Below are 57,671 nucleotides of genomic sequence, written 5' to 3' on the forward strand. Positions count from 1 at the left end.
ATAGCTCCGCTATCACGACGTTCCGGCGCCTTGCGATGCACCGCACCAGGCGCCGCACCCTGACCGACCCTGATCCACCAGACACCCCCTAGCCCTTCTGTTCGATCCCTGCGAACACAGGTTGATCCATGCGTAGCGCATGGTGACCTGATGACAGGCGTGACTGTTCCGCCCCTTCGGCGCCGTGGAAAAGTCGTGGCCACGCCGTCGAGGGGGAGCAGCCAACTCGATGTGATGACATCGAGGGGGAGGCACGATGGACAAGCGGTACGAGGTCTTCTGTCTGGCGGACAGGAATTTCTACGAGACCCCGGACCGCTTGGCCTCCTCGCGCACCGGTGCCCGTGTGCCGCTCTTCGAGACCGCGCAGCGCACCGCACCCGACGGATGGACCTCCCAACTCGCCGGTGACTGGCTGCACTTCAGCCCGGAGGACATACCGGGGCGCAGAGCCCTTCCGCAGCAGGGCTGGAAGATCCACGTCTCCGCCTGTCTGGACAACGCCGAGAAGATCGCGGAGCTGGTGTGGGACTACTGCGTCCCGCGGACCGTCCCGTTCAAGTTCGTGCCCGGACGCCGGCCCCTGCATCTGCGCAACTCCAAGTACGCAGGCCGCGGCTCCAGCGGGAAGTTCGCCACGATCTACCCGGCCGACGAGGACCAGTTCCGCTCCATACTGGAGGAGTTGGGCGCCCTGCTCGCCGGTGAGCCGGGCCCGTACATCCTCAGCGATCTGCGCTGGGGCCAGGGCCCGCTCTACGTCCGCTACGGCGGCTTCACCAAGCGCCACTGCGTCGACGAGAACGGCACCCTGGTCACCGCGATCGAGAACGCCGACGGGACGCTCGTGCCCGACCGCCGCGACCCCGTCTTCCACCTGCCGGACTGGGTCGCCCTGCCCGGCTTCCTCGCGCCCCACCTCGCCGCCCGCAACGCGACCGGCACCGGCGATCTGCCCTACCGCATCGAGCGCGCCCTGCACTTCTCCAACGGGGGCGGCGTCTACGCCGGGACCGACACCCGCACCGGCGAGAAGGTCGTCCTCAAGGAGGCCAGGCCCCACGCCGGGCTCGCCGCGGACGGCGCCGACGCCGTGACCCGCCTCGAACGGGAAAGAGCCGCCCTGGAACGGGTCGCCGGGACCGGCGTCGCACCCGCCGTGCGCGACTGGTTCACCCTCGGCGAGCACCGCTTCCTCGTCATGGACTTCCTCGAAGGGCGCTCCCTCAACTCCTTCTTCGCCCACCGCCACCCGCTGATCGGCGTCGAACCGGACCCCGAGGCGGTGGCCGCATACACCCGGTGGGCCCTGCGCATCGTCGCGTCGACCGAGGACGCGGTGGCCGCCGTGCACAGCCGCGGCATCGTCTTCAACGACCTGCACCTGTTCAACATCATGGTCGACCCCGACGAACAGGGCGTACGGCTCCTCGACTTCGAGGCCGCGCTGCCCGTCGACGACCACCGCGGCCAGTCCATGGCGCACCCCGGCTTCATCGCGCCGCTCGACCGCAAGGGCTTCGACGTGGACCGCTACGCGCTGGCCTGCCTGCGCATCGCGCTGTTCGTACCGATGACGAGCCTGCTGGTGATCGACCGGACCAAGGCCGCCCACCTCGCCGAGATCGCGGCCTCCCAGTTCCCCGACCTGCCCGCCGGCTACCTCGAAGAGGCGGTCGGGGTGATCGAGGGGGAGAGCGCGCCCGGCGCCGGCCGGCGCGCGCTCGTCGAGCCGGGCGACTGGCCCGCGAGCCGCGACTCCATGGTGCGCGCCATCCTCGCCTCCGCGACCCCCGAGCGTGACGACCGGCTCTTCCCGGGCGACATCGCCCAGTTCACCGAGGGCGGCGGCCTCGGCCTCGCCCACGGCGCCGCCGGAGTGCTGTACGCGCTCGCCGAGACCGGCGCCGCACGCCATCGCGAGGGCGAGGAGTGGCTGCTCGCGCACACCGCGCCGCCGCCGTCGGGCACCCCGCTCGGCCTGTACGACGGGCTCGCCGGAGTCGCCTTCGTCCTGGACCGGCTCGGGCACAGCGAACGGGCCCACGAGCTCATCGCGGCCGTCCTCGCCGAGAACTGGCAGCGCCTCGCGCCCGAACTGCACGGCGGTCTCGCCGGACTCGGCCTCGTACTGGACCACCTCGGCTACAAGGAACAGGCCTGGGAGGCGGCCGAGTTGCTGCGCGGGCGCGCCGTCACGGGCCGCCGCGCGGGCCTGCTGCACGGCGCCGCGGGACCCGCACTCTTCCTGCTGCGCCTGTACGAGTCCACGGGCGATCCCACCCTGCTCGACCGGGCCGCCGAGGAACTGCGCCGCGATCTCGACCGCTGCGTCACCAACCCGTCCGGCACCCTGGTCGTCAACGACACCACCCGGACCCTGCCCTACCTCGGCGGGGGGAGCGTCGGCATCGCCGCCGTCCTCGACGACTTCCTCGCCCACCGCCCCGACGAAACGTTCCGCGCGGCGCGGGAGCAGATCCTGCCCGCCGCCCGCTCCCGGTACTACGCGCAGCCCGGCCTGTTCAACGGGCGCGCCGGGATGGTGCTCCACCTGGCGAGGACCGGGGCGCCGCGCGCCTGGACCGACGAGCAGATCCGTTACCTCGCTTGGTTCGCGCTGCCCTACCAAGGCCACCTCGCCTTCCCCGGCGACCAGATGATGCGGCTCTCGATGGACCTCGCGACCGGCACCGCGGGCTGCCTCCTGGCGCTCGGCGCGGCCCTCGCCGACCGGCCCGTCGCCCTGCCCTTCCTGGCGCCCGCCCCCGCCGCCCCACCGGGCGGCCCCACGAACGGCCCCACCCGGGGCTGAACCAACCCCGTCCCCACGGACGGCACCGCACATCGCCGACAAAGGAGAATGCAATGTCCCTTCTCGACCTGCAGAACCTCGACGTTGAGCTCGACATCGACGAGGGCGACGGCGGCCACGGCGGCCACGGCGGCGGCAGCGCGCTCAGCCTGCTGCTCTGCGACAGCGTCGCCAGCCTGACGCTCTGCCTGTGATCACTGCTTGATCCGCTGAAGCTGTGATTGACGCGGCCCCGCCCGGCACCGCTCGCCGGCCGGGGCCGCCGCACGCGGGAGGCCGCCTTGCTGTTGCGTGAGACCGTCCGGCAGAGCGCCGGCCCCGGCACCCTGATCCTGCTCCTGAGCTGCGCCTCGGCCGGCGCCGGGCTCGCGCTGCCCGCGGCGCTCGGCCGCGCCCTCGACCTGGTCCTTGGCGGACGGCAGACACAGGCCGGGCCCTGGATCGCCCTCTGCGTCGCCCTCACCGTACTGGCGGTGCTCGTCGGCGCCCTCGAATCGGCCGTCACCGCCACCGCCACCGCCCGCAGCGCCGCCTGGCTCCGGCGCCGCGTCCTTGGCCACGTCCTGGACGCCGGTACGCAACAGGTGTGCTCGGAAGGCGAGTTGGTGGCCCGCATCGCCGGCAACGCGGCGCAGGGCGCGACCGTACCCGTCTCCCTCGCCGGCGCCCTCGCGGCCATCCTCACTCCGGTCGGCGGCCTCGTCGCACTCGCCCTCACGGACTGGCCGACCGCGCTCGTCGTGCTCGCCGGAATGCCCCTGTTCGCCCTGCTCCTCAAGGTGTTCGTACGGGGCTCCGGCGCCAGCAGCGCCGGCTACCTGCGCACCCAGGGCGAGATCGCGGGCCGGCTGCTCGAAGCGGTGCGCGGCGCCCGCACGATCGCCGCCGCCGGGCACCCCGAGCGCGACACGGAGCGCGTCCTCGCCCCCCTGCCCGAACTCTCCCGGCAGGGCCACCGCATGTGGGAGGTCCTCGGCCGCTCCACCGCCCAGGCCGCGGTGCTCCTGCCGCTGCTCCAACTCGCGGTCCTCGCGGTCGCCGGACTGCGCGTCGCGCACGGCGATGTGAGCGTCGGCGGCCTCCTCGCCGCCTGGCGCTACGCGGCGCTCGCCACCGGCACCGGCGCGCTGGTCGGCATGGCCAACACCCTGACCCGCGGCCGCACCGCGCTGGCCCGCCTCCAGGACGTACTCGGCGCCCCCCGCACCACGTACGGGAGCGCACAACTGCCGCCCGGCACCGGCGAGTTGATACTGCGCGACGTGGTCCACGGTCCGCTGCGCGGGGTCGACCTGACCATTCCGGGCGGATCCGTCGTCGCCGTCGTCGGACGTTCCGGCAGCGGCAAGTCGGCGCTCGCCGCCGTCGCGGGCCGTCTCGCCGACCCCGAGTCGGGGACGGTGGCCCTGGACGGCGTGCCGCTGCCCCGGCTCGCCCGGGCGGAACTGCGCCGCGCCGTCGGCTACGCCTTCGCCAGGCCCGCCCTGCTCGGCGGCACGGTGGGCGCCACCATCGCCTACGGAGCCGACGACCCCGGGGCCGCGGCGGTGCGGGCCGCGGCCCGCACGGCCTGCGCCGACGACTTCATCCGCAGGATGCCCGCCGGGTACGACACGCCCTGCGCCGACGCCCCGCTCTCCGGCGGTGAGCACCAACGCCTCGGCCTGGCACGGGCGTTCGCCCATCAAGGACGGCTGCTGATCCTGGACGACGCCACATCGAGCCTCGACTCGGCGACCGAGCTCAAGGTGTCCAAGGCCCTGCTGCACGGCGGCGGCACACACCTGATCATCGCCCTGCGCGCCTCCACGGCGGCCCGGGCCGATCTCGTGGTGTGGCTGGAGGACGGCCGCCCGCGCGCCGTCGCGCCGCACCGCGAACTGACCCGGCTCGCCGACTACCGGGCCGTGTTCGAGGAGGCCGACGCGTCGTGCTGATGAGCCTGCTCGGGCGGCGCAAGCGGGTGCTGCTGCGCCTTGCCGGATGGTCGCTGCTCGAATCCGCCCAGACCTTCCTCCTCGGCTTCGCCCTGGCCCGCGCCCTGGACGACGGCTTCCTCGCGGGCCGCGCCGCCACCGGCACCGGATGGCTCGCGGCGGCCGCCGCAGCGGTGCTCGTCGGCGCCGTGGGCACCCGCCGCGTGTACGGCGCGGTCGCCGCGTTCGTGGAGCCCGTACGGGACGAACTCGTCCGGGCGGTGGTGACGCGCGGGCTGCGCGAGGCCGACGACGCGGCCCTGTCCCGCCTCACCCAGCAGGTCGAACTGGCCCGCGACACCCTGTCCGGGCTCGTCCTGGTCGCCCGCACCTTCGTGTTCACCGCCGCCGGAGCGCTCTTCGGTCTCTTCGCCCTCGCGCCCGTGCTGCTCGCCGTGGTCGGGGGCCCGCTGGCCGTGGGGCTCGTGGTCTTCGCCGTGACACTCGGGCCGCTGGCCCGCCGCCAGGAACGATTTCTGGCCGCCGACGAACGCCTGGCCGCCGAACTCGGCCTGACCGCCCATGGGTTGAGGGACATCACCGCATCGGGCGCCCAGGAGCGGGCCGCCGCGAGCGCCGGGGCCCGCATCGACGACGAGTACCGCGCGGCGCGCTCGCTGGCGTACTGGGGGGTGGCGCGGACCTTCGCCGTGGGCATCGGCGGACAGCTCCCCCTGGTCCTGCTCCTGGTCGCCGCGCCCTGGCTGCTGCGGCACGGGGTCACCGCGGGCGGCCTGGCCGGCGCGCTCGCCTACCTGACCCAGTCGCTGCTGCCCGCCCTCCAGGCGCTGGTGCACGGCCTCGGCGCGTCGGGCGCCCGGCTGACCGTCGTCCTGCGCAGGCTCACCGCCGGGCAGGCGGACCGCCCGGCGAAGTTGCCGCATCCGGACGGGGCGTGGCCGGTGCGGCTGAGCGAGGTCGTCTTCGCGTACGGGCCGGGGGCCGCCCCCGTCATCGACCGGCTCGACCTGGCCGTGCCGGCCGGTGAGCGGCTGGCCGTGGCCGGGCCGAGCGGCATCGGCAAGTCGACGCTGCTCGCCCTGATCGCCGGGGTGCTGCGGCCGGACGCCGGAACGGTGGCCACGGGCTGCGAGCGGGTGCTGGTGCCGCAGGAGGCGTACGTCTTCACCGCCACCCTGCGCGAGAACATCGGCTACTTCAGCCCCCGGCCACCCGATGACCAGCGGCTCGCGGCCTCGGCTGACGCGGTCGGCGCCGGACCGTTGCTGGCCCGGCTCGGCGGGCTCGACGCCGTGCTCGACCCCGCGGGGCTCTCCGACGCCGAGCGCCAGCTGATCGCGCTCGCCCGGGCCCACGCGGCCCCCGCCCCGCTCGTCCTGCTCGACGAGGCGACCTGTCATCTGGATCCGGCCGCCGAGGCGCGCGCGGAGCGGGCGTTCACCGGGCGCACCCTCGTGATCGTCGCCCACCGCACCGGGTCGGCCCGGCGGGCGGACCGCGTACTCCTGATGGACGGGGCCCGCGCCGAACTCGGCACCCACGAAGAGCTGTTGGGCCGCTCCGCGTTCTACCGCGACCTCACAGGGGCCGGCCCCGCGCACCCGTCCCCCTCACACCCATCCCTCCCCCTGGGAGATCCTGATCGCGTCGACGCGGTTGCGCGCCCCCGTCTTGCGGGTGATGGCCGCCATGTAGTTGCGTACGGTGCCGTTGGACAGGTGGAGCCGGAGCGCGATGTCGGAGACCGAGGCGCCCTCCGCGGCGAGGGATAGAACACTCAACTCGCGTCGTGTGAGCGGCATTTCGGCCGCCCTGAGAAAGCTGAAGCCGAGGGAGTCGTCGACGAAGCGTTTCCCTTCGGCCACCTGTCTTATCGCGAACACCAGCTGCTCGGGTGTGCCTCCCTTGTCGACATAGCCGCGGGCCTGGGCGTCGGCGGCCCGTTTCAGCGGTCCCGGACGGTGGGCGTCGGCCAGCACCAGGAGCCGGCTCTTGCCGGTGCCGGGGCGACAGCCGGTCAGTTCGCCGAGCGGTGCGATTCCGTAGGACTCCGAACAGTCCAGGTCGGCCGCGCAGACGTCCGGGCTCAGTAATCGCGCCAGCGCGGGGGCGCCGCGCCACGCCGCGTGGTGGACCTCCAGGTCGGGCTCGCGTGTGAGGCGGTCGGCCAGCGCCGATCGCAGAAGACACGCGTCGTGCACGAGAAGTACCCGGATCACGTTTCCAGCTCCTTTTGGTCCCATCGCCACCGGCGCCTTCAGTGGGCACGCAACGATTCTGGGCGGCGGTTACCCCTGACATGGACCGGGCGAACAGATCGGTGGGGGGCACTGGGGGCGCGCACCAGCGCACGCGGGGCGCGGTACGCGCCGCGAGGGCGCATGCCGCGGGGGCGCCCCCGGCCCCGGCCCCCCTCCCCACCTGGGCTCCGCCCCGACCCCGCCCGCCCACCGGGGGGCGCGTCCCCCCGTCCCGGGCGGGGTGCGGATGGGCGGCGCTACAAGGGCCCCGTGCCCCTGGGCACCCCGCCTGTCGGCCGCGGGCCGTGCGGGGTTGCTCGCGCAGTGCCCCGGGTGTGGGCGGCGTTTTGGGGGTGGCTTGCCCTTGTAGGGGCGCGGGGAACTGCGCGCTCGGCCCCCGCCGGGCCGGGGGTGTTCTCGGAGCGTTGGGCCGCGGGCCGTGCGTGGCTGGTCGCGCAGTTCCTCGCGCCCCTGGGGGGCTGGGTGCTGGGTGGCGTTGCAAGGGGGCCAGCGTTCCTGGGGGGTTGGGTGCTGGGTGGCGTTTTGGGGGTGGGCACGCCCTGTAGGGGCGCGGGGGACTGCGCGCTCGGCCCCCGCCGGGCTGCGGGTGTTCTCGGAGCGTTGGGCCGCGGGCCGTGCGGGGCTGGTCGCGCAGTTCCCCGCGCCCCTGGGGGGCTGGGTGCTGGGTGGCGTTGCAAGGGGCCCCGCGCCCCTGGGGGTTTGAGTGCTGGGTGGCGTTTTGGGGGTGGGCACGCCCTGTAGGGGCGCGGGGAACTGCGCGCTCGGCCCCCACCGGGCCGCGGGTGTTCTCGGAGCGTTGGGCCGCGGGCCGTGCGTGGCTGGTCGCGCAGTTCCTCGCGCCCCTGGGGGGCTCAGGGGGTGTTGGGGTGCGGCGGGGTCGTCAGGTCGATCAGTTTGCAGACCGTCTCGATGTCGATCTTGACCTGGGCGATGGACGCACGGCCCGAGAGCCAGGTGATCAGGGCCGAGTGCCAGGTGTGCTCGATGACCCGGACGGCCGAAAGCTGCTCCGGCGTCGGACGGTCGAGCCCCATCGCGTCCAGAATGATCGCGGTGGTCTGCCGCGAGACCGTGTCCACCTCGGGGCTGACCGAGCGGTCCGCGAAGGTCAGGGCCCGCACCATCGCATCCGCCAGATGCGGCTCACGCTGGAGCGCGCGGAAGGCCCGCATGAGGGTTTCGGCCACCCGCTCCGCCGAGGCCTCGCCGGACGGCGGGTGCTTGCGCAGCGTGCTGTGCATGTGCTGGAGCTGGTCCTGCATCGTGGCGACCAGGAGATGGATCTTGGAAGGGAAGTAGCGGTACAGGGTGCCGAGCGCGACCCCCGCGGCCTCGGCCACCTCACGCATCTGGACCGCGTCGAAGCCGCCCCTGCTGGCCAGCTGGGCGCTCGCGTGCAGGATGCGACGGCGGCGCGCCTCCTGGCGTTCCGTCAGGGGAGGCGAGGCCGTGGTGGCCGCCTTGGCTTCCGCTGTCATGTGTACCGTTCCGTTTGTCCGGTTCTCCGCCACGGTCGTCGGCGGCCCAGCATGGCAGGGGCCCCGCCGTGGCGCGAATCACCTGATCCGGCCCTTACAGTCGCACTACCTGCCGGTAGATTCGATGCTCCTTGAGTGATCAAAGCATGCTCAAGAAGGAACAAGTCTGGAACTTGTTCTAGATTAGCGCGAGCGGTTACGCTCCGGCGAAACGCAGTGATGAAGGGGGCCCCGAGTGACCGCTGAGGCCATAGAGGCAAGCCCCCGCACCGGGGACGCCGACCGCGCGGGCGAGCGCCCGCTGCGCATCGCGCTCCTCACGTACAAGGGGAACCCGTTCTGCGGCGGCCAGGGCGTCTACGTCCGCCACCTCTCGCGCGAACTGGCCCGGCTCGGGCACCACGTCGAGGTCATCGGCGCCCAGCCCTACCCCGTGCTCGACGAGGGCGTCCCCCTCACCGAGCTCGCCAGCATGGACCTCTACCGCTCGCCCGACCCCTTCCGTACGCCCGCACGGGACGAGTACCGCGACTGGATCGACCACCTGGAAGTCGCCACCATGCGCACCGGCGGCTTCCCCGAGCCGCTGACCTTCTCGCTGCGCGCCCGGCGCCATCTGGCCGCCCGCCGTGGCGAGTTCGACGTCGTCCACGACAACCAGACCCTCGGGTACGGGCTGCTCGGCGACATCGGCGCGCCCCTGGTCACCACGATCCACCACCCCATCACCGTCGACCGCGCGCTCGAACTGGACGCGGCACCCGACTGGAAGCGCCGCGCCTCGGTCCGCCGCTGGTACGGCTTCACCCGCATGCAGAAGCGGGTCGCCCGCCGGCTGCCCTCGGTGCTCACCGTCTCCGGCACCTCCAAGGGCGAGATCGTCGACCACCTCGGGGTGCGCGAGGACCGCATCGAGGTCGTGCACATCGGGGCCGACACCACCCTGTGGTCGCCCGATCCCGCCGTCGCCGAGGTGCCCGGCCGGATCGTGACCACCTCCAGCGCGGACGTACCGCTCAAGGGCCTGGTCTTCCTCGTCGAGGCCCTGGCCAAGGTCCGCGCCGAACACCCCGACGCCCACCTCGTCGTCGTCGGCCGGCGCGCCGAGGACGGCCCCGTCGCCCAGGCCATCGAGAAGTACGGGCTGGGCCACGCCGTCGAGTTCGTCAAGGGCATCACCGACGCCGAACTCGTCGACCTCGTACGCTCCGCGCAGGTCAGCTGCGTACCCTCGCTGTACGAGGGCTTCTCGCTGCCCGCCGCCGAAGCGATGGCCACCGGCACCCCGCTGCTCGCCACGACCGGCGGCGCCATCCCCGAGGTCGCGGGCGCCGACGGCGAGACGTGCCTCGCGGTGCCGACCGGCGACGCGGGCGCGCTGGCCGCCGGGCTCACCCGGCTGCTCGGCGACCCGGCCCTGCGCCGCCGCCTCGGCGCGGCCGGACGCGAACGGGTCCTGGAACGCTTCACCTGGCGCCGGGCCGCCATCGGCACCGCCGACCTGTACCGCTCCGCGATCGCCGCCCAGGGCCGCCCGTCGGCCCGGAAGGCAGCCAGGTGATCCCCAGCGGTCACCCCGGGCGCCCCGCGCCCGCCCGCACGGGCCGCCACGCGCCCGGCCGCACCCCGGCCCCCGGGGGCACCCGGTGACCCGGCGTCCCCCCACCCCCGGCCGAACCCATCCCCCCGTCCGCGAAAGCAGGCATCCGTGCTGACCGTCGACTTCTCCCGCTTCCCGCTCGCACCGGGCGACCGCGTGCTCGACCTGGGCTGCGGCGCGGGCCGGCACGCCTTCGAGTGCTACCGGCGCGGCGCCCAGGTCGTGGCCCTCGACCAGAACGGCGAGGAGATCCGCGAGGTCGCGAAGTGGTTCGCCGCGATGAAGGAGGCCGGCGAGGCACCCGAGGGCGCCACCGCCACCGCGATGGAGGGCGACGCCCTCAACCTGCCCTTCCCCGACGCATCCTTCGACGTCGTGATCATCTCCGAGGTCATGGAGCACATCCCCGACGACAAGGGCGTGCTCGCCGAGATGGTCCGCGTCCTGCGGCCCGGCGGCCGCATCGCGGTGACCGTGCCGCGCTACGGGCCCGAGAAGGTGTGCTGGGCGCTCTCGGACGCCTACCACGAGGTCGAGGGCGGCCACATCCGCATCTACCGGGCCACCGAGCTGATCGGCAAGATGAAGCAGGCCGGCCTCAAGCCGTACGGCTCCCACCACGCGCACGCGCTGCACGCGCCGTACTGGTGGCTGAAGTGCGCCTTCGGCGTCGACAACGACAAGGCGCTGCCGGTGAAGGCGTACCACCAGCTCCTGGTGTGGGACATCATGAAGACGCCCGGCATCAGCACGCTCACCCGGCTCGCCGAGCGGGCGCTCAACCCGGTCGTCGGCAAGAGCTTCGTCGCGTACGCCACCAAGCCGCACCTTCCCGCCGTCGCGGAAGAGAGCGCCGCCAAGTGACCTCTCCGGAGCGCACCGAACACCTCGTCCTGCCCGGGGTGCTCACCGCCGGGCAGGCCGGGCAGACGGTCGCGGCGCTGCTCGCGGCGCAGCGCGCCGACGGCGCCATCCCCTGGTTCCGCGGCCACCACCTCGACCCGTGGGACCACACCGAGGCGGCGATGGCCCTGGACGCGGCGGGCGAACACGCCGCCGCCGCACGGGCCTACGCGTGGCTGGCCCGGCACCAGAACGCGGACGGTTCCTGGTACGCCGCCTACCACGACGGCGAGCACGACAAGGTCACCGACCACGGCCGGGAGTCCAACTTCGTCGCCTACATCGCCGTCGGTGTCTGGCACCACTACCTCGCCACCGGCGACGACGCCTTCCTCGACCGCATGTGGCCCGTCGTCCTCGCGGCCGTCGAATGGGTCCTCGCCCTCCAGCAGAGCGGCGGGCAGATCGGATGGAAGCGCGAGGAGGACGGCACCGCCGTCAACGACGCGCTGCTCACCGGCAGTTCGTCCGTGCACCATGCGCTGCGCTGCGCGCTCGCCATCGCCGATCAGCTCGAAGAGCCGCAGCCCGACTGGGAGTTGGCCACCGGCGCGCTGGCCCACGCCATCCAGAACCACCCCGAGCGCTTCCTCGACAAGTCGCGCTACTCCATGGACTGGTACTACCCCGTCCTCGGCGGCGCGCTGACCGGCGCCGACGCCAAGGCCCGCATCGAGTCGAGGTGGGACGCGTTCGTGGTGCCCGGCCTCGGCGTGCGCTGCGTGCTGCCCAACCCGTGGGTCACCGGCGGCGAGAGCTGCGAACTGGCCCTCGCGCTCTGGGCGATGGGGGAGTCCGACCGCGCCCTGGACGTCCTCCAGTCCATCCAGCACCTGCGCGACGAGGCATCCGGCATGTACTGGACGGGTTACGTCTTCGAGGGCGACCGCGCGGTGTGGCCGGAGGAGCTGACGACGTGGACGGCGGGCTCCCTGCTGCTCGCGGTGGCCGCGCTCGGCGGGGACGAGGCGACGGGCGCGGTGTTCGGCGGGGACCGCCTGCCCAGGGGCCTCGCGCCGTCCTGCTGCGGCTGAGTCCGCCTGCCCAGGGGCCTCGCGCCGTCCTGCCTGCGGCCGAGCCCCGGCGTCCTGCCGCGCCCGGACGTCCGGAGCCCGTCCGCCGCACGCGACGCGCCCCGTACGGAGTCGCCCGGGTGGCGCAGTGCGACGGTGCGGGTGAGGCTGCCGGGGAGGCAGGAACATCCCCCGGAGGTCATCGTGCCCAGTACGTTCCCCATCCGCCGCATAGTCGTGGCGGTCGTCCTCTCGTGCGCCGTCCTGGTGTCGACGACCGCCTGCTCGGGTGAGACCAAAGCCACCCAGAGCGCCGCCCTGACCGAGGCTGACAGCGGCGCCGCCCTGACCGCGGCGGACAGCAGCGCGTCGCCGACCGCGTCGGCCGAGCACCAAAAGCTCGCCAAGACGCGCTTCGTCGCCAATGCCGGGCTCGCCGCCGGCGCCGCCTACCAGTGGATCGTGAAGCCGTTCAAGGCGGGCAAGTTCAAGAAGGGCGCGAAGGGCCGCACGTTCGCCCTGGTCAAGGCCGGTCTGGCCGGCGCGTTCACGTACAACCGCCTGAAGGCCGCGACCGAGAACGCCAAGGGTGACCCCCTGCTCTCCAAGGCGGTGGCCCCGCTCACCTCCGGCATCGACTCGCTCAAGAACCTGGGCAGCAAGCTGCGCAAGGGCGACGCGAGCGACGCGGACGTCGGCATGTTCGAGAACGTGATCAACAAGGTCAAGGGCGCGGGCAAGGACGCGGGCGCGCCGGTCACGGACAAGGTGCCCTCGGCCGGGCAGCTCAGCGGCGGCTGAGGCTCCGGGCGGCGCGCCGCGGGTGTCGAGCCCTACCCGGTGAGATCCGCGAGCGTGCGCAGGGTCGTCGGGTCCGGTGACGTGACAAGGAGGTCCGTCACCGGGCCCGCACGCCACAACTCCAGCCGCTCGGCGATGCGTTGGCGCGGCCCGACCAGGGAGATCTCGTCGGCGAAGGCGTCCGGCACGGCCCGTACGGCCTCGTCGCGCCGGCCCGCGAGGAACAGCTCCTGAATGCGGCGGGCCGCGTCGCCGTACCCCATGCGCGCCATCAGGTCGGCGTGGAAGTTGCGGGCGGCGTGCCCCATGCCGCCGATGTAGAACCCCAGCATCGCCTTCACCGGGAGCAGGCCTTCGGCGATGTCGTCGCACACGTGGGCCCGCACCATGGGCGCGACCAGGAATCCGTCGCGCAGCCCCGTCAGGGAGGCCGCGTACGCGTCCGTACGGGTCGGCGACCAGTACAGCGGGAGCCAGCCGTCCGCGATGCGGGTGGTCTGGGCGATGTTCTTGGGGCCCTCCGCGCCCAGGAGTACGGGAATGTCCGGGCGCAGCGGGTGGGTGATCGCCTTGAGCGGCTTGCCGAGGCCCGTGCCGTCCGCGCCGCGGTACGGATGCGCGTGGAAGCGGCCGTCCAGCTCGACCGGGCCCTCACGGCGCAGCACCTGGCGGATGACGTCGACGTACTCGCGGGTCGCGGTGAGCGGGCTCGACGGGAAGGGGCGCCCGTACCAGCCCTCGACGACCTGCGGCCCCGAGAGCCCGAGCCCCAGCATCATCCGGCCGCCCGAGAGGTGGTCCAGGGTGAGGGCGTGCATGGCGGTGGCGGTCGGGGTGCGCGCCGCCATCTGTGCGACCGCGGTGCCCAGCCGGATGCGGGAGGTGTGCGCGGCGATCCAGGTCAGTGGGGTGAAGGCGTCCGAGCCCCATGCCTCCGCCGTCCACACCGAGTGGTAGCCGAACTCCTCGGCCGCGCGGGCCAGTTCGAGGTGGGCGGGGTTGGGGCCGCGGCCCCAGTAGCCCAGTGCGAGCCCCAGACGCATGTGCCGTCCCCTCCCTCGGTGACCTGACGGTCCGTCAGGGGACTGTAGGGCAACGGCCCCCCGCCCGGAAGGGGCGAGGGGCCGTGGTGAGGTGCCGTGCGCGGGCGGATCAGCCGCGCTGGATGCCCGTGGTGTCCTGGAGGACGCCGCGGCGGCCGTCCTGCGTCTGGGCGACCAGGCCGGGACCGCGCTGGTCGACGGCCAGGTACCAGGTACCCGGGGCGAGTTCGGCGATCGGGGTCGGCGAGCCGTCCTCCGCGTACAGCGGGCGGGCGACGGGGACCGCGAACCAGAACGGGGCGAAGTCGCCGGCCGGGGCGGCGGCAGCGGCGGGCTGCGCCTGGCTGTCCTTGTTCAGGTCCGGGGCCGGGGCCTGCGCGCCGAAGGGCTGGGCCTGGGCCTGCGGCTGGCCGCCGAGGCTCGGGTCGCCGGGCTGGGCGCCGTAGGGCTGCTGCGCGGCGCCGGGGTAGCCGTAACCACCGGCGGGCTGGGCCGCACCGGGGTAGCCGTAGGCGGCCTGCGGGGCGGCGGCCGGGCTCGGGGTGCCCATCAGCGGCGCCTTGAGCGCGCCGACGAGCGGCGAGGCCACAGCGCCCGCGGCCAGCACCAGCGCGGCGATGAGGCCGAGGATCATGCCGGCGCCGGAGTCATGGGCGTCGATGATCGTCCAGAACGCGGTCCACGCGGCGAAGACGGTGAACGCGACCCCGAACTGCGTGAGGTCCAGGCCCGCCACCTTCTTCGGCTGCGGCAGCGAACGGCCGACGACGACCAGCACGGCACCGATGATGCCGGCCAGGAACATGCTCATCAGGAGCGAGAGCGAGTCCCAGGCGTTCGGCTCGTCGATGCGCGGGCAGTACGGCCCGGTGCAGCCGGGAGCGGACGAGAGATTCAGGAACGAGGCGATGAACAGCAACACCGCTGCACCGATCACCACGCCGTCGCCTCGTGTGAGGGAGCGGATGTTCACGTAAAAGTCCTCTTTTGTGTCGTCTCGTCGGGGCGGTCATCGCTGCCGCCGGTGTACGTGCACACGGCGTGAAGCTCTAGGTGGTTCCCCCTGTAGGGGAAGAATCTATCGTCTGGATCTGTGCGCCGTGCGGCGGGTCGGGAGCCTACCCGCCCAGGAACGCCGTAATGCCGTCGGCGATGCCCTGGGCTGCCTTCTGGTGCCAGTCCGCACTCTTCAGAAGCGCCGAATCCCGGGAATCGCGCATGTTCCCGCACTCGATGAACACCTTCGGAACGGTCGACAGGTTGAGCCCGCCGAGGTCGCTCCGGACGTCGAGGGCGGTGCCGTCGCCCACGTAGTTGGAGGCGTTCATGCCCGTGTCCAGGACGAACTTCCCCGCGATCCGCACACCGAGTTCACGCGAAGGCCCCACGATCGGCGCGGTGTCGGCGGCGCCGCCCTTCACCTTCGCGGGCAGGATGACATGGAAGCCGCGCTGGCCCTGGGCCGCGCCGTCCGCGTGCACCGAGACGACGGCATCGGCCTTCGCCTCATTGCCGATCCGGGCCCGCTCGTCCACACACGGGCCGAATGTCCGGTCGCCGTTCTGCGTGAAGACGACCTTCGCGCCCTGCTTTTCGAGGATTGCCCTGATCCGGTGCGACACATCCAGGGTGAACTCGGCTTCCGTATAACCGTCGTTGGTCTCGGTGCCGGTGGTGTCGCATTCCTTCTTGTTCGTTCCGATGTCCACCGGCTCATTGATCTCTTGCGTATGCCGGAAATTATTCGGATTGTGACCCGGGTCGATCACGACGGTCTTTCCGGCGAGCGGCCCGGCGCCCGGTCCGCCCTGGGGCGGGGCCGACGCAGTGGCGGAGCCGGAGCGCGGGGTGCCGGTCACCGTGATGGTCGCGGTGCCGGCCCCGGGGCGCGCGGACTGCTCGGTCCGGCTGGGCAGGGGCAGCACCTGGGCAGGCTTGTCGTCCTGCCCGCCGGGCCCGCCCAGCGCCTGCCAGACGAGCCAGCCCGCCAGGGCGGTCGGCGCGAGCGCGGCGAGGGCGAGGAGGGCCCGGCGGCGCCCGCGGCGCGACCGGCTGTCCGGATTCGATGACTCGCTGTCGTACGACACGGGTGCGATGCTAGGGCCTGCCCGGCGGATCCCGCCTGGGACGCGCGGCCCCGGTCGCCCGGGGGCCCGGCGTCGCGAGGCGCCCCGCCGCGCCTTGGCGGAGTGCGGCGGGCCGGACGCCGGCGGAGTGCGGTGGCCGGACGCCGCGACGCCTCACAGCGCGGCGGACGTCCGGCGCAGCACGCGCAGCGAGTCGGTCGCGGAGACCTCGGTGAACGCGCCCGACTCCAGGGCCCGCAGATAGACGCGGTACGGCGCCTGCCCGGTGAACTCGTCCACCGGGTCGGGGAAGACGTCGTGAATGGCCAGGGTGGCGCCCTCGGCGAGCTTCGGCGCCCACCCCTCGTAGTCGGCGCCGGCGTGCTCGTCGGTGTGCCCGCCGTCGATGAACACGAAGCCGAGCTGCCCGCCCCACACCCGCGCCACCTGCGGGGAGTGACCGACCACGGCGATCACGTGGTCCTCAAGACCGGCGGCGTGCAGGGTCCGCCGGAAGGTGGGCAGCGTGTCCATCCGCCCCACCTCGGGGTCGACGACCGTCGGGTCGTGGAAGTCCCAGCCCGGCTGCTGCTCCTCGCTGCCGCGGTGGTGGTCGACGGTGACCGCGACCGTGCCGCTCGCGCGGGCGGCGTCGGCGAGCAGGATCGTGGAGCGCCCGCAGTAGGTCCCGACCTCCAGGAGCGGCAGCCCGAGGGCCCCCGCCGCGGCGGCCGCCTCGTACAGCGCCAGTCCTTCGCGTACGGGCATGAAGCCCTTGGCCGCCTCGAAGGCGGCCAGGATCTGCGGCTCGGGAGTGGCCACGGCCCGGCTCCTTGGGGTCGTAGGTGTGCGGTCGCTCCATGGTGCCGTACGGAGCGGGGGCGGCAGCGGGCGGGCGGGGCCTGCGAGGCCCCGCTGTGCCGTCCCGTGCGCGGGTGCGCCGCCGGGCGGTCCCGCGGGGCCCGCGTGTCAGAGCGCCCCGACGGTCAGGACCAGCTTGCCGGTGGTCCGCCCGGATTCGATGCGGCGGTGTGCCTCGGCGGCCCGTTCCAGCGGCAGGACCTCGGACTGCACCCGCAGGGTTGTCTGGGCCGCGGCCTGTACGGCGCGGCGCAGGGCGAGCCCGGTGTCCTTGGGGAAGGCCGCGGCGAAGGCGGCGAGGTTGAAGCCGGAGACGGTCTTGTTGGTGAACCACAGGTGGTTGGCCGGGATGGCGACGTCGTCGGCGCCCGAGGCGTTGCCCATCACCACCAGGCGGCCCATGGGGGCCAGCCGGTCCAGGCTCGCGGCGCGGGAGGGGCCGCCGACCATGTCGACGACGATGTCGAACTCGCCTGCGTCGGCGATCCGGTCGCGCAGGATCACCTCGTCGTAGCCGAAGCCCTTGGCGGTCTCGATCTTCGCTTCGCTGCCGACCGTTCCGACCACGTGGCCGGCCCCCAGCAGGCGTGCGGCCTGGCCGAGTTGGCTGCCCACACCGCCCGCCGCGGCATGGACGAGGACCCGCTCTCCGGGCTCGATGCGCGCCACCCGGTCCAGGACGAGGAAGGCGGTGGTGCTGTTGGAGGGGAGCGCCGCGGCGACGCCGAGGTCGATGCCGAGGCCGTCCAGCGGGGCGACCAGGTCCGCCGAGGTGACCGCCACCTCGGCGTATCCACCGCCGTCGACGATCGTCAGAGCGGCCACCGGCTGGCCGGCCCGCAGGCCCGTGACGCCCTCGCCGAGGGCGCGGATGCGGCCGGAGACCTCGATGCCGGGAACGAAGGGCAGCGGCACATCGACCACCCCGCGCCGGTAAAGGACCTCGGCGAAGTTGGCGCCCGCATGACTCACGTCGATGGACACCTGGCCGGGGCCCGGCTCGGGCACCGGCATCCGCTGGACGCGGAGCACGTCGGCCTCGCCGAACTCGGGGATGGTCACTGCCTTCATGTGCATGTCGTTGATGTTCATGACAGTGATCATGCCCGGGCGCCGCGACGGTGGGCAGTGCCGGCTCATCCTGGGCGTGACACCACCAGGCTGCGCGCCCGTGCGCCGCCCCGCGGCGCGGCGACCGCACCGCGTGCCCACCGGAGACCTCACCTGACCTTCCGTCAGATTGAAACGTGTTCTACTCTTGCGCCGTTCCGGGTCCGGCGACGGGTGAGGGCGTACATGGGCATCGCGGTCACGCAGGAGGAACGCCAGCTCGCGGAGGCGGTACGCGGGCAACTGGCGCGGGCCGTGCCGATGGAGGAGGTGCGCGCACTCGTCGACGGGCCGGGGCCCGCCGACGGCCGGCCGCCATTCTGGGACGGGCTCGCGGAGCAGGGGCTGCTCGGCATCCACCTCGGCGAGGAGTTCGGCGGGGGCGGGCTGCCCGAGCTCGCGGTCGTCCTAGAGGAGGCCGGGCGCGGGCTGCTGCCGGGCCCGTACCTGCCCTCGGTGCTCGCCGCCGAACTGCTCCGCAGGGCCGGGCGCCACGACGCCCTCGTCGCGGACGTCGCCGAGGGCCGCAGGACCGCCGCCGTGGCGCTCGGCGAAGGCACGCTGACCGCCGTCGCGTGCGAGGGCGGCTGGCTGCTCGACGGGTCCGCGCCGCCCGTACTGGCCGCGCACCAGGCCGAGTTGGTGGTCCTCGCGGCCACGGCGCACGACCGGACGCTGTGGTGCGCGGTGGACGCCACGGCCCTGCGGATCACCCCGCACCGCGGCGCCGATCCGACCCGCCCCACCGCCGGGGTGCGGGCCGAGGGCGCCGTGGTGGCGCGGGACCGCGTCCTGGCGGTCGACGCCGCCCTGGTCCACGACCTCGCCGCCCTGCTGTTCGCCGCCGAGTCCTGCGGCACCGCGGCCCGCGCGCTGGACATGGCCGTCGCGTACGCCAAGGTGCGCAGGCAGTTCGGGCGGCCCATCGGCCGGTTCCAGGCGGTCAAGCATCTCTGCGCGGACATGCTCGTACGCCTCGAACAGGCCTGCGCGCTGGTCTGGGACGCGGCCCGCGCCATGGACGAACCCGCGGACGTGCGGGGCCTTGCCGCCTCGCTCGCCGCGGCCACGGCCCTCGACGCCGCCCACACCTGCGCCAAGGACTGCGTCCAGATCCTCGGCGGCATCGGCTTCACCTGGGAGCACGACGCGCATCTGTATCTGCGCCGGGCCCTGGTCGCCCGCCAGCTCATCGGCGCCGGGGATGCCCACCGGCTGCGGGCCGCACGCCTGGCGTGCGGGGGAGCCCGCCGGGAACTGCGCATGGCGCTGCCGCCCGAGGCGGAGAACTTCCGGGGGCCCGCGCGTGCGGCCGCCGAGCGCGCGCGGGGCCTCGGCCCGGCCGCCGCGCGCCGCGCCCTCGCCCCCACCGGGTACGCCGCCCCGCACCTGCCCGCCCCGTACGGGCTGGGCGCGGGGCCGCTCCAACAGCTGGTGATCCAGGCCGAGTTGAAACGGGCCGGGGTCACCCTGAGTGAGCTCGGCACGGCGACCTGGGTGGTGCCCTCGCTCCTCGCGTACGGCACCGGCCCCCAGCAGGACCGCTTCCTCGCCCCCACCCTGCGCGGCGAGCTCCGATGGTGCCAGCTGTTCTCCGAGCCCGACGCCGGCTCCGATCTGGCCTCACTGCGCACCCGGGCCGAGCGCACCGCGGTCGGCGGCTGGCGGGTGACCGGCCAGAAGGTGTGGACGAGCGCCGCGCAGGGCGCCGACCACGGCATCCTGCTCGCCCGCACCGACCCGGCCGCCCCCCAGCACAAGGGGCTCACCTACTTCCTCGTCGACATGAAGCGGACCGAGGGCATCGACATCCGTCCCCTGAAGGAGATCACCGGCCACTCCCTCTTCAACGAGGTCTACTTCGACGGGGCTCTGCTGCCCGCCGACGCCGTGGTCGGCGAGGTGAACGACGGCTGGCGTATCGCGCGCAACACCCTGGGCAACGAGCGCGTCCACATGGCCGACCAGGTCGCCTTCGACACCGGACTCGAAACGCTGATCGACCGGTCCGGGGAGCTCGACGGGGCGTACCGGGCGCGGATCGGCGCGCTGGCCGCCGAGGCACACGCGCTGGCCTGCATCGGTCTTCGGACCACCATGCGACAGGTGTCCGGCCTCGAACCGGGCGCGGGGGCCGGCGTCCGCAAGCTCATCCAGACCCCGCACCAGCAGAAGGTCGCCGAACTCGCCCTGGAACTCCTCGGCCCCGAGGGCGCGTCCGCCGAAGGACCCGGCGAGCGGGCGGTGCACGGCTTCCTCATGTCGCGCTGCCTGACCATCGCGGGCGGCACCACCCAGGTCCAGCTCAACGTCGTCGCCGAGCGCATCCTCGGCCTGCCCCGAGACTGAAGGGTCTTGTTGTCGTGAAGAGTGCGATGAAGAGTTACGTCGTCGGTGTCGGCATGACCAGGTTCGAGAAGCCGCAGTCCCGCGACTGGCAGTACTGGGACATGGCGAAGGAGGCGGGGAGCGCGGCGCTCGCGGACGCGGGCATCGGCTACGGCCTCGTCGAACAGGTCCCGGCCGGCTACTGCTTCCAGGCGTCCACGGCGGGCCAACGGGCCGTCTACGAACTGGGGTTGACGGGCGTGCCCGTCTACAACGTCAACAACAACTGCGCGACCGGGGCGAGCGCGCTGATGCTGGCGCGGCAGTTCGTGGAGGGCGGCGTCAGCGACTGTGTCCTCGCGCTCGGCTTCGAGAAGATGAAGCGGGGCGCGCTCGGCGGGGGATCGGACGGCGGTGACTTCGCGACCTCGCCCGTGGCCCGCCACTACGGCGTCATGGCGGCGCGCCACGGCTTCGAGATGACGCCGCCCACCGCGCAGATCTTCGGCAACGCGGCGCGCGAGCACATGGAGCGGTACGGGACGACCCCGGCGCAGCTGGCCGCGGTGGGCGCCAAGAACCACCGGCACTCGGTGAACAACCCCAACGCGCAGTTCCAGGACGCGTACACGGTGGAGGAGGTCCTGGCGGCCAGGACCATCCACCGTCCCCTCACCAAGCTCCAGTGCTCACCGACATCGGACGGCTCGGCCGCGGCGGTGGTGGTGTCGGAACGGTTCGTGGAGCGGCACGGGCTCGGCGACAGGGCGGTCGAGATCGCCGGCCAGGCGATGACGACCGACACCGAGGAGTCGTTCGCGTCCGGAAGCTGCATCGACGCGGTCGGCGCCCCGATGTCCAGGGAGGCCGGCCGTCAGGCGTTCGCCGGGGCGGGCGTGGGCATCGAGGACGTCGACGTCATCGAGCTGCACGACTGCTTCTCCATCAACGAGCTCCTTACGTATGAGGCGTTGGGGATGTGCGCGGCGGGGGAGTCGGGCAAGCTCGTCGAGTCCGGGGCGACGACGTACGGCGGCCGCTGGGTGGTGAACCCGTCCGGCGGCCTGATCTCGAAGGGCCACCCGCTCGGCGCGACGGGCCTCGCCCAGGCGGCCGAGCTGGTGTGGCAGCTGCGCGGCGAGGCGGGCCCCCGCCAGGTCCCGGGCGCACGCATCGGGCTCGCCCACAACATCGGGCTCGGCGGCGCGGCGGTGGTGACGGTACTGCGCCGCTGACTCCGCCCTTCCCTGCCCCGCCCCGCGCTCCCCCCTGTAGGGCACCCGGTGCCGGGCGGTGGCGCCCGTCGCCGCGGAGCTCCAAGGGGTCGGGGAAAGCAGGGGTAACGGGCGCCCGCCCCGTGCGACCATGACCCGCATGGCCCAAGCGTCCGCTGACACCCACATAGCCACCCCCACCCGAACCCCCCGCACCTGGCCCGTCGTCCTCGCCGCCTGTGCGGGGCAGTTCCTCGTCGTGCTCGATGTGTCCGTCGTCAACGTGGCGCTGCCCTCCATGCGGGCCGGTCTCGGGACGAGCGCGGGCGGCCTGCAATGGGTGGTCAACGCGTACGCCATCGCCTTCGCCGGGTTCATGCTGCTCGGCGGGCGCGCGGGCGACCTGTACGGGCGCAAGCGGATGTTCCTCGTGGGGCTCGGCCTGTTCACCGCGGCCAGCCTCGGCGGCGGACTCGCCCAGGAGGGCTGGCAGTTGCTCGCGGCCCGGGCCGCGCAGGGGCTCGGGGCGGCGGTCCTCGCGCCGGCCACCCTCACCATCCTGACCGCCGCCGTCCCGGAGGGCGCCGCCCGCACCCGGGTCATCGGCACCTGGGCGGCGGTCGGCGCGGGCGGCGGCGCGGCGGGCGGCCTCGTCGGCGGGGTGCTCACCGACGCCCTGTCGTGGCGCTGGGTCCTGCTCATCAACGTGCCCGTCGGCGCGCTCGTACTGCTCGGCGCCGCGCTGTGGATCACCGAGTCGCGGGCGGGTGGCCGCCACCGGCTCGACCTGCCGGGCGCCGTCCTGGCCACGGCCGGGCTCGCGACCCTCTCGTACGGCATCGTGCAGACCGACGCATCGGGATGGGGCGCCGTCGGGACGCTGGTCCCGCTGGTCGGCGGCAGCGCGCTGCTGCTCGTCTTCCTCGTGGTCGAGAGCCGCGCCGCCGCGCCGCTCATGCCGCTGCGGCTCTTCCGGCTGCGGGCCGTGTCCGCCGCCAACGCCGTGATGTTCGTGTGCGGCTCCGCGATGTTCTGCACCTGGTTCCTCATGACGCTGTACGCCCAGAACGTGCTCGGCTACACGCCGCTGGACGCGGGCCTCGCCTTCATCCCCAGCTCGCTCAGCGTCGTGATCGGCTCGAAGCTGGCGCCACGCATCATGCCGAGGACGGGCGCCCGCAATCTGGCCGTGCTGGGCATGCTGGTGACCGCGTCCGGGTTCGGCTGGCAGTCCACGATGCGGGCGGACGATCCGTACTGGCTGTCGATCCTCGTGCCCGGCGTCCTCATGATGACCGGCGCGGGCCTGGCCACAACTCCCCTTGCGACGCTGGCCACTTCGGGCTCGGCGCCGGGCGAGGCCGGGCTGGTGTCCGGCCTGATGAACACGTCCCGGACGATGGGCGGGGCGCTGGGGCTCGCCGTCCTCTCCACGGTCGCCGCGTCCCGCACCGGGGCGGTCCAGAGCGCCGACAACCTCACCGCCGGGTACGCGCTCGCGTTCCGCGTCGGCGGATTCGTCCTCCTCGCCGGCGTGGCGATCGGCCTGGTGTGGCTGCCCCGGACGACGGGCCCCGCGCGACGCAGCTGACAAGTGCCGCTCGCCCAGGGCCGGTTGAGGCGGCTACAGCCAGCCCTGCTGGCGGGCCGACCGTACCGCCTCCATGCGGTTGCGGGTGCCCGTCTTGCCGATGGCGGACGAGAGGTAGTTGCGCACCGTCGACTCCGACAGGTGCAGCTTGCCCGCGATGTCGGAGACCGTCGCCCCGTCGACCGAGGCGTTCAGGACGTCGCGCTCGCGCGCGGTCAGCGGGCTCGGGCCCGCGCTGAGCGCGGCCGCCGCGAGCGCCGGGTCGATGACCGTCTCGCCGCGCAGGACCTGGCGGATCGCCTCGGCGAGGTCTTCGACCGGCCCGTCCTTCACGAGGAACCCCGCGGCCCCCGCCTCCATCGCGCGGCGCAGATAGCCGGGACGGCCGAAGGTGGTGAGGATCAGCACCCGGCAGTCCGGGACCTCGTCGCGCAGCTCCGCTGCCGCGTCCAGGCCGCTCTTGCCCGGCAGTTCGATGTCGAGCAGGGCCACGTCGGGCCGGGAGACCAGCGCCTCGGGCACGATCCTGTCACCGGCCGAGACCTGTGCGACGACCTCCATGTCCTCCTCAAGGCCGAGCAGCAGCGCGAGCGCGCCGCGCATCATGCCCTGGTCCTCGGCGAGGAGTACGCGTACGGATGTGGCGGGTCGGTGGTCCTGGGGCATCTCGTCCATGGAGGCAGACTACGGCCGGTCCGCGCCGTGCGATCACGTGCTGGTGGGCCGTCCGCCCGCATGGTGCGTTGCGGTCGCCCGGTCGCGGCGGCGCCGTCCTACGGGTGGTAGAGCTTTCGCACGCGGGCCAGGTCGACGGGCCCGTCCTGGTGCAGATGCAGGAAGAAGTCCAGCTGCCACGCCTGCGTACGGCCGGCCTGCCGGTTGGTGGTGGTGACCCAGGGCGGGTAGACGCGGAAGGCTCGTTTCCCACCGCGGCCGTTCGTCGACACGACACCGTGGTGGCGGAGCGCGTCCAGGGGAAAGACGAACTGGCCGAGGTGGTGCCCGTCGCGGGTGCCGATGACGAAGAGGTCGACGCGGTCAGTGGTGTCGAAGGGCTGGATGGGCCCGCCCGGGGACCGCTTCCAGACGGTGACGAACTGGCCGGCCTTGGTGGGGGTCGTCCTGGCCGCGCGGAAGCGGACGGAGAGGCCGTCGAGGGTGAACTCATGGGCGGCGTAAGCGGCACTCTCGGCTTCGGGCACTGGCTGCGAACAGGTGAATCCGCAGGGGTCGTAGGCGAGCGCCTTCGCCACCACGAGATCGTCAGGGGCCGGAGAGCCGTCCGACCACGGTTCGGGGTGGAGATCGGATGAGTGCTCGCGCTTCTTCGTCATCCGTTCACCCTGTCACGGGCCAAAAGGCCGAGGTCCCGCACGCGGCGAGCGGCGGCCCCGCCCCGCCTCACCGGCCCTCACTCCCCGCCCCGCCTCACTTCGCGGCTCGCCGGAATCCGCATCCCTGCGCCGTGCTCAGTTCGGCGTCCAGGGCCGCGTCCGCCGGGTCCACCGGGAGTTCGGCGCTCACCTGGAAGCCGGTGCGGGGGGCCGGGCCCGAGGTCAGGGAGCCGCCGGCCGCGGCGAGGCGTTCGGTCAGGCCCTTCAGGCCCGTGCCGCCGATCCGCGGGGTCGGGGCGGGCGCCGCGGGGGCGCCCCTGCCGTTGTCGGTGACCGTCAGGGTGACCCGCTCCGGCGTGCCCTCGATCATGATCTCGCAGCGCGTCGCCGCACTGTGGCGCACGACGTTGGTGACCGCCTCGCGGACCACCCAGCCCAGCAGCGCCTCGGCCTGCGCGGGCAGCGGCGGCCCCGACTGGCGTACCACCGGGTCGACTTCGGCGGCGCCGAGGGCCGAGCGGGCCCGGTCGAGTTCGGTGGCGAGGCTCCCCTCGCGGTAGCCGGTGACCGCCTCGCGGATCTCGGTGAGCGCCTGGCGGCCGACCGACTCGATGTCGGCGACCTGCCCGAGCGCCGCGTCCAGGTCGCGCGGCGCGAGCCGGCGGGCGGCCTCCGACTTCACCACGATGACGGAGAGGGTGTGGCCGAGCAGGTCGTGCAGGTCGCGGGAGAAGCGCAGACGCTCCTTCTCCACCGCGGTACGGGCCAACTCCTGCCGGGTGTCGCGCAGTTCGCGGACCGTCTCGGACAGGGAGAGCAGCGCCGAGATCACCAGGCCGGACAGGAACGTCCCGTACGCGATCGTCATGTTGTCCCACGGGTCCCCGGTCTCGATGCCCGAGATCACGCCCACCGAGGCCGCGAGCGTGAGGATCACGGGGCCGAGCCGCCGGCCCCGCAGCACCGCGCCGCAGGCGAGCGAGAGCAGCGGGAAAAAGAGGAGCCAGACCCCGCCGTATCCGATCCCGAGGGCGTACGTGACGGCGGCGAGCGCGCCGAGCAGGACGATCGTCGTCCGCTCTTCGCGCTGTGCCTTGTCGAAGGCGCGGAACGCGGCCATCGCGTACAGGAGCGCGAACGCGACGATGCCGAGGCCGCCGAGCACCGGGTAGGCCGCCTCACCGGTGATCACCTCGACGACGGGGCCGGTGCCCATGAGCAGCCACGGCAGGAAGGTGTAGCCGTTCGCGGGCGGGCCCGGGAACTCGGCGGTCTTCTCGCCGCGCGGCGGCAGCTTCGGAATCAGTGAGGGCATCGTGTTCTCTCCGTACTGACGGCTCATGCGACTCATGCGCTTGCCCGTCCGGGCCCCGAGCGGTCACGTCCGGGCCCCGAGCGGTCACGTCCGGGCTCCGAACGGGCCGGCTCGTGCCCGGGTCCGGCCGGCGTGCGGACCCGGCGCGCGGCGTTCACGCGGTCCGTGCGGACCGACGGTAGGAGACCACGGCGTACGCGCCGAAGGCGACGAGCCAGGCTCCCATCAGGGCGATGGTGGCCGCTCCCGGGGCGTGCCCCTGCGAGGTGGCCCAGCCGAGGTCGGCGAAGCGGTGGGTGGGAGTGTACTCGGCGATCTTACGCAGCCAGCCGGGGAAGGCCTCGATCGGGAACCACAGACCGCCCAGGATCCCGAGACCCATCAGACAGGGCCACGTTGACGACGCCGGTGGCCTGCGCCGAGAGCCGGTAGCCGTTGCCGAGGCCGAGCATCGTGAAGGGCAGCGCGCCGGTCCACAGCAGCAGGGTGAGGGCCGCCCACTGCCAGGCGTCCAGGCGCACGCCGTTGATCAGCGCGCCGGACAGGAACACCGCGAGGATGCCGGGCAGTACGGTCACCGAGCCGCTGATCGCCCGCCCGGTCACCACCTTCGTCGGCGCCAGCGGAGCGATCCGCAGCTGCCGCAGCCAGCCGATCGCCTTGTCCGACGCGACCCCGGTCCCGGCGCCCAGTGCGGCACCCAGCGCGCCGTAGGCAGCCATGCCGATCATGGACTGGGTCTTCCAGTCGGCGCTGTTGTCGGCGCCGCCGATGTTGGTGAAGAGCAGATACATCAGCACCGGCATCCCGATGCCGAAGATCACGAAGGAGGGGTCACGGAGCGTGCGCCGCATCTCCAGCTTGATGTACTCGACCATCAGACGTTCTCGCTTTCGCGTGCGGTGAGCGAGAGGAAGGCGTCTTCCAGACTCGCGGGGGCCACTTCCAGGCGACGGACGGCGCCCATGGCGGCAAGGGCCATGACGGTGGCGTCCGAATCGTCGGAGCGCAGACGCGCCCGGTCGCCGTGGATCTCGACGCCGACCACCCCGGGCAGCAGGGAGAGCCCGGCGCTCGAAGCGCCCGCGAGGTCGAAGGAGACCAGGCTGCCGCCGGCCGCCCGCTTGATCTCCCCGCCGGGCCCGTCGGCGACGATCCGGCCCCGGTCGATGACGACGTGCGATCCGCGTTGTCGTCGGCCTCCTCCAGGTAGTGGGTGGAGAACAGCACCGTGTTGCCCCGGCCGGCGTAGGTGCGCATCGACTCCCAGAACGCGCGGCGCGCCTCGACGTCGAGCGCGGCCGTCGGCTCGTCCAGGAGCAGCAGTTCGGGGTTGCCCGCGAGCGCCATGGCGAACCGGACCCGCTGGGTCTGGCCGCCGGAGAGCTTGTCGACCCGCCGGCCGGCGAAATCGGTGAGGCCGGCCAGGGCAAGCGACTCGGCGAGCGGCATCGGCTCGGGGTACATGCCGGCCATGAAGGACACCAGCTCCCGCACGGTGACCCGGGGGATCGGGCTGCCCTCCTGGAGCATCGCCCCGACGAGTCCGTCCCGTACGGCCCGCTCCGGGGTGCGTCCGAAGATCCGTACCTCGCCCGCGTCGGGCTCGTTCAGGCCGAGCAGCAGACTGAGGGTGGTGGATTTGCCGGCTCCGTTGCGGCCCAGCAGCGCCACGGTCTCGCCACGTCCGATGGTCAACTCGGCCCCGTCCACGGCCCGGACCGCCCCGAAGGACTTGACCACCCCGCTGAAACCGACCGCGGTCGCGCTCTCCGGTCCCCTGTGCGCCTGCGTTCCCCTGTGCGTCTGCGTCATGACCTGAACGCTACGGATCCGGGCCCGGCCGCCCCAGATGCGAGGTGTACGGAGATGGCCAGGACAAATGTCACGGTGTCGCGGGCCGAGCCACGACCTGACGCAGCGTCAGGAGCCTTCACATCGGCCTGGGGGTGCGCTATACCTAGGGGCCATCGGCCTAGAACGCGTTCTAGAACGGGCCCGCGCCGAGCGGATCCGGGTCCGGAACGGGTACGCGGTCCGGTCCAGTACGACCTCGGTGGGGCCGACGGTGCGGACGGCCGCACCGAGGTCTTCTTCCCGTGCCCGCACCACGCGCAAGGAGCAGCGTCCTCATGCCCATTGATGCCGCGAAGGCCATCGCCGCCGAGCCCCGGTCCACCACCATCACCTGGGACCACAAGGACATCCAGCTCTACCACCTGGGGCTGGGGGCGGGATCGCTCCAAGGCAAACCGAACCCCGCCACCGATCCCGACGAGCTGCGCTACACCCTGGAGTCCCGGCTGCACGTCCTGCCGTCCTTCGCGACCGTCGCGGGCGCCGGCATGGGCGTGGTCGGCGGCCTGTCCGCCCCCGGCATCGACGTGGACCTGGCGGCCGTGCTGCACGGTGGGCAGGCCATCACCGTGCACCGGCCGATCCCCGTACGCGGCGAGGCCACCTCGACCTCCAGGGTCGCCGCCGTCCACGACAAGCAGAAGGCCGCCATCCTGGTCCTGCGCACCGAGGCCGCCGACGCGGACGGCCCGCTGTGGACCAGCGACGCGCAGATCTTTGTGCGCGGCGAGGGCGGCTTCGGCGGGGACCGGGGCCCCTCCGCCCGCGTCGAGCAGCCCGACCGGGCGCCCGACCAGGTGATCGAGCGCCCCGTCCGCGAGGAACAGGCCCTGCTCTACCGCCTGTCGGGCGACTGGAACCCGCTGCACGCCGACCCCGACTTCGCCAAGCTCGCCGGCTTCGACCGGCCGATCCTGCACGGCCTCTGCACGTACGGGATGACGCTGAAAGCCGTCGTGGACACGCTGCTCGACGGCGATGTGACCCGGGTCCGCTCCTACGCCACCCGCTTCACCGGCGTCGTCTTCCCGGGCGAGACCCTGCGCATCCGGACGTGGTCGGACCCCGGCCGTGTCCATGTGTCGGTGACGGCCGTCGAGCGGGACGACGCGCCGGTCCTTGCCGACACGGTCGTCGAACACAACTGAGCCGACGGCACCGGTACTTGAGGGCACATGAGGGCACCTGAGGGGAGCAGCACCATGCGCGCAGCCGTACTGCACGAGATAGGCCAGGACAAGCTCGACGTGGTCGACGACATGGAGGCGACCGGATTCGGCCCCGGCAAGGTCAGGCTCCGCGTCCGCGCCACGGGCCTGTGCCACTCCGACCTCTCGGCGATGAGCGGCGTACTGCCGCAGCCCGCGCCGTTCGTGCCGGGGCACGAGGGGGCCGGGGAGATCATCGACGTCGGCGACGGCGTGACGGACCTCAAGCAGGGCGACCGGGTCCTGATGTGCTGGCTGCCCGCGTGCGGGGTGTGCCCGTCCTGCAAGCGTGGCCAGACCCAGCTGTGCCTCGCCGGATTCATGAACGCCGGGACCCCCAACTTCCGGCGGGCCGAGGGCGACGTGTTCGGCTTCGCGGGCACCGGCACCTTCGCCGAGGAGGTCGTCGTCGCGGCCGGCTGCGCGGTGCCGATCCCCGACGACGTGCCGTACGAGATCGCGGCGCTCATCGGCTGCGGGGTGACCACCGGGCTCGGCGCGGCCATCAACACCGCGCAGGTGGAGGCCGGTTCGTCGGTCGCCGTCATCGGCTGCGGCGGGGTCGGCATCTCCACCGTCCAGGGCGCGCGGGTGCAGGGCGCCGCACAGATCGTCGCCGTCGACCCGGTGGCGTCGCGGCGCGATGCGGCGCTCAGGTTCGGCGCCACGGAAGCCGTCTCGCCCGAGGAGTTCGCCGACGCCAAGCAGCGGATCACCGCGGGGGAGGGCTTCGACTACGTCTTCGAGGTCGTCGGCCGCTCCGCCACCGCCCGCACCGCGTACGAGAACACCCGGCGCGGCGGCACCCTGTGCGTGGTGGGCGCGGGCGCCATGGACGACTTCTTCCAAGTCAACATGTTCGAGCTGTTCTTCGACGAGAAGCGCATCCTGCCGTCGATGTACGGCGGCGGCGACGTGCTGCGCTCCTACGAGCGGGCCATCGCGCTGTGGCGGGCGGGCCGCATCGACCTGGAAGGGCTGATCACCCACCGGGTGCGGCTCGCCGGGATCAACGACGCGCTCGACCAGATGCGCAGCGGTGAGGCGTTGCGCACCTGCATTGAGATCTGACGCCGTCCTTGTCCGCCCTTTCGAAAGGATCCAACCGGCATGGCAGTACTGCCACTTGAAGGTCTGTCCGCGATCGTCACCGGCGCCGGGCGCGGGCTCGGCCGGGCCGAGGCGCTGGAGCTGGCCCGGCTCGGCGCGGCCGTCGTCGTCAACGACTTCGGACAGCCGGGCCGCGACGGCACGGGCCGGGCGTCGAAGGGCCCCGCCGAGGAGGTCGCCGCCGAGATCCGCGCCGCGGGCGGCCGGGCCACCGCCCACACCGGTGACGTGGCCGACCACCAACAGACCCGCGATCTGGTCCAGTTGGCGATCGACACGTACGGCAAGCTCGACATCCTGGTCAACAACGCGGGCATCCTGCGGGACCGGATGATCTTCTCGATGAGCGAGGCCGAGTGGGACTCGGTGATCCATGTGCACCTCAAGGGCCACTTCAACACCACCCACTTCGCCGCGGCGCACTGGCGCGAGCGCTCCAAGGCGGCGGGCGGCCCGGTCTACGGCCGGATCGTCAACACCTCCTCGGAGGCCTTCCTCGCGGGCTCGGCGGGCCAGCCCAACTATGCGGCGGCCAAGGGCGGCATCGTCGGCCTCACCACCTCGACCGCCCTCGCGCTCGCCAAGTACGGGGTCACCGCCAACGCGATCTGCCCGCGCGCCCGGACCCGCATGACCGAGGACGTGTTCCAGGGGTTCCAGGAGCCGGGGGAGGGCGAGCTCGACCCGCTGGCGCCGGAGCACGTCTCGCCGCTCGTGGGCTATCTCGCCTCGCCCGCGGCCGGCCAGGTCAACGGGCAGCTCCTCGTGGTGCATGGCGGCATGGTCGCGATCGTGGAACGGCCGCGGGTGGCTGCCAAGTTCGACACGGCGAAGGAGGCCTTCTCGTACGAGGAGCTGGACGAGCTGATCTCTCCGTACTACGCGGGACGCCCCGAGGGCGAGACGTTCGCGGCGGCGGAGGTGCTGGGGCTGCGGCACGGTTGAGCGCCCACGCCTCCCGGGTCCACCCTCCGACCTGCGCCCCGTCGAGGACGCTCGCGCGGTTCCCCGCGCCTCTGACAACCCGGGTTCGTCTGCGGTCCGTGCCCGCGTCTCGCGCGGTTCCTCGCGCCTCTGGCAACCCGGGTTCGTCTGCGGATCGTGCCCGGGTCTCGCGCGGTTCCTCGCGTCCCTGACTGGGTGTGACTTGGCTGGGGGCCATGCAGGGGCCACCTCAGCCTGTCGTGCTGTCGTGGGGGTGCCCCCTGGCCCTTGCGGCCTTGGGGGAGTTTGAGGACGGGCGCCCTTCAGGCGCGAACCGGGGGTGGGGCGGAGCCCCGGGGTCAGGCGGGGTCGCCTGCGTTTTGCTCGCGCCGGTGGCGTCCGTGGGGCGGCGTCACCGAATCCTCGGTCGACGCCGCACCGCCCCGGTGCCGGCCCGCGCTGTCGTTCTCCGTCTCCTGCGGACGGATGTCGGTCTGGTTGGACATGAGCCCTGGTCACCCCGTAGTCGTCTTCACATGTCTCGCTCGTACAGGGCGCCGAGTCTAACGATCTCCCGACGGCGGCCGACGGCCGGTCAGGGGCGCCTGCCCCAGCGGTACGGGCTTGGCCGCGGCGGGTCTCGCGGGGGCCGGGGGCGGGGCGGGCGGCGCGGGCGCCGGGTCCGGCGGTGCGGGCAGTTCGAGCACCGCGCACGGGCTCGCGTCGGTGGCGTACGGAAGCCTGAGCACTCCCTGCGGTGTCCACAGCCCGGCGCCCGCCAACCAGCCTTGCGGGGCGGCGAGTTGATGCAGATGTCGGCCCGCGGGGCGCCAGATGCCGACCCAGGTGCCGGCCGCCGCGTCGATGCGCAGGGCCACCGCGCAGGACTCCGGCATCAGGACCTGGCCCGGCTGCACGGCGAACGGGGTGATGGCCGCGTCCGCCAGGCGCAGGCACTCCGGGAAGCGCACCGGGAGCGCGGAGCCGAGCACGCCCCAGCCGAGCCGGTCGTGGCCCGGCGCGTCCGAGCGGATCAGGAGCAGCCCGCTGTCGGCGTCCGCGAGCAGCAGCCGGTCGTTGCTCTCCTCGGTGATCTCCAGCAGCTCGGTGACCTCGCCGCCGCGCTCCAGGTCGACGGCGACCGCCTTGGTGCGGCCGTCGAGATCCCGGTCGAGGGCGAGCATCCGGCCGGTGCGGTCGAGCCAGGCGCCGCCGGAGCAGCGGCCCTTGAGGCGCGCCACCAGTTCGGGGCCGAACGCGCCGCCCGCCACCAGCCACAGTGCGGTGCTGTCCTGGCCGACCGCGAGCGCGTAGGCACAGCTGCCGTCGGGGGACGGCGGGAGCAGCGTGAACGCGTCCGCCTCCGCCGCGTCCGCCCCCGCCGCGATCGCGCCGAGCGCCAGCTCGCCGGTGGCGGGGCCTGTGGGGTAGAGCAGGGCGAAGGAGTGCCGGTCGGCGATCCGGCGGTGGATGAGCACCCGGCCGTCCGCCATGGGCAGCACCGCCGTGTCCGGCTCCTCCGGCTGGTTGCCGGGGAGCGGCACCGCGTAGGGCTCGGGGCCGTCGAGCGTCCAGCGCTCGGGGAACCACGCCGCCGTCCCGCCCTCGTCGCGCACCAGCCTCGCGGCGTACGCACCGTTCGCCGCGATGGCGAATCCCGTACTCCTGACCGCGCCGTCATCGGCGGCGGTCTCGATGGCCAAAGCCGTCATCAGATGGGTCACCTCCGGCCACCGAAGCTAGTTTTCGCACCTTCAGCCGAACAACACGAGACCACTCGCTTCACACCAAAGGGTGGCGGGTGGGCGATTCGCCTGAAGGGGGCGAGACGGATGTGCAGGAACGTTCGGAGAGTCGGCGGCCCGGCGGCCCCGTCGGCCAGTGGGCCCGGCGGCCCGTCGGCCCGGCGGCCCGTCGGCCCGGCCGCCCGTGGGTCCGTCGGCCGGCCCCGAGACCGTCGACCGCCGGGTCGGTGCCGCAACCGTCGACCGAGGCGGTGCCGCGACGATCGGCGGGGCGGCGCTGAGGTGATCGACCGGGTCGGTGCCCCGACCGTCGACCGGGGCGCGGTGCCGCGATCGTCGACCGGGGCGGTGCCGCGATCGTCGACCGGGGCGGTGCCGCAACCGTCGACCGGGGCAGTGCCGCGACCATCGACCAGGTCGGTGCCGAGGCGATCGGCGGGTGGGGAAGAACCCGAAGGTGGCCGGGGCCGGGCGGGCCAAGGGTGGCAGGGGTGGCAGGGGTGGCAGGGGGGAGGCCTGGGGGCTTGGCTCGGCGTCATCGCCGCCCGCTCCGTCCCCGACCGACCCGCGCGGCTCCCCGTCCAGAAGGAGGGCACCGGCGGCCGACCTGCGGGGCGCGTCGCGCAGGTAACCTGTCTGCGTGCCCCGTCTGTCTGAAGTCATCGCCGCGCTCGACGCCCTCTGGCCACCCGAGCGGGCCGAGGGGTGGGACGCCGTCGGCACCGTCTGCGGCGACCCCGACGCCGAGGTGCGCCGGGTCCTGTTCGCCGTCGACCCCGTCCAGGACATCGTGGACGAGGCCGTCACGCTCGGCGCCGACCTGGTCGTCACCCACCACCCGCTCTATCTGCGCGGCACCACCACGGTCGCCGCGGGCCACTTCAAGGGCCGCGTGGTGCACACCCTGATCAAGCACGACATCGCCCTGCACGTCGCGCACACCAACGCCGACACCGCCGACCCCGGTGTGAGCGACGCCCTGGCCGGCGCCCTGGACGTACGGGTGCTGCGGCCGCTGGTGCCCGACGCCACCGACCCGGCGGGCCGGCGAGGTCTGGGCCGCGTCTGCGCGGTCGAGCCCCCGATGACGCTCGGCGAGTTCGCCGCCCGCGCCGCCGCCCGGCTGCCCGCCACCTCGCAGGGCATCCGCGTCGCGGGCGACCCCGACGCGCTCGTGAAGACCGTCGCGGTCAGCGGCGGCTCCGGCGACAGCCTCTTCGACGCCGTACGCGCCTCGGGAGCCGACGCCTTCCTCACCGCCGACCTGCGCCACCACCCGGTCTCCGAGGCCACCCAGCGTTCCGCGCTCGGTCTGGTCGACGCCGCGCACTGGGCCACCGAATGGCCCTGGTGCGAACAGGCCGCCGCCCAGCTCGACGAGATTTCCGACCGCCACGGCTGGGACCTGAGGGTCCACGTCTCGAAGACGGTCACCGACCCCTGGTCGGCCCACCACACCTCCCCTTCTATTGATGGAGCCCCCAACTGAACGCCGCGCCCGCCGACCAGATCCGCCTCCTCGACGTACAGGCGCTGGATGTCCGCCTGTCGCAGCTCGCGCACAAGCGCACCTCGCTGCCCGAGCACGCCGAGATCGAATCGCTCACCAAGGACCTCACCCAGCTGCGCGACCTCCTCGTCGCCTCGCAGACCGAGGAGAGCGACACCGCCCGCGAGCAGACCAAGGCCGAGCAGGACGTGGACCAGGTGCGCCAGCGCGCCGTCCGTGACCAGCAGCGCCTCGACTCCGGCGCGGTCTCCTCGCCGAAGGACCTGGAAAGCCTCCAGCGCGAGATCGTCTCGCTCGCCAAGCGCCAGGGCGACCTCGAAGACGTCGTCCTCGAAGTCATGGAGCGCCGCGAGGCCGCCCAGGAGCGGGCCGCCGAGCTGACCGAGCGGGTCTCCTCCGTGCAGGCCAAGACCGACGACGCCACCACGCGCCGCGACGCCGCGCTGGCCGGGCTCGACGCCGAGATCGCCGCCGCGACCAAGGAGCGCGAGATCGTCGCCGGGTCCGTGCCGGCCGACCTCCTCAAGCTGTACGACAAGCTGCGCGCGCAGCAGGGCGGCGTCGGCGCCGCGCGCCTCTACCAGCGCCGCTGCGAGGGCTGCCGCCTGGAGCTCAACATCACCGAGGTCAACGAGGTCAAGGCCGCCGCTCCCGACGCGGTGCTGCGCTGCGAGAACTGCCGCCGCATCCTGGTGCGCACCTCGGAATCGGGCCTGTAAGTGCCGGACGCCGCACGGCAGTTCGTCGTCGAGGCCGACGGCGGTTCACGGGGCAACCCGGGTCCCGCCGGTTACGGTGCGGTCGTCCTCGACCCGGCGACCGGCGAGACCCTTGCCGAGGCCGCCGAGTTCATCGGTGTCGCCACGAACAACGTCGCCGAGTACAGGGGGCTGATCGCCGGCCTGAGCGCCGCGCGGGAGCTCGACCCGGCGGCGCTGGTGCGGGTGCGCATGGACTCCAAGCTCGTCGTCGAGCAGATGTCGGGCCGCTGGAAGATCAAGCACCCCGACATGAAGCCGCTCGCCGCGCAGGCGGCGCGGATCCTGCCGCCCTCGCAGGTGTCGTACGAGTGGATCCCGCGCGAGCGCAACAAGCACGCGGACCGGCTCGCCAACGAGGCGATGGACGCGGGCAAGCGGGGCGAGCGCTGGTCGCCCTCGCGGTCCACGGCCGACCTGTCCGCCTCCGCCGACGCGAGCGCGGCCCGGGTGGTCGGCGACGCGGCGGCGGGTGCGGCCAGGGCGCGGGCGGCGCTGGCCGGCGCGGCGAGTCCCTTGCGGGCTCCGGCTTCGGTCGCCGGGCCGGCTACGCCTTCGGTACGTGCTTCGGCTTCGGGCGCCGGGGACGCCGCGCCTTCCATGGGTGCTTCGGCTTCGGGCTCCGGGGCGGCCGTGCCTTCCATGGGTGCTTCGGCTTCGGGCTCCGGGCCGGTTACGAGTCCGGTACGGGCTCCGGCTCCCGTCGCCGCACCAGCTTCGGCCCCAACTCCCGTACCGGACAAACCTGTTGGGGCCGCGCCGACCGTCGGATGGGGGACCTCGGCCGATCTGGGGGCGCCCGCCACGTTCGTACTGTTGCGGCACGGCGAGACGGCGCTCACGCCCGCGAAGCGGTTCTCCGGCAGCGGCGGGACCGACCCCGAGCTGTCGGCCGTCGGGCGCGCCCAGGCCGAACGGGCCGCGGCCGCGTCCGCCGAGCGCGGCACCATCGAGGTCGTGGTCTCGTCCCCGCTGCGGCGGTGCCGCGAGACCGCCGCCGCCGTGGCGGCCCGTCTCGGGCTCGACGTCCACATCGAGGAGGGCCTGCGCGAGACGGACTTCGGGGCGTGGGAGGGGCTGACCTTCGCCGAGGTGCGCGAGCGGTACGCCGACGACCTCGACGCGTGGCTCGGCTCGGCCAAGGCGGCCCCGACGGGCGGCGGCGAGAGCTTTGCCGCGGTGGCGCGGCGGGTCGCGGCGGCCCGGGACCGGCTCATCGCCGCGCACCCCCGGCGCACGGTGCTCGCGGTGACCCATGTGACCCCGATCAAGACCCTGGTCAGGCTGGCCCTGGGGGCGCCGCCGGAGTCCCTGTTCCGGATGGAACTGTCGGCGGCCTCGATCTCGGCGGTCGCGTACTACGCGGACGGCAACGCGTCTGTGCGGCTGGTCAATGACACGGGGCACCTGCGGTGAGCTTGGGGGGGCCTGGGGTGCCCTGGGTGTCTCCGGTGCCCGGGGTGCTTCGGGTTCGCTTTCGGGTTCGCTTTCGGGTGCGGGCCGGGTGTGGCTGGTCGCGCAGTTCCCCGCGCCCCTGACTGGGTCGATCTGGGCGGCGTGCCCAGGAGGGGCCCGCCCCCATCCCGTCATGGCCCGCGTCCCTGGGTGGGCCGGGGCGTCATGAGGCCCATGGCCCGTGCCACCTCCCCAGCCCGTCATGGCCCGTGCCACCCGCGTGCCTGGGTGGGCCAGAGGGTCCTGGGAGGGGCGGGGGCTCAGGCCGTGCGCAATGCTGCTGCCTCGCGGGCCAGGGTTTCCACTCGGGGCCAGTCGCGGGCGGCCATCGCGTCCGGGGGGAGCATCCAAGTGCCGCCCACGCAGCCCACGTTCGGCAGCGCCAGGTACGAGGGCGCCGATGCGAGCGAGATTCCGCCGGTCGGGCAGAAGCGGGCTCCGGGGAGCGGCGCCGAGAGGGACGTGAGGTAGGCCGTGCCGCCCGCCGCCTCCGCCGGGAAGAACTTCATTTCGCGTACGTCCTGTTCGAGCAGCGCCACGACCTCGGACGCCGTCGAGACCCCGGGCAGGAACGGCAGCCCCGACTCCCGCATCGCCCGCAGCAGAGCCGGTGTCCAGCCCGGGCTCACCAGGAAGCGGGCGCCCGCGTCGACCGCCTGCGCGACCCCGCCCGGCGAAATCACCGTGCCCGCCCCGACCACCGCGTCCGGCACCTGCTCCGCCACGGCCCGGATCGCGTCGAGCGCGGCCGGAGTGCGCAGGGTCACCTCGATCGCCGGGAGCCCGCCCGCCACCAGCGCCCGCGCGAGCGGCACGGCGTCGGCCGCGTCATGGATGACCACGACCGGCACGACGGGCGCGAGGTCCAGGACCGAAGCAGGGGAGTGTGAGGGCGCGGCGGAGGGCGTCATGCGCTCATCCTGCCGACGGCATGCGGGGTATGCAATGGTCGTTGCGTATGTTGCAACGCTGTCCGTTGGGTGGGGCCGGATCCGTCAGTGGATCTGCGACACCACCACGTCCAGGGACCAGCCGCGGCCCGGCTTGGCGGGCGGCTCGGCCTCCACCACGTAGCCGAGACCGCGCAGGGTTTCGACGAGTTCGGCGGGGTCGGCGGGAACGGCGCCCGCGGTGAGCAGATCGCGGACGAGCCGGCCCTTGGTCGCCTTGTTGAAGTGGCTGACCACCGAGCGCTTCTCCACCCCGTCGACGATCTGCGCGTGCAGCACCCGGACGGTGGCGGTACGGCCCGCCACGGCGCCCTTCGGCTTCCAGGCCGCGGCGTACGCGGACGAGCGCAGGTCGAGCACCAGGCCGGTGCCTGCCGCCTCCGTCATGACCGGGTCCATCACCGTGCGCCAGTACGCGCCGAGCGCGCCGAGCCCCGGCAGCTTGACGCCCATCGAGCAGCGGTAGGAAGGAATCCGGTCGCCGATGCGTACGGCGCCCCACAGTCCCGAGAAGACCAGCAGCGACTTCGCGGCCCGGCGCTTGGCGGCCGCGTCCAGGGTGGCGAGGCCGAGCGCGTCGTACAGCACGCCGGTGTAGATCTCCCCGGCCGGACGGGCCCCCGCGGTACGCAGCTCGACGTTCTTGGCGACCTCGCCGCGCAGGCCCTCGCTCAGGCCCAGCACCTCGCGCGCCTTGTCCTCGTCGGCGGCGCACAGCTCGACGAGTTCGTCGAGGACCGCGGCGCGCGCCTGCGTGAGCCCCGGCAGGGACAGCGACTCCGCCTTCAGCGGCGCCCCGCGACCCGAAGCGGCCTTTCCTTCGGAGGGCGGCAACAGCACCAGCACGGCGATTCTCCTTCTTGTACGTACGGGGGAGGGGGTGCGGCCCCTCGCGCCAGGGTAGTGCTCACCGGCCGCGCACTCCGTCGACCGCCCGGTGCCGCGCACTCCGTCGACCGCCCGGCACCGGGAGGCGGCTCCCGCTCACCCACCGGCGTCCCGGCGTCCCGGCGGTGGGCGGTTTCGGGCGGGCCGGGGAAAACATGCCTCACCCTGAACCTGCTCGTAGGCTCGGGGCATGCCCCGCCGCCACCTCCACGTGACCGGCGCAGCCGAGGCCCCGCTGCGCGCCGCGCTGACCGCACTGCGTACCACGCTGGACGTTCCCGCCGACTTCCCGGCCAACGTGGTCGCCGAGGCGGAGCGGGCCGCCGCCGCACCCCGGCTGCCCTCCTATGACGCGACCGGCATCGACCTCTTCACCATCGACCCGCCCGGCTCCACCGACCTCGACCAGGCGATGCACCTGGAACGCCGGGCGGGCGGCGGTTACCGGGTGCACTACGCCATCGCCGACGTCGCGGCCTTCGTCACGCCGGGCGGCGCCCTGGACACCGAGGCCCACCGCCGCGTGACCACCCTGTACTTCCCGGACGCCAAGACCCCGCTGCACCCCACCGTCCTGTCCGAGGACGCCGCGAGCCTGCTGCCCGACCGGACGCGCCCGGCGCTGCTGTGGCGGATCGACCTCGACCAGGACGGCGCGACCACCGCCACCGACGTACGCCGCGCTCTGGTCCGCAGCCGCGCCAAACTCGACTACGCGGGCGTGCAGAAGCAGATCGACACCGGGACCGCGCCCGAGTCCCTGGCCCTGCTCCGGGACATCGGCACCCTGCGCGAACAGCAGGAGGTCGCCCGCGGCGGCATCTCGCTCAACGTCCCCGAGCAGGAGATCGTCGAGCACGACCACCGCTACGACCTCACCTATCGGGCCCCGTTGCCCGCCGACGGCTGGAACGCCCAGATCTCCCTGCTCACCGGCATCGCGGGCGCCCAGCTGATGCTGGCGTACGGCACCGGAATCCTGCGTACGCTGCCCAGCGCCCCGGACGGCGCGGTCGCCCGGCTGCGCCGCTCGGCCCAGGCGCTGGGCATCGACTGGCCCCCTCACGTCCCGTACGCGGCGGTCGTGCGCTCCCTCGACCCGAGCGAGCCGAACCACGCGGCCTTCCTCCAGGAATGCACGACGCTGCTGCGCGGCGCCGGGTACACGGTGTTCACCGGCGGCGCCGCGCCCGCGCTCGCCGTGCACGCCGCGGTGGCCGCCCCGTACACCCACTGCACGGCCCCGTTGCGCCGCCTCGTGGACCGGTACGCGGGCGAGCTGTGCCTGGCGGCGGTCGCGGGCCAGGACCCGCCGGAGTGGGTGGTGGCCACGCTCGCGGAGCTCCCACAGGAGATGGCGCGGGGCACGAGCCGGGCCAACACGGTGGAGCGCGAGAGCGTGGACATCGTGGAGGCGGCGCTGCTCAAGGACCGGGTGGGCGAGGTGTTCGACGCGACGGTCGTCGACGTGAAGGAACAGCAACCGACCGTCGGGACCGTGCACGTGAGCGACCCGGCGGTGGTGGCCCGCATCGAGGGCGGCACCCCGCTCCCGCTCGGCGAACGCCTCCAGGTCCGGCTGACCCAGGCCGACCCCGGCACGACGAAGGTCCTGTTCGCACCGGCGTGAGGGCTCTTGGGCCACCGGTCGGCGGGGCCGAGCCGGGACGGGGGCCGCCGGGACGGGGTGCGGTCAAGACGTGGCTCGGGCCGCCCGCGCCCTACCCGGCTGCGTTCGCGGCCGCGCGCAGCGCCCCGGCCAGTTCCCTGGACTCGTCCGCGTGGAAACGTACGGTCGTCACCGCGCGCCGCTTTCCGATGAGGGGTACGTGAGTGACGGGCTCGGTCAGTTCCACGGTGAGGGAGGTCTGGGAGCCGACGGGCAGTTCCAGGACGTCGTCCGGAACCTCTCCGCCCGCACCCTGGAATTTCAACTCGCCGCGGACGCGGGCGATGCGGTCCAGCGGGATGACCAGATCGACCCGGGCGCCCGCGCGCAACCGCAGGGCGTCCGGGGTCAGCACGTGCGGCCGGGTCACGGCCGCCGCCTGCATGCCCAGTACCAGGGCGACCGTATACAGGTCCAGGACGAGCAGCACCGCGTGCACGACGGGCCACTCCCGCACCAGGAACGACACCCCGATGGTCTCCACGACGCAGACGAAGGTCAGCCCGTACACCGTCGCCGCCTGAGGGCTCGCGTATCCGAACGCCCGGTCGGTGGGCCGCACTTGGTGGCGCCGCCCGGTGATCCACAGTCCGAAGCTCTTGAACACCCGGGCCTCGTGCGCCCATAGCCGGCGCAGTGCCTCGGGGAGGAGTTGTCTCATGGCGTCGTCCCACCCTTTCGTGAAACCCGAACCATCGCCCGGCGGACCGCCTCCGCCTGAGCGGGCGCGAAGTCGGCGAGGAAGACTTTGAGAAAACCTTGGTCGAAGGGGTTGGAGGGGCCGGAGGGGCCGGAGGGGTCGGCGGGGCCGGAGGGGCCGGCCGTCGCCGGGTCCGTTGCGATCTGTGCCGTCAGCTCGGGCGGCAGGCAGTCGGCGAGCGCCTGCGCCGCCGCGTCGACCCGGGGGTCGGCCGGGTCGGCGTCGACCAGCTCGTCGAGCAGGGCGTACACCGCGTGGGCACGCTCGGCGGCACCCGGCGCCGCGGCCGCGTCGCGCACTGCGGTCATCAGGCGGTCCCGCTCGTCGGGGCCGGCGGCGGTCTGCATCAGGGCGAGCAGTTCGCGGTCCTTGGCGGCCATGGGCGACTCGGTCGCCCCTGTGCCCAACGCGGCGAAGAAGTCGGCCAGTTCGGGGGAGAGCTCGTCCTCGGTCGACAGGCGTCCGCCTTCGGCCCGGGCGAGCAGCGTGGCGAGCCGCGCCCGCCGTGCCCGGATCTGCGCCTCCTGACGCGCCAGGTCGGCGTCCAACTCGCCCAGTACCTCGGCCAGTTCGTGCCCGGCATCGTCCGCGATCACATCCCGCACTTCGTCGAGGCCGAGCCCCAGCTCGGTCAGCCGCCGGATGCGGGCGAGCGCGACGGCGTCCCGTACCGAGTACTGCCGATAGCCGTTGGCGAGCCGCGCGGGCTCCGCCAGCAGCCCGAGGTGGTGGTAGTGCCGGACCGCCCGGGGGGTCACCCCCACCAGCGCGGCGATCTCCGAGATCCGCATGAGCTCATTAGAAACGTTGACGTCGCGGCAGGGTCAAGCCGGGTCGTCCGGCCGTCCCGGCGTCGAGGCCGAGGACGTTTCGCCGCCCCGCGACGGGTAGCATGGTCGGCACGGCAGACGAGCCGGGCGGGCGGCCGCGTGAAGATCTTCGATCTTCCCGAGGAACGTCCGGGCTCCACAAGGCAGGGTGGTGGCCAACGGCCACCCGGGGTGACCCGCGGGACAGTGCCACAGAAAACAGACCGCCGGGGGCTTCGGCCCTCGGTAAGGGTGAAACGGTGGTGTAAGAGACCACCAGCGCCTGAGGTGACTCAGGCGGCTAGGTAAACCCCACCCGGAGCAAGGTCAAGAGGGAGCGCTTCGGTGCTCCTGCGCGGACGTTCGAGGGCAGCCTGCCCGAGTCCGCGGGTAGACCGCACGAGGCCGGCGGCAACGCCGGTCCTAGATGGATGGCCGTCGCCCCGACGACCGCGAGGTCCCGGGGTACAGAACCCGGCGTATAGCCCGACTCGTCTGCCGCCTAAGCCCGTCACCTGGGTTTTCTTGCGCGATTCCTAGATCAACTAGCTCGCTGGGGAGAATCTGGGGAGATCCATAGTCAATCCAGCTCCCCGGGGGCCTCCGACCTGCGTCGGAGCCCCTTTCCATCGCCCACGGCGCACAGCAGGCATGTGTGACGCCCGGCGCTGGGCCCATGAGCGTCCCGGCTGCCTCTCACTGGCCGACCCAGAATTGGTCAGGGGGCAAAAAGGCTGGTCAGATACGGTGGCGGCATGATGGACAGCCTGCCCGATGACGTAGCCGACGTGCTGGACCTCGTCCTGAACCCGGACGATCCCGTTCACGTCGCACTCCGACGGCAGGTGGCCCGGCTCAGGGTGGAATCTCGCTGTGCGTGCGGGTGCGGGACCGCCAATTTCGAGCTCGACACCGACGAGGTGGAGCCCGCGCCGACCGGCCCCGGCACCGTCGTGGCTGCCGACGTACAGCTCTTCACCGAGACCGGCGAGTGCCCTGGCGAGGTCCTGGTCTTCGCGCAAGGCGGCTACCTCTCCTGGCTGGAGGTCTGCTCCTGGAGCGATGACATCGAGGTGAATCTCGCCGCCGCGCGGCGCTGGCTACGGCCACCCTCGTGAAACCCGTACCCGTCGACATTCTCCAGCGGCCGGCGCACCGCGGCCGCCGCCCTCTGGTGGTCGGCCCGCAGGGTTTGCCACACCGGCTTCCTCAGCCCTCGTCCCCGTGGTCCCCGCGGTCCCAGTGGTCGAGGACGCGCTGACGGATGGGGGCCGGGTAGGCCTCGGCGAACGAGCTGTGCGGCATGCGTCCTTGGCCGGGGGCGGGCTGGAGTCCGTCGTGGAGGACGACCGGCCCGGTCATGGCGGCCCGCTCGCTGTCGTGGTAGCAGTTCATCAGGGGGTGGATCAGGCCGGTCCACGCCTCGGCGCGGTCGGTGGGGTGGATACGGGTGGCCAGGGCCCACAGCAGGTCGGTGTCGTCGGCGGGGTCGATGTCGTCGTCGAGTACGAAGACCTGGGCGTGAAGCCTTCCGGTCCGGGTCACCGCGTCCATGAGGGCGCCGATGCGATGGACGAACTCCTGCGAGTCGGTGTCCGGGAGCAGTTCGCGCCAGTTCGCCGGGACGGTCAGCACCAGCCAGTGGGAGGCCGCGCGCAGCGGTGACCAGGCCGTGGTGATGGGCAGGCCGGCGGCGCGCAGGTCATGCAGGACGTCGGCGGCGATACCGACTCCGGTGACGGTGTGGAACTCGTCCACAGGGCGCCCTTCGGCGACGATCGGCCAGATCGGTGCGTCGCGGTGGGTGATGCACTCGACGGTGTAGACGGGCTGATGGGTTCTTTCGTCGGGGACGTATCCGGCGAACTCCCCGAACGGTCCCTCGACGGCGGAGCGTTCCACGGACAGATGGCCCTCGATGACGATCTCCGCACCGGCGGGCACTTCGAGGTCCGACAGCTCACACGTCACCACCTCGACGGGCTCGCCGTGCAGGGCGCCGATGAAGCCGGCTTCGTCGACACCGTCGGGGAGCGGGATGCCACCGACGAAGGGGATCGCCGGATCGCCGCCCTGGACGAGTGCGTAGGGCATGGGCTTGCCGGTCTTCGCCCATTCCTGCCAGATGAGGCCGAGGTGCTGGGGCGGTATGACCAGGCCGGTCATGTGCTTGCCGTCGATCATCATGATGCGGGCTATCGACCAGTTGGTCCACGAGCCGTCCGGGGTGCGCGCGACGATGATCCCCCAGGTGTTGAGGTACCGGCCGCCGTCCTGCTCATGGACGCGGGGTACCGGGAAGCGGTCCAGCGTCGCGTCCTCGCCGATGAGGATGTTCTGCTTGCAGGGGGCCTCCTCGCGGGACACGCGTCTGGGCGGCACCGCAGGCATGTCCCGGGTCGCCGCCAGCGTGTCCACGAGCTGTGCGGCCGTCAGATCCGGCGGAAGTCCCAGGGAGAGTGCGACACGGGCGAGCGGTGTGCCGGGCGCGGAGCTCAGCGAGGCGGGCGCGCCCATCAGGCGGAAGCCCGGCTTGGCCCCGCTGATGTTCTCGAAGAGCGGCGCGGGAGCGGTGCGTTCGTAGGAGAGCCGGGTGATCGCCGCGGCTTCCAGGTCCCAACTCACCTCGCGCCGCACGCGTTTGAGGTCGCCGATGGCTTCGAGTGCGGCGATGTGCTCCCGAAGGTCCTTGTGGTGGTTCACGGGTGTGGTTCCTTCGCTAGTTCAGCTGGAGGGCCGGCGGGCGCGTGGCGGCAGCGGCACGCATGCCTTCCCAGCGCCGGGCCCGTGTCGAGTCGATGGCGAACTGGTCGCAGATCCTTGCCACGATGTGGTCGACGATGTCGTCCACGGTGGCGGGACGGTTGTAGAAGGCGGGCATGGGCGGCACGATGGCGGCGCCCATGCGGGCCAGGGTGAGCATGTTGTCCAGGTGGATCTCGCTCAGTGGGGTCTCGCGGGGGACGAGGACCAGCTTCCGGCGCTCCTTGAGCGTGACGTCCGCGGCGCGGGCCACCAGACCGTCGGCGTACCCGGTGCGTATCCCGGCGAGCGTCTTCATGCTGCACGGGACGACCACCATCCCGTCGGCGGGGAACGAGCCGGAGGCGATGGATGCCCCCTGGTCGTCGGGGGAATGGACGACGTCGGCCAGGGCCGCGACGTCGCGGGTACTCATCCCGGTCTCCAGCTCGACGGTGGCCCGCGCCCAGCGCGTCAGCACCAGGTGCGTCTCCACGTCGGGATGCCGCCCCAGTTCCTGAAGGAGCCGGACTCCCAGTACGGAGCCGGTCGCTCCCGTCATTGCGACGATCAGACGCACTTCTGTCTCCCCATGCTTGCCTGGGTCGGTGGTTGGTCCGCGGGCCGGGCCCCGTCACGGCGCCGGGTCGTCCGCTCTCAGGCGGTGGCCTTGAGGGTGGTGTCGAGCCAGTCGTAGATGCGGGCCTGGGCCAGGCGCATGGCGCCGGGGTGGCAGTGGGCGCCGGCCCCCTCATCGGCGGTGAACACCATGAGGGTCCTGGGGCAGGTGAGGTGGGCGTAGAGCTGTTCGGGCTGGCCCTTGAAGAACATGTCCTCCTCCGCGTCACAGACGAGGGTGGGGCACTGGATCTGTTCGGCGATGCCGCCGGCGAGGGTGTAGTCGAGGTAGGAGGCGTTGAAGGCCCGGGGGGTGTCGACACCCATGACGTACATGCCGTGGTTGATCGCCCAGCGTGTGATCGGGTCCGTGGTCATGAGCTGCGCCATGGCGGCGTCGAGTTCGGGAGCGGACTGCGCGCGCAGAAGCCGCTCGACCTCCTCGCGGGTGCCGGGGATGTTGCGCACGGAGGTCTCGCCGAGGTCGTAGAGGCCGTCGACGGCGACCAGCGCGGCCAGGCGGTGCTCGAACGCGGCGGCCCTGGGCGCGAGGACCCCGCCCATGCTGATGCCGAGGAGCGCGATACGGCTGTTGTCGACTTCCGGGAGGGCTTCGGCGAAGTCCACGACGGGGGTGATCACGTTCTCCCAGTCGGGGCGGAAGACCAGGCCCTCGTGGTGGCGCGGCCCGGGCATGCCGGGGCCGTCGAAGGCCAGCACGGTGTAGCCGCGCTCCACGCCGGCCATCGCCCCGAAGAAGTGCAACTCCTCGGCGGTGCCGTCGAAGCCGTTGTGCATGATCAGCGTCGGCCGCGGTGTCCCGGAGTCGTCGACCCGGTAGAGGTAACCCGGCAGGGTGGTGTCCTCGTACGGGATGGAGACCGGCTCGATGATCGGGGTGAACAGCGCCGCCGCCGCCCGGTAGCAGGCCACGCTGCGGTCGTAGGCGTCGTCGTGGCGGGGGTCGCACGGGTTGCCGTGCAGAAAGAACTCCGCCGAGCGGTAGTAGTTCGACGCCCGCAGGAACCCGTCCCGTGCGCTGACCTCGTGGCCGGCCGCCAGCGCCTTCTCGGCCTCGGCGGACACCCGGTCCGCGGTGGCCGACCACTCGGTGTACCAGCTGTCGTAGTCGCCCTCGGTGATCCGCTCACCGGTCGAGACGACCTCGCCGAAGTCCGCGCCGCCGTAGGCGATGTGGCTCATCGACCGCAGGGTCTCGTACCAGAACTGGATGTTGTTCGGAAACAGCAGCTGCTTCATCGCACACACTCCGCTCGTCGTAAGCACCGATCTGTGCTTACGACGAGGACTGTAGACCCATCGGGGGTCGCGAAGCAAACATCTGTGCTTAACGCTTATGATGGGAAGGTGACTCCGAAACCACCCGTCGAACGCATCCGCAAGAGCCCCGCGCAGGTCCGCACGGCCGTCCACCAGGCGGTCATCGACCTGCTCTGCGACCCGGAGGGCGAAGATCTCAACATCCCCGCGATCGCCCAACGCGCCGGCGTCAACCACAGCAGCGTCTACCGGCGTTGGGGCAGCCTCGACGCGCTCCTGGCCGACATGGTCACCACCCGCCTGGAGCGCGACTCACCGCTGACCGACACCGGCACCCTGCGCGGCGACCTTCTCGTATGGGCCGAAGCCAGCGCCGCGAGCATCCGCACACCCGAAGGACGCGCCCTGGTGCGCGCCGTCATCCTGTCCATGCCGAACAGCACCCAGGCCCAGGCCGAGCGTGCGCAGCACTTCCAGCGCCGAATGCACTCCATCGAGCAGATCCGCCGGCGCGCCACGGCCCGAGGCGAGAACCCGCCACCCCTGGAGCAGATCCTCGACCAGCTCATCGCGCCCTTCTACATCCGGGCGATCTTCGGCATCGACCTGCCCGCCACCGGCTACTCCGAACTCCTCGTCGACCGACTGCTCAGCAACGGAAGCGGCCCCGGCCCGGGTGGGTCGACCTGACGGCTCCGGCCGAGTGACAGGCGGCGCAACGTGACTGCGGGATGCGGCAGTTCGCCGGCCGGGCGCGACAGACTGCCCGGGCCCATCGCCCCTGCATTCCCTGTATTCCGGAGCTCCCCCATGCCCCAGTCCTCCACCGGACCGACCGAAGCCGACGCCTACCTGGCCGTATGCGGCCACACTCACCTGTTTCCGGGCGCCCGCTGCCGAGTGCGGGGACTCCCCGACCCTCGGGCCTTCGCGGCAGCCCCGTGGCCGATCGACCTGGCCCTGCGCTTCTCCGACGATGTGGTCACCAACGCAGAACTGCGCCTCGACGACCTGGCGGGCGCGGCACTCACCGTCCCGGCCCACACCACGGGCGCCGGCACTCCCGTCGACGGTCGCAGGTGGCCGATCCGGGAGGTCCTGCGCGTGGGGGACGAGGTCGAGCTGACGCTGGGGAGCCGTCCCTCGGCCTGAAGACCCCCTGCGTGCGAAGGTGGATTCGAGGGCGCCGGTAGGACAAACCGGGTACGGCGTCCGCTGCCGCCAGGGTGACCATCGGTACAGCTGTCAGGACAGCCAGGTACCCTCGGACACATCGTCAACGCGGCCCGACGGGCTTCCGCTCCACTCCGGTGGAGTCTCGAAGGACACGCCCCCACCCGCACGAGTCTCTTCGTGCTGCCTGGGGGAAGTCCTTGCTGTTCCGCGCGTCCGCGAAAACGGTCGCCGTCATGGCACTCGACGGTTCGCTGTTCCTGCACCTCACCGACCAGTTTGTCCACATGCACGGCTATCGGCCCGGGGCCTCGGAGATCCGTTCCTGGGAGCGAAGCATCCCCGTCCTGGCAGCCGCGCTCAACGACGCCGGCCTGGGCGATGTGGAGGTCATGCTGGAGTACGCGCTCCCGCTGAACAGCAAGCGTGCCGACGTCGTCCTCGCCGGAGTGCACCCGGTCACGGGCGAGCCGTCGTACGTCGTGGTGGAGTTGAAGCAGTGGAGCCAGGCGGCTCCGCACGAGAACGACGCGACCCTGTGCCATGTCGACGCCTACGCCCATCCCGTACTCAATCCGATCGAGCAGGTACGGCGATACTGCGACTACCTGGTCAACTTCAACGGCGCGGTGGCCGAACACGGTGAGCGGATCCAGGGAGTGGCCTTCCTGCACAACGCCACCGAGTTCGGTGTGGCGGGGCTGCGGGAGATCGAGTGCGACGGTCGGGGACGGCTTTTCACGGCGGAACGCCGCGGTGCGTTCCTGGACCACCTCCGGTCGAAGCTGAGCGACAGACACCCCGGTGCTCATGCGGCCGACGAGCTCCTCGCGGGCGCCACCGTGCCGTCGAAGCAGCTGATGTCCGTGGCGGCCCAGGAAGTGAGAGAGCGACAGCAGTTCGTCCTCCTCGATGAGCAGCAAGTCGCCTACCGCATGGTGCTGAACGCGGTGGAAAGGGCGAAGAGAGCCGACCGCAAGGAAGTCGTCATCGTCACCGGCGGCCCGGGTACAGGGAAGAGCGTGATCGCGCTCCAACTGCTCGGCGAGCTGTACCGCAGGGGCGTGGCCGCGGTCCATGCGACCGGCTCGCAGTCGTTCACCAAGACCATGCGCAAGGTGGCCGGCTCCCGGAAACGGGAAGTCCAGGATCTTTTCAAGTACTTCAACAGCTTCATGGCAACGGAGAAGAACAGCCTGGGTGCTCTGATCTGCGACGAGGCGCACCGCATCCGGGAGACCTCCGCCAACCGTTACACCCGTGCCGCACTGCGGTCCGGCAGGGCGCAGATCGACGAACTCATCGACGTCGCCCACGTGCCGGTCTTCTTCCTCGACGAGCACCAGGTGGTGCGCCCCGGCGAGATGGGCACTGTGGACGAGATCCGCGAGGCCGCGACCAGGCGGGGCATCGACTGCCATGTCGTCCCCCTGGACAGCCAGTTCCGCTGCGGAGGCAGCGACGCCTACCTGCGCTGGGTGGTCCGGCTTCTCGGCCTCGAGCCCGGCGGCCCGGTTGTCTGGGCGCCCGACGATCGCATGGAATTGCTGGTCGCCGACAGTCCTGGAGAACTGGAGGCGTTCCTCGACGCCCGCCGCGCCGAGAAGTACGGTGCGCGGATGTCCGCGGGCTACTGCTGGCGATGGTCCCCCGAGCCGAAGCCCGGCGATCCTCTGCCCCCCGACGTGGTCATCGGGGGCTGGGCCCGGCCCTGGAATCTGCGCGGGGACCGGTCGGTCTCCGGCGCGCCCCCATCCGCGCTGTGGGCCACCGACCCGGCCGGCTTCGGGCAGATCGGGTGTGTCTACACGGCCCAGGGGTTCGAGTACGGCTGGTCGGGCGTCATCATCGGTCCGGACCTGGTCTGGCGGGGCGACCACTGGGTCACCGACCGCACCGCGTCCAAAGATCCGGTGTTCAAGAAGTCCACACCGGACGCCGACGTGGACCGGCTCATTCGGAACACGTACAAAGTGCTGCTGACGAGGGGCATGGTCGGCACGATCGTGTACTCGACCGATCAGGAGACCCGGCAGAAGCTACGGGAACTGGTGTCCGGCCGATCGGACCCACAACCTGCCACCGTGACCGAGGAGTCCTGTCTGCGGCGGTGAGCCCGCGATATCCAGCCATGATGTCCGTGGTTCCAGCCGACCGATGTGTCCCATGCGTCGGGAAGGGTGGCCACTTCTTAAGATCCATGCGTCATTGCGGCCCGACGGGCTTCCCACGTGGACATGCCCCCACCCGCACGAGTCACTCGTGCCCTGGGGGATCCACCTCGTGTCCATGCTCCTGCTGAAACTGGCAGCTCGGGATCTGCTGAAACTGAATTCGAGACGCCGAATGGTGCCCCACCTGGCCGCGAGGTGGAAGCACTTCCTCAGCACCGACGCTTCGTTGACCGAACGTTCCGCCTGGGCGGAGAGCCTGGTACAACTTGCCGAAGACTTGGTCGCAGCCGACCGCGGCAATGTCGAGATGATTGTGGAGTGCGCGGCCACGCTCGATGAGACCGACCGCCCCGGGGCTCCGCGGCTCATCGATGTCGTCCTCGTGGGCCGTCATCCCGAAGAGAACGGGCTGTCCGTCCAACTCGTCGAGCTGAAGCGCTGGTCGACGGTGACCCGGGTGGAGCGCGCCACCGCGGAGCTGGTGCACGTTCCCGGCATGGGGGAGAAGAAGCATCCCGCTCTGCAACTGCGTGAATATCACGAGGCGTTCACCAGCGACAGAGGGCCCCTGAACGGACTGGATTTCGAGTGCGGCGGTTTCGCCTATCTGCACAACGCCACCGACGCCTCGGTGCTCCCGCTGGTCGGGGTCGACGCGCCGACCGGTTCCTACGCCCGTGTCTACACGAGTGACCGTCGCGGCCAACTGCGCTCGGAGCTGCGCAGCAGCTTCGCCACCGACGGTGCCGACTCGGCGGCCGAGATTCTGTTGCGGAGCATGGGGCTGCGTAACACCCCGCTCCTCGACGCCATGATCCGCTCCAGTGGCCAGGACACGGTCTTCACCCTGCGTGGCCGTCAGAAGAAGGTCGCGGACCAGATCCTGGACACGGCCTGCAAGGTGCTGCCCGACCCCTGGCAACCCGCTCTGATTCCCGATGAACGGCGAGTGGTGTTCCTGGTCACGGGAGGCGCCGGCACGGGCAAGAGTGCCATCGGACTCCAGATCAAGGCCGCGCTGGAGGCGGACGGCCGCACGGTCAAATACGCGAGCGGCAGCAGGGCGTTCAACGGCGCCCTGCAGGAGCATGTCGGCTTCGGAGACCGGGAGTTCAAGGAGACGTTCACCTACTTCAGCAATTTCGTCACTCCGCCCGACCCGCCTCTGGACGTACTGATCTGCGACGAGGCACACCGCCTGCGAGACCGTTCCACCAATCGCTTCTGGAAACCGGAGGACTGGGGGACCAAACCCCAGGTGGACGAACTGCTCGATGCGTCCCGGCTGACGATCTTCTTCCTCGACGAAGGCCAGTCCGTACGCCCGCAGGAGGTAGGCACCGTCGACCTCGTGGAGGACGCGGCACGGCGTTACGACGCCCAGTTGGTCCGTTGCGGCCTTCGGGAACAGTTCCGGTGCGGAGGCAGCGACGCCTACATCCGCTGGGTGCGAGGCGCGCTGGGGGTGTCGGACGCGCAGCCGGAGCCGTGGATCCCGGACGGGCTGATGCACGTCGAGGTCGTGGACAGCCCCGAGGAACTCGAGCGGATCATTCGTTCCGAAGCGGGAGCGGGAGCGTCGGCGCGCATGGTCGCCGGATACTGCTGGCCCTGGACGAAACCCCTGGGCAAGGAGAAGCGGCTCGAACCCGACGTCCGGATCGGTGACTGGCACCGGCCGTGGAACGCGGACAGTGAGTCCTTCTGTGAGAACAAGACCGTCCCGCCCTCCAAGATCTGGTCCGTGCACGAGGGCGGCCTCGGCCAGATCGGATGTGTGTACACCGCGCAGGGCCTGGAGTGGGACTGGTGCGGCGTGATCATGGGCGACGACATGGTGCGCCGGGGTGATCGGTGGGTGTTCCGCCGGGGCAAGGAGAAAGCGGACAAGGAGGCGGGCGTGAAGCGGGTGGCCGTTCCTGGGTCGTTCGATCCCAAGGTGAAGCCGAAGAGCGTGGACGACGACGAGTTCGCCCGCCTCGTCCGGCACGCGTACCACGTGCTGATGACCCGGGCGAGCCGGGCGACCGTGCTCTACTCCACGGACAGGGAGACCCGGGACTACCTGAAGAAGCTCGTCGGCGACGTCGAGATCCATGGTCTGCGACCCACCTGGGAGAACCTGCCGGAGCAGGCGCGTCAGCCGCATCTGCCCCGCCCCGGCCGAGGAGGGCGCCGCCGCAGGAAGCGCCAGAAGAAGAACACTCCGCCCGGCGAGATGCGCCTCTTCTGAAACGGTGGCCGGGTAGGTGGGGTGGCGGGCTCCCGGGCCCGCCACCTGCCGGTCAGAAGACCAGGCGCGCTACCACGGCCAGAGCCGTCACCATGAGATTGGTGACGACTCCCACCGTGACGTCGACCAGAATCTGACGAAACCGGTCACGACGTGCAATCTTGTACTCAACGGGGTTCATCGGTTTCCACTCCTGAGCGTGAGCTGGGAATGGCAGGGATCGCCCTACCGGGCATCCGCAGTCACATCGCGTGAGACACGCGGTGGAGACCACTCGTCACTCATCACCGAGGAACGGCACCTGGAACACCGCCGACGTACCCTCCGGGAAGGTGCGCAGCGGTAACCACGTTAGCCTACCGGTGAGTTGACGCAGCTCGAAGGCCGTATGGAATGTGCGCGTTTTCGCCTGAGGGCGTGGGCGAGACATCCAGGATGTGGGTGGGCCGAGCAGCGTAAGACATCGGAATCGGGCGCCGGGGGGGAATGTCCCGTACTCCCGTCCTTCACCGTCTCTTTTCAGGACGCGGCCAGCCACTAGGATCTGCGTCAAGGGTCTGACCGCGGGGAACGGTCGCCCTTGCAAGTCACGAGGAGTGGGGAAGAGGCATGCGGGAAGGCCGGTGGGTCACGGTCACCGAGTCCGAGTTCGATCATGAACGCCGCGGCCTTGAGGCGATCCGGGAGAAGCTGCCGGATTCCGACCCCTGGCGTGCCTGGTCGAACTTCACTTTCACTGCGAACACCGGTCACGTCCGTGAGGTGGACCTCCTGGTCGTAGCTCCCGGCGGCGTCTGCATGATCGAGCTCAAGGACTGGCACGGCTCGGTCTTCTCCGAGAACGGCACCTGGGTGCAGACCACGCCTGCCGGCCGCCGTCGGACGCACGGCAATCCGCTGCACCTGGTCAACCGCAAGGCCAAGGAACTCGCCGGCCTGCTCGCGCTGTCCGGGGGCAAGCGGATCTGGGTCGCGGAGGCCGTCTGCTTCACGGACAACAGCCTTCGTGTCCGCCTGCCCGCACATGACCAGAACGGTGTCTACACCGTCCACCAGCTGGTTGAGATGCTCAAGCAGCCCCCGCCTGACGAGCGGCGCCGGATCACCGCGATCGGCTCGCGCGAAATCGAGGCGGCCCTCAAGAACATCGGCATCCGCACAAGCGATGCGCAGTACAAGGTCGGCCCGTACGAACTGGAACGGAAGTCCTTCGACTCCGGTCCCACCTGGGCGGACTACCTCGCCCGCCACAGCGATCTTCCTGAGGCGGCCCGGGTCCGGATCTACCTCAGTGAACGTGGCTCGGACGCCTCACTCAGGCAGTCCGTCGAGAACGCAGCCCGGCGTGAAGCCGCCGTGCTGGGCCGTTTCAAGCACCCCGGCGCGGTCGAACTCAAGCAGTACTTTCCCTCCGGGCACGCGGCCGGGCCCGCGCTGATCTTCGACTATCACCCGGACACCCTGAAGCTGGACGAGTACCTGGTCCGGTACGGCGAGAAACTGGACATCCTCGGCCGGATGGCGCTGGTCCGCCAGCTGGCCGAGACCATGCGCTCCGCGCACTCCAGCCGCATCCACCACCGGGCCCTCGCCGCCCGCTCCGTACTCGTCGTGCCCCGGCCGCGCGGCAGGAAAGGCCGGGCAGTGGGGGAGGAGGCGGCCTGGCTCACCCCGCAACTCCAGATCTCCGACTGGCAGATCGCCACCCAGCGCAGCGGCGACTCGCAGGGCCAGGGCATGACCCGGTTCGCGCCGACAGCCCTGTCCGCCATGCACCTCGCGGACGACGCCGACGCCTACCTTGCCCCCGAACTCACCGCCCTCAACCCCGACCCGGTCCACCTCGACGTGTACGGGCTCGGCGTCCTCACCTATCTGCTGGTCACCGGCAGGGCCCCGGCCGCCGGCCAGGCCGAGCTGCTGGCCCGGCTGGAGGCGGGGGAGGGCCTGCGCCCCAGCTCCCTGGTGGACGGCCTGTCGGAGGACGTGGACGACCTGGTGCAGGCGGCCACCGCGTACCGACCCGGCCAGCGGCTGTCCAGCGTGGACGAGTTCCTTGAACTGCTGGAGGTTGTCGAGGACTCCCTCACCGCGCCGGCCCCGGCGGTCACCGGTACAGAGGGCCAGGGCGACGAGGACGACCGGACCGCCGCCGACAAGGACCCCCTGGAGGCCGTCGCCGGCGACGTGTTCGCCGGCCGGTGGGAGATCCGCCGACGGCTCGGCACCGGCTCCACCAGCCGAGCGTTCCTGGTCCGCGACCTTCAGGCCGAAGCTCGCAGGACCCGCCCGCTGGCCGTGCTGAAGATCGCCCTTTCCGACAGCCGCAGCGAGATCCTCGCCCGCGAGGCCGAGGCCATGGGACGCCTGCGCCCGCACTCGGGCATCATCCGCCTCGTCGAACCCGAACCGCTGCACATCGGCGGTCGCACCGTGTTGGCCCTGGAATACGTCGGCGACGAGCGCGATGACAATGGGCAGGGCGCCGATGGCGGCGGACGTCCCCGCCGTCGTGAGGAAACCGTCGCCCGTCAGCTACGCGACAACGGCCGCCTCCAGGTGGACCAGTTGGAGGCGTACGGCGACTACCTCTTCGGAGCCGTCGACTTCCTGGAGGGCGAGGGAGTCTGGCACCGCGACATCAAGCCCGACAACATCGCCATCCGGATCCGCCCCAACCGCACCCGCGAACTCGTCCTCATCGACTTCTCCCTTGCCGGCTACCCGGCGAAGAGCACCAACGCCGGCACCGACGGCTACCTCGACCCCTTCGTCGACGTCATCACCCGCGGCTCGTACGACTCACACGCCGAGCGGTACGCCGTCGCCGTCACCCTGCACCAGATGGCCTCGGGCGAGCTGCCCAAATGGGGCGACGGCAGTGTCCTGCCCCGCATGACCGACGCGAAGGAGTGGCTGTACCCGACCATCGCGGCCGAAGCCTTCGACCCAGCCGTTCGGGACGGTCTCGTCGCCTTCTTCCAGAAGGCTCTGCACCGCGACGCCGGCCGACGGTTCCCCGAACTGAAGCCGATGCGGGATGCCTGGCGCAAGGTCTTCCTCGACGCCTCCCAGACCGTCCCGTCCAGCCACCGTTCCCGCCACCCGACCGCCACGACCACGGGGGAGGGGGCACCCGCCGAGGCCGCTGCCGCGGCGGCGATCGCGGACGCCGAGCCGGAGACCGCCGAGCAGCAGCGCGACCGACTCGCCGCCGAGGTCACCCGCGACACCCCCCTGACGGTCTCGGGCCTCACGCCCGCCGCCCAGTCCTTCCTCTACGGCCTGGGCATCACGACGGCCGGCGAACTGCTCGACTACAGCCGCCGCAAGCTCGTCAACGCCCCAGGACTGGGCGCCAAGACGCGCAACGAGGTCCAGCAGCGGCAGCGCGAGTGGGGCGAGCGGCTGCGCGAGATCCCCGTTTCGCCGCTGACGCCGAAGGGGCGCGCGGAGGCCAAGGAGGAGCTGGAGCAGCTCACCGCTGCCGAGTCCGCCCTCGTCGGCGAACTCGCCACGGGCGCGACGGCCGGCGCGCTGTCCCTCCGCACCCTGCGCTCGGTCAGCCTCGACACCCTCGCCACCGTCTTCGTGCCCGCCGTCAACAACAACGGCTCCAACCGCAACAAGGCCGAGATGGTACGGCTGTTGCTGCGCCTGCCCGACGACAACGGTGTGCTGCCCGACATCGGGGTCTGGCCGAAGCAGAAGGACGTCGCGGACGCCCTCGCACTGAGCCACGGCCGTATCCCGCAGATGCTCAAGGACGAGCGCAAGCGCTGGAAGGCCGAGCCCGCCGTCCAGGCGCTGCGCGAGGAGATCATCGACCTGCTGGCGGGCATGGGGCGCGTCGCCTCGGCGGTGGAGATCGCGGATGCCCTGGCGGTCCGGCGCGGCACGCACCTCGCGGGACGCGAGCAGCGGCGGGCGATGGCGCTGGCGACCGTACGGGCTGTGGTCGAAGTCGAGCAACTGCTGCCGCAGGAAGCCGAATTCCTGCACCAGCCGAATCGCAAGGCGATGGACGAGTCCCTCGGCGCCGGCCTGCTCGCACTCGACGTACGGGAGAACGACGGCCCGGACACCCCGACCGCGCCGGGTCTGCTGGAGTACGCCGCCCGCCTCGGCAAGACGGCCGACCGGCTCGCCAAGCTGGACACCCTGCCGACGGCGGCAACGGTCCTGGCCGAGCTGGGCGCGCTGACTGTCCCGCCGGGCGCTGTCGACTGGGACGAGCGGCGCATGGTGGAGCTGGCGGCTGCGGCGTCCCTGAACGCCGCCGCCACGCCGCGCCTTGAGATCTACCCGCGCGACCTGTCGCTGGTCAGGGCGCTGCGGCTCACGCAGGCCGGGCTCGTCCGCTGGATCCCGGGCATGCCGGAGGGGCAGCAGCCGGGCCTGACCGGTGAGGCTGTGCATGAGAGGGTGCGTGCTCGCTTCCCGGAGATGGTCGTTGCCGACAGACGCGGCGGCATGACCCACGACCTGCCGACGGGCGGCCCGCTCACCAAGGCTCTGCGCGACGCGGGATTCGAACTGTCCCTCAGCATGCACGAACGCGAGGGCGTGCTGCGTTACTTGCCCACGCGGGTGGACGACGCATCCAGCTACCTGACGACGGGTGCGTGGCGGCAGTCGACGCGTACGGGTGCGGTGACGCGGTATGCCGACGATCCGCAGCTGGCGGGCGCGGTGCGTGCGGAGGAACGACTGCTCGCGTCGGCCCGCCGGGACGGCTACCGGGTGCTGACCGTACGGCAGCAGCTGGTGCGGGACGCGGTACGGGAGCTGGGTGCCGGGCGGCTGGGCACGGATGCGGTGTCGGTGACGGAGCTGTTCTTGGAGGCCCTGCACGCGCAGGTCACGCCGGGCACCAAGCCCACCTGGGAGACCCTGCTCAAGGCGGACGCCGCCGAGCCGGGCTCGAAGGGCGCGGTGCGGTTCGCGGAGTACGCGCGGACGGCGTGGGGTGCGGTGGAACCCCGGATCGCGGCGCTGTTGAGCAACGGTGACGCCGGCGGGACCGGTCCTGTTCTGCTGACGGAGGCCGGGGTGTTCGCGCGCTACGACGCGATGGGCGTCCTGGACCGACTGGCCTCGGTCGCCCGGCAGGGCGGGCGGGGTCTGTGGCTCCTGGTCCCGCAGAGCGACCCCTCGCGCGAGCCCCGGCTCGGACAGGTGGCCGTGCCGTACCAGGCGGGCCTGGGGGAGTGGATTCAGCTTCCGGACACGTGGGTGGGCAACGCCCATCGGGGGTCCGGCGCGGGTGTGGCCAGTGCGAGTACCAGTGGTGTCGAGGGAGACGCGAAGTGATCGACCGCAAGGCTCTGTTGAACGACCTGAAGCAGCAGGTCAAGGCGGTCGAAACGGACCTGGGGCGCCAGGTGAAGGCGCTGGGGGATGTCAACAGGCGGCTGAGATCCGAGTACGACCAGGCACGCAAGCTCGGGCGTACGGCGGCGACGTGGACCTCGTGGTTGGACGAGCGGGTCACGCAGGTTGCGGTGGCGTGGGTGCTGGGGAGTGTCTTCGTACGGTTCTGCGAGGACAACCGGCTGATTCCGGATCCGTACCTGACGGGGCCGGACGGGGATCGGCGGGAGCTGGCGGAGTCTCGCTACGACGCGTATGTGGAGTCGGACGAGGATCCGACGTATCGGGGGTGGCTGAGGCGGGCCTTTGCTGAGGTGGGTGACGGACAGGCCGGTCGACTGCTGTTCGACAGTAACCACAATCCGCTGTACCAAATCCCGCTTTCGCACGACGGCGCGCGGGAGCTGGTCGAGTTCTGGCGGCAGCGCGACGATGCGGGCGTCCTCGTTCATGACTTCACCGACCTCCTGAACGAGGACGGTACGGAGGGGTGGGACACGCGGTTCTTGGGCGACCTGTACCAGGACCTCAGTGAGGCCGCGCGGAAGACGTATGCGCTGCTCCAGACGCCGGAGTTCGTGGAGGAGTTCATCCTCGACCGGACGATGAATCCGGCGGTGCGGGAGTTCGGGTACGAGGACCTGAAGATGATCGACCCTACGTGTGGGTCGGGGCACTTTGTGCTGGGGGCGTTTCGGCGATTGGTGCGGCTGTGGGGGGAGGGGCAGCCGGGCAAGGACGTGCATGAGCGGGTGCGGGCTGCGCTGGACTCGGTGCACGGGGTGGATATCAATCCGTTCGCTGTGGCTATTGCCCGGTTCCGG

At 72.2% G+C, this 57,671-nt stretch carries 44 protein-coding genes, 1 other RNA gene and 3 pseudogenes (1 of these 48 running past the window's edge); 26 read left to right on the forward strand and 22 right to left on the reverse strand.

Going from position 1 to position 57,671, the window contains the following annotated elements; all coding sequences use genetic code 11:
- Positions 1-256 precede the first annotated feature (256 nt).
- The 4 genes from lanKC (at position 257) to ACGFW5_RS27630 (ending at position 6,524) form a co-directional block, all read left to right on the forward strand.
- Positions 257-2,815, forward strand: a complete 2,559-nt coding sequence (gene lanKC, locus ACGFW5_RS27615; RefSeq protein WP_393837002.1) for a class III lanthionine synthetase LanKC — start codon at positions 257-259, stop codon at positions 2,813-2,815.
- A 53-nt stretch (positions 2,816-2,868) separates the two neighbouring features.
- Positions 2,869-3,009, forward strand: coding sequence for a SapB/AmfS family lanthipeptide (locus ACGFW5_RS27620; RefSeq protein WP_393837003.1), 141 nt, complete (start codon positions 2,869-2,871; stop codon positions 3,007-3,009).
- An 87-nt stretch (positions 3,010-3,096) separates the two neighbouring features.
- Positions 3,097-4,752: an ABC transporter ATP-binding protein gene (locus tag ACGFW5_RS27625; RefSeq protein ID WP_393837004.1), complete on the forward strand. Its 1,656-nt coding sequence runs from the start codon at positions 3,097-3,099 to the stop codon at positions 4,750-4,752.
- Positions 4,752-6,524: an ATP-binding cassette domain-containing protein gene (locus tag ACGFW5_RS27630; RefSeq protein ID WP_393837082.1), complete on the forward strand. Its 1,773-nt coding sequence runs from the start codon at positions 4,752-4,754 to the stop codon at positions 6,522-6,524. Before ACGFW5_RS27625 ends, ACGFW5_RS27630 begins: the two co-directional genes overlap by 1 nt.
- Here ACGFW5_RS27630 and ACGFW5_RS27635 read toward each other — a convergent pair.
- Together ACGFW5_RS27635 and ACGFW5_RS27640 are read right to left on the reverse strand one after the other, a co-directional pair.
- A pseudogene (locus tag ACGFW5_RS27635) lies at positions 6,447-6,995 on the reverse strand (LuxR C-terminal-related transcriptional regulator); the annotation flags it as partial. The gene ACGFW5_RS27630 and the pseudogene ACGFW5_RS27635 overlap by 78 nt on opposite strands.
- An 869-nt stretch (positions 6,996-7,864) precedes the next feature.
- Positions 7,865-8,491 (reverse strand): TetR family transcriptional regulator, encoded by a 627-nt coding sequence (locus tag ACGFW5_RS27640; RefSeq protein WP_393837005.1) that lies wholly within the window; start codon positions 8,489-8,491, stop codon positions 7,865-7,867.
- A gap of 235 nt (positions 8,492-8,726) precedes the next feature.
- Here ACGFW5_RS27640 and ACGFW5_RS27645 point away from each other — a divergent pair, with 235 nt between their 5' ends.
- The 4 genes from ACGFW5_RS27645 to ACGFW5_RS27660 all read left to right on the forward strand — a co-directional run bounded on the left by ACGFW5_RS27645 (position 8,727) and on the right by ACGFW5_RS27660 (position 12,808).
- Entirely contained in the window at positions 8,727-10,052 is a 1,326-nt protein-coding gene (locus tag ACGFW5_RS27645) for a glycosyltransferase family 4 protein (RefSeq protein ID WP_393837006.1), read from the forward strand.
- 147 nt (positions 10,053-10,199) lie between these two features.
- Entirely contained in the window at positions 10,200-10,955 is a 756-nt protein-coding gene (locus ACGFW5_RS27650; protein WP_393837007.1) for a methyltransferase domain-containing protein, read from the forward strand.
- Positions 10,952-12,028 carry a prenyltransferase gene (locus ACGFW5_RS27655; protein ID WP_393837008.1) on the forward strand — a complete coding sequence of 359 codons (1,077 nt, stop codon included), beginning with the start codon at positions 10,952-10,954 and terminating at the stop codon, positions 12,026-12,028. The genes ACGFW5_RS27650 and ACGFW5_RS27655 overlap by 4 nt, the downstream gene beginning before the upstream one ends.
- A gap of 183 nt (positions 12,029-12,211) precedes the next feature.
- Positions 12,212-12,808 (forward strand): hypothetical protein, encoded by a 597-nt coding sequence (locus tag ACGFW5_RS27660; RefSeq protein WP_393837009.1) that lies wholly within the window; start codon positions 12,212-12,214, stop codon positions 12,806-12,808.
- A 32-nt stretch (positions 12,809-12,840) separates the two neighbouring features.
- Here ACGFW5_RS27660 and ACGFW5_RS27665 read toward each other — a convergent pair whose 3' ends face one another.
- From ACGFW5_RS27665 to ACGFW5_RS27685, 5 genes are all read right to left on the reverse strand, one after another.
- Complete coding sequence (locus tag ACGFW5_RS27665) at positions 12,841-13,851, reverse strand: LLM class F420-dependent oxidoreductase (protein WP_393837010.1); 1,011 nt, start codon at positions 13,849-13,851, stop codon at positions 12,841-12,843.
- Between the two features lie 109 nt (positions 13,852-13,960).
- Positions 13,961-14,824 carry a hypothetical protein gene (locus tag ACGFW5_RS27670; RefSeq protein WP_393837011.1) on the reverse strand — a complete coding sequence of 288 codons (864 nt, stop codon included), beginning with the start codon at positions 14,822-14,824 and terminating at the stop codon, positions 13,961-13,963.
- Positions 14,825-14,969: 145 nt separating this feature from the next.
- Positions 14,970-15,938 (reverse strand): N-acetylmuramoyl-L-alanine amidase, encoded by a 969-nt coding sequence (locus tag ACGFW5_RS27675; RefSeq protein ID WP_393837012.1) that lies wholly within the window; start codon positions 15,936-15,938, stop codon positions 14,970-14,972.
- 153 nt (positions 15,939-16,091) lie between these two features.
- Entirely contained in the window at positions 16,092-16,685 is a 594-nt protein-coding gene (locus ACGFW5_RS27680; protein WP_393837083.1) for a class I SAM-dependent methyltransferase, read from the reverse strand.
- A 201-nt stretch (positions 16,686-16,886) separates the two neighbouring features.
- Positions 16,887-17,870, reverse strand: coding sequence for a zinc-binding alcohol dehydrogenase family protein (locus tag ACGFW5_RS27685; RefSeq protein WP_393837013.1), 984 nt, complete (start codon positions 17,868-17,870; stop codon positions 16,887-16,889).
- Between the two features lie 204 nt (positions 17,871-18,074).
- Here ACGFW5_RS27685 and ACGFW5_RS27690 point away from each other — a divergent pair, with 204 nt between their 5' ends.
- From ACGFW5_RS27690 to ACGFW5_RS27700, 3 genes are all read left to right on the forward strand, one after another.
- The gene (locus ACGFW5_RS27690) at positions 18,075-20,237 is read left to right on the forward strand and encodes an acyl-CoA dehydrogenase (RefSeq protein ID WP_393837014.1); all 2,163 of its coding nucleotides are present in this window, start codon (positions 18,075-18,077) and stop codon (positions 20,235-20,237) included.
- Between the two features lie 26 nt (positions 20,238-20,263).
- Positions 20,264-21,451: a lipid-transfer protein gene (locus tag ACGFW5_RS27695; RefSeq protein WP_393837084.1), complete on the forward strand. Its 1,188-nt coding sequence runs from the start codon at positions 20,264-20,266 to the stop codon at positions 21,449-21,451.
- A 130-nt stretch (positions 21,452-21,581) separates the two neighbouring features.
- Positions 21,582-23,021, forward strand: a complete 1,440-nt coding sequence (locus ACGFW5_RS27700) for an MFS transporter (RefSeq protein WP_393837015.1) — start codon at positions 21,582-21,584, stop codon at positions 23,019-23,021.
- Between the two features lie 33 nt (positions 23,022-23,054).
- Here ACGFW5_RS27700 and ACGFW5_RS27705 read toward each other — a convergent pair whose 3' ends face one another.
- The 5 genes and pseudogenes from ACGFW5_RS27705 to ACGFW5_RS27725 form a co-directional block, all read right to left on the reverse strand.
- Positions 23,055-23,696, reverse strand: coding sequence for a response regulator (locus ACGFW5_RS27705; protein ID WP_393837016.1), 642 nt, complete (start codon positions 23,694-23,696; stop codon positions 23,055-23,057).
- A gap of 98 nt (positions 23,697-23,794) precedes the next feature.
- Entirely contained in the window at positions 23,795-24,355 is a 561-nt protein-coding gene (locus ACGFW5_RS27710; RefSeq protein WP_393837017.1) for a MepB family protein, read from the reverse strand.
- Positions 24,356-24,449: 94 nt separating this feature from the next.
- Positions 24,450-25,670 (reverse strand): sensor histidine kinase, encoded by a 1,221-nt coding sequence (locus ACGFW5_RS27715; RefSeq protein WP_393837018.1) that lies wholly within the window; start codon positions 25,668-25,670, stop codon positions 24,450-24,452.
- A gap of 154 nt (positions 25,671-25,824) precedes the next feature.
- Positions 25,825-26,548, reverse strand: a pseudogene (locus ACGFW5_RS27720) (ABC transporter permease).
- Positions 26,548-27,485 (reverse strand): annotated as a pseudogene (locus ACGFW5_RS27725) (ATP-binding cassette domain-containing protein). The pseudogenes ACGFW5_RS27720 and ACGFW5_RS27725 overlap by 1 nt, the downstream one beginning before the upstream one ends.
- Before the next feature lie 317 nt (positions 27,486-27,802).
- Here ACGFW5_RS27725 and ACGFW5_RS27730 point away from each other — a divergent pair.
- The 3 genes from ACGFW5_RS27730 to ACGFW5_RS27740 are packed head-to-tail and all read left to right on the forward strand — an operon-like array spanning position 27,803 to position 30,790.
- On the forward strand, positions 27,803-28,675 hold the full coding sequence (locus tag ACGFW5_RS27730; protein ID WP_393837019.1) for a MaoC/PaaZ C-terminal domain-containing protein: 873 nt from the start codon (positions 27,803-27,805) through the stop codon (positions 28,673-28,675).
- Between the two features lie 54 nt (positions 28,676-28,729).
- Complete coding sequence (locus tag ACGFW5_RS27735) at positions 28,730-29,806, forward strand: Zn-dependent alcohol dehydrogenase (RefSeq protein ID WP_393837020.1); 1,077 nt, start codon at positions 28,730-28,732, stop codon at positions 29,804-29,806.
- Positions 29,807-29,845: 39 nt separating this feature from the next.
- A complete protein-coding gene (locus ACGFW5_RS27740) occupies positions 29,846-30,790 on the forward strand; it encodes a 3-oxoacyl-ACP reductase (protein WP_393837021.1) in 945 nt (314 codons plus the stop codon).
- Positions 30,791-31,128: 338 nt separating this feature from the next.
- On the opposite strand, the gene ACGFW5_RS27745 is transcribed toward ACGFW5_RS27740, so the two are convergent.
- A complete protein-coding gene (locus tag ACGFW5_RS27745) occupies positions 31,129-31,275 on the reverse strand; it encodes a hypothetical protein (protein ID WP_393837022.1) in 147 nt (48 codons plus the stop codon).
- Between the two features lie 57 nt (positions 31,276-31,332).
- Positions 31,333-32,481, reverse strand: a complete 1,149-nt coding sequence (locus tag ACGFW5_RS27750) for a hypothetical protein (RefSeq protein ID WP_393837023.1) — start codon at positions 32,479-32,481, stop codon at positions 31,333-31,335.
- 673 nt (positions 32,482-33,154) lie between these two features.
- Between ACGFW5_RS27750 and ACGFW5_RS27755 the strand changes: the two genes are divergently transcribed.
- Genes ACGFW5_RS27755 through ACGFW5_RS27765 form a run of 3 tightly spaced genes read left to right on the forward strand, consistent with a single transcriptional unit; the run spans position 33,155 to position 36,198 of the window.
- Positions 33,155-34,003 carry a Nif3-like dinuclear metal center hexameric protein gene (locus ACGFW5_RS27755; RefSeq protein WP_393837024.1) on the forward strand — a complete coding sequence of 283 codons (849 nt, stop codon included), beginning with the start codon at positions 33,155-33,157 and terminating at the stop codon, positions 34,001-34,003.
- Positions 34,000-34,743 (forward strand): zinc ribbon domain-containing protein, encoded by a 744-nt coding sequence (locus ACGFW5_RS27760; protein ID WP_393837085.1) that lies wholly within the window; start codon positions 34,000-34,002, stop codon positions 34,741-34,743. Before ACGFW5_RS27755 ends, ACGFW5_RS27760 begins: the two co-directional genes overlap by 4 nt.
- Complete coding sequence (locus ACGFW5_RS27765) at positions 34,744-36,198, forward strand: bifunctional RNase H/acid phosphatase (protein ID WP_393837025.1); 1,455 nt, start codon at positions 34,744-34,746, stop codon at positions 36,196-36,198.
- A 299-nt stretch (positions 36,199-36,497) separates the two neighbouring features.
- On the opposite strand, the gene ACGFW5_RS27770 is transcribed toward ACGFW5_RS27765, so the two are convergent.
- Together ACGFW5_RS27770 and yaaA are read right to left on the reverse strand one after the other, a co-directional pair.
- Positions 36,498-37,148 carry a bifunctional 4-hydroxy-2-oxoglutarate aldolase/2-dehydro-3-deoxy-phosphogluconate aldolase gene (locus ACGFW5_RS27770; protein WP_393837026.1) on the reverse strand — a complete coding sequence of 217 codons (651 nt, stop codon included), beginning with the start codon at positions 37,146-37,148 and terminating at the stop codon, positions 36,498-36,500.
- 84 nt (positions 37,149-37,232) lie between these two features.
- Complete coding sequence (gene yaaA / locus ACGFW5_RS27775; RefSeq protein WP_393837027.1) at positions 37,233-38,033, reverse strand: peroxide stress protein YaaA; 801 nt, start codon at positions 38,031-38,033, stop codon at positions 37,233-37,235.
- 232 nt (positions 38,034-38,265) lie between these two features.
- Here yaaA and ACGFW5_RS27780 point away from each other — a divergent pair, with 232 nt between their 5' ends.
- A complete protein-coding gene (locus tag ACGFW5_RS27780) occupies positions 38,266-39,705 on the forward strand; it encodes an RNB domain-containing ribonuclease (RefSeq protein WP_393837028.1) in 1,440 nt (479 codons plus the stop codon).
- 91 nt (positions 39,706-39,796) lie between these two features.
- Here ACGFW5_RS27780 and ACGFW5_RS27785 read toward each other — a convergent pair whose 3' ends face one another.
- Positions 39,797-40,405 carry a hypothetical protein gene (locus ACGFW5_RS27785; protein ID WP_393837029.1) on the reverse strand — a complete coding sequence of 203 codons (609 nt, stop codon included), beginning with the start codon at positions 40,403-40,405 and terminating at the stop codon, positions 39,797-39,799.
- Positions 40,402-41,235: a MerR family transcriptional regulator gene (locus ACGFW5_RS27790; RefSeq protein ID WP_393837030.1), complete on the reverse strand. Its 834-nt coding sequence runs from the start codon at positions 41,233-41,235 to the stop codon at positions 40,402-40,404. The genes ACGFW5_RS27785 and ACGFW5_RS27790 overlap by 4 nt, the downstream gene beginning before the upstream one ends.
- A gap of 118 nt (positions 41,236-41,353) precedes the next feature.
- Between ACGFW5_RS27790 and rnpB the strand changes: the two genes are divergently transcribed.
- Together rnpB and ACGFW5_RS27800 are read left to right on the forward strand one after the other, a co-directional pair.
- An RNA gene (gene rnpB, locus ACGFW5_RS27795) (RNase P RNA component class A) lies at positions 41,354-41,751 on the forward strand.
- A 257-nt stretch (positions 41,752-42,008) separates the two neighbouring features.
- A complete protein-coding gene (locus tag ACGFW5_RS27800) occupies positions 42,009-42,371 on the forward strand; it encodes a hypothetical protein (protein ID WP_393837031.1) in 363 nt (120 codons plus the stop codon).
- Positions 42,372-42,462: 91 nt separating this feature from the next.
- Here the strand turns inward: ACGFW5_RS27800 and ACGFW5_RS27805 are convergent, their stop codons facing one another.
- The 3 genes from ACGFW5_RS27805 to ACGFW5_RS27815 all read right to left on the reverse strand — a co-directional run bounded on the left by ACGFW5_RS27805 (position 42,463) and on the right by ACGFW5_RS27815 (position 45,873).
- Positions 42,463-43,956: a UbiD family decarboxylase gene (locus ACGFW5_RS27805; RefSeq protein WP_393837032.1), complete on the reverse strand. Its 1,494-nt coding sequence runs from the start codon at positions 43,954-43,956 to the stop codon at positions 42,463-42,465.
- A gap of 16 nt (positions 43,957-43,972) precedes the next feature.
- On the reverse strand, positions 43,973-44,575 hold the full coding sequence (locus ACGFW5_RS27810; protein ID WP_393837033.1) for a non-oxidative hydroxyarylic acid decarboxylases subunit B: 603 nt from the start codon (positions 44,573-44,575) through the stop codon (positions 43,973-43,975).
- 77 nt (positions 44,576-44,652) lie between these two features.
- Positions 44,653-45,873 carry an alpha/beta hydrolase family protein gene (locus ACGFW5_RS27815; protein ID WP_393837034.1) on the reverse strand — a complete coding sequence of 407 codons (1,221 nt, stop codon included), beginning with the start codon at positions 45,871-45,873 and terminating at the stop codon, positions 44,653-44,655.
- Positions 45,874-45,981: 108 nt separating this feature from the next.
- Here ACGFW5_RS27815 and ACGFW5_RS27820 point away from each other — a divergent pair, with 108 nt between their 5' ends.
- The 4 genes from ACGFW5_RS27820 (at position 45,982) to ACGFW5_RS27835 (ending at position 51,474) form a co-directional block, all read left to right on the forward strand.
- On the forward strand, positions 45,982-46,584 hold the full coding sequence (locus ACGFW5_RS27820) for a TetR/AcrR family transcriptional regulator C-terminal ligand-binding domain-containing protein (RefSeq protein WP_393837035.1): 603 nt from the start codon (positions 45,982-45,984) through the stop codon (positions 46,582-46,584).
- Between the two features lie 120 nt (positions 46,585-46,704).
- On the forward strand, positions 46,705-47,046 hold the full coding sequence (locus ACGFW5_RS27825) for a hypothetical protein (RefSeq protein ID WP_393837036.1): 342 nt from the start codon (positions 46,705-46,707) through the stop codon (positions 47,044-47,046).
- A 221-nt stretch (positions 47,047-47,267) separates the two neighbouring features.
- Positions 47,268-49,181 (forward strand): DNA/RNA helicase domain-containing protein, encoded by a 1,914-nt coding sequence (locus tag ACGFW5_RS27830; RefSeq protein WP_393837037.1) that lies wholly within the window; start codon positions 47,268-47,270, stop codon positions 49,179-49,181.
- A 286-nt stretch (positions 49,182-49,467) separates the two neighbouring features.
- The gene (locus ACGFW5_RS27835; protein WP_393837038.1) at positions 49,468-51,474 is read left to right on the forward strand and encodes a DUF2075 domain-containing protein; all 2,007 of its coding nucleotides are present in this window, start codon (positions 49,468-49,470) and stop codon (positions 51,472-51,474) included.
- Positions 51,475-51,526: 52 nt separating this feature from the next.
- Here the strand turns inward: ACGFW5_RS27835 and ACGFW5_RS27840 are convergent, their stop codons facing one another.
- A complete protein-coding gene (locus ACGFW5_RS27840; RefSeq protein ID WP_393837039.1) occupies positions 51,527-51,655 on the reverse strand; it encodes a DUF6408 family protein in 129 nt (42 codons plus the stop codon).
- Between the two features lie 428 nt (positions 51,656-52,083).
- On the opposite strand from ACGFW5_RS27840, the gene pglW reads away from it, so the two are divergent.
- Positions 52,084-56,787, forward strand: a complete 4,704-nt coding sequence (pglW, locus tag ACGFW5_RS27845; protein WP_393837040.1) for a BREX system serine/threonine kinase PglW — start codon at positions 52,084-52,086, stop codon at positions 56,785-56,787.
- A protein-coding gene (gene pglX, locus ACGFW5_RS27850) for a BREX-2 system adenine-specific DNA-methyltransferase PglX (RefSeq protein ID WP_393837041.1) crosses the window boundary here: on the forward strand, positions 56,784-57,671 show its start. 2,721 nt of this gene lie beyond the right edge of the window; only the first 888 of its 3,609 coding nucleotides appear in the window; it begins with the start codon at positions 56,784-56,786; the stop codon falls past the right edge of the window. The genes pglW and pglX overlap by 4 nt, the downstream gene beginning before the upstream one ends.

It is taken from the genome of Streptomyces sp. NPDC048416 (assembly GCF_043200435.1).
Taxonomy (GTDB): domain Bacteria; phylum Actinomycetota; class Actinomycetes; order Streptomycetales; family Streptomycetaceae; genus Streptomyces.

Bases quoted from the DNA above. Each gene is read 5' to 3' on its own strand.
- lanKC (WP_393837002.1), top strand. From the start codon at position 257: ATGGACAAGCGGTACGAGGTCTTCTGTCTGGCGGACAGGAATTTCTAC.
- ACGFW5_RS27620 (WP_393837003.1), top strand. From the start codon at position 2,869: ATGTCCCTTCTCGACCTGCAGAACCTCGACGTTGAGCTCGACATCGAC.
- ACGFW5_RS27630 (WP_393837082.1), top strand. From the start codon at position 4,752: ATGAGCCTGCTCGGGCGGCGCAAGCGGGTGCTGCTGCGCCTTGCCGGA.
- ACGFW5_RS27640 (WP_393837005.1), bottom strand. From the start codon at position 8,491: ATGACAGCGGAAGCCAAGGCGGCCACCACGGCCTCGCCTCCCCTGACG.
- ACGFW5_RS27665 (WP_393837010.1), bottom strand. From the start codon at position 13,851: ATGCGTCTGGGGCTCGCACTGGGCTACTGGGGCCGCGGCCCCAACCCC.
- ACGFW5_RS27680 (WP_393837083.1), bottom strand. From the start codon at position 16,685: ATGCCCGTACGCGAAGGACTGGCGCTGTACGAGGCGGCCGCCGCGGCG.
- ACGFW5_RS27685 (WP_393837013.1), bottom strand. From the start codon at position 17,870: ATGAACATCAACGACATGCACATGAAGGCAGTGACCATCCCCGAGTTC.
- ACGFW5_RS27690 (WP_393837014.1), top strand. From the start codon at position 18,075: ATGGGCATCGCGGTCACGCAGGAGGAACGCCAGCTCGCGGAGGCGGTA.
- ACGFW5_RS27695 (WP_393837084.1), top strand. From the start codon at position 20,264: ATGAAGAGTTACGTCGTCGGTGTCGGCATGACCAGGTTCGAGAAGCCG.
- ACGFW5_RS27700 (WP_393837015.1), top strand. From the start codon at position 21,582: ATGACCCGCATGGCCCAAGCGTCCGCTGACACCCACATAGCCACCCCC.
- ACGFW5_RS27705 (WP_393837016.1), bottom strand. From the start codon at position 23,696: ATGGACGAGATGCCCCAGGACCACCGACCCGCCACATCCGTACGCGTA.
- ACGFW5_RS27710 (WP_393837017.1), bottom strand. From the start codon at position 24,355: ATGACGAAGAAGCGCGAGCACTCATCCGATCTCCACCCCGAACCGTGG.
- ACGFW5_RS27715 (WP_393837018.1), bottom strand. From the start codon at position 25,670: ATGCCCTCACTGATTCCGAAGCTGCCGCCGCGCGGCGAGAAGACCGCC.
- ACGFW5_RS27730 (WP_393837019.1), top strand. From the start codon at position 27,803: ATGCCCATTGATGCCGCGAAGGCCATCGCCGCCGAGCCCCGGTCCACC.
- ACGFW5_RS27735 (WP_393837020.1), top strand. From the start codon at position 28,730: ATGCGCGCAGCCGTACTGCACGAGATAGGCCAGGACAAGCTCGACGTG.
- ACGFW5_RS27740 (WP_393837021.1), top strand. From the start codon at position 29,846: ATGGCAGTACTGCCACTTGAAGGTCTGTCCGCGATCGTCACCGGCGCC.
- ACGFW5_RS27745 (WP_393837022.1), bottom strand. From the start codon at position 31,275: ATGTCCAACCAGACCGACATCCGTCCGCAGGAGACGGAGAACGACAGC.
- ACGFW5_RS27750 (WP_393837023.1), bottom strand. From the start codon at position 32,481: ATGACGGCTTTGGCCATCGAGACCGCCGCCGATGACGGCGCGGTCAGG.
- ACGFW5_RS27770 (WP_393837026.1), bottom strand. From the start codon at position 37,148: ATGACGCCCTCCGCCGCGCCCTCACACTCCCCTGCTTCGGTCCTGGAC.
- ACGFW5_RS27780 (WP_393837028.1), top strand. From the start codon at position 38,266: ATGCCCCGCCGCCACCTCCACGTGACCGGCGCAGCCGAGGCCCCGCTG.
- ACGFW5_RS27785 (WP_393837029.1), bottom strand. From the start codon at position 40,405: ATGAGACAACTCCTCCCCGAGGCACTGCGCCGGCTATGGGCGCACGAG.
- ACGFW5_RS27790 (WP_393837030.1), bottom strand. From the start codon at position 41,235: ATGCGGATCTCGGAGATCGCCGCGCTGGTGGGGGTGACCCCCCGGGCG.
- ACGFW5_RS27800 (WP_393837031.1), top strand. From the start codon at position 42,009: ATGATGGACAGCCTGCCCGATGACGTAGCCGACGTGCTGGACCTCGTC.
- ACGFW5_RS27815 (WP_393837034.1), bottom strand. From the start codon at position 45,873: ATGAAGCAGCTGCTGTTTCCGAACAACATCCAGTTCTGGTACGAGACC.
- ACGFW5_RS27825 (WP_393837036.1), top strand. From the start codon at position 46,705: ATGCCCCAGTCCTCCACCGGACCGACCGAAGCCGACGCCTACCTGGCC.
- ACGFW5_RS27840 (WP_393837039.1), bottom strand. From the start codon at position 51,655: ATGAACCCCGTTGAGTACAAGATTGCACGTCGTGACCGGTTTCGTCAG.
- pglW (WP_393837040.1), top strand. From the start codon at position 52,084: ATGCGGGAAGGCCGGTGGGTCACGGTCACCGAGTCCGAGTTCGATCAT.